At 63.3% G+C, this 54,015-nt stretch carries 56 protein-coding genes, 1 tRNA gene and 4 pseudogenes (1 of these 61 running past the window's edge); 36 read left to right on the top strand and 25 right to left on the bottom strand.

Translation table 11 applies throughout. From position 1 onward, the window contains the following. The 4 genes from B3P22_RS02780 to B3P22_RS02765 all read left to right on the top strand — a co-directional run. On the top strand, window positions 1-596 hold a 596-nt coding region (locus tag B3P22_RS02780; protein ID WP_296269758.1), incomplete at its 5' end, for a Fe2+-dependent dioxygenase. 20 nt (window positions 597-616) lie between these two features. Beyond that, entirely contained in the window at window positions 617-1,720 is a 1,104-nt protein-coding gene (locus B3P22_RS02775; protein ID WP_296269757.1) for an ABC transporter substrate-binding protein, read from the top strand. After that, on the top strand, window positions 1,717-2,790 hold the full coding sequence (locus B3P22_RS02770; protein ID WP_296269756.1) for a FecCD family ABC transporter permease: 1,074 nt from the start codon (window positions 1,717-1,719) through the stop codon (window positions 2,788-2,790). Before B3P22_RS02775 ends, B3P22_RS02770 begins: the two co-directional genes overlap by 4 nt. After that, a complete protein-coding gene (locus tag B3P22_RS02765; protein ID WP_296269755.1) occupies window positions 2,787-3,566 on the top strand; it encodes an ABC transporter ATP-binding protein in 780 nt (259 codons plus the stop codon). The genes B3P22_RS02770 and B3P22_RS02765 overlap by 4 nt, the downstream gene beginning before the upstream one ends. Window positions 3,567-3,678: 112 nt before the next feature. On the opposite strand, the gene ycaC is transcribed toward B3P22_RS02765, so the two are convergent. Continuing rightward, a complete protein-coding gene (gene ycaC, locus B3P22_RS02760) occupies window positions 3,679-4,308 on the bottom strand; it encodes an isochorismate family cysteine hydrolase YcaC (RefSeq protein ID WP_017360479.1) in 630 nt (209 codons plus the stop codon). 214 nt (window positions 4,309-4,522) lie between these two features. Then, window positions 4,523-5,506 (bottom strand): GlxA family transcriptional regulator, encoded by a 984-nt coding sequence (locus B3P22_RS02755; protein WP_296269754.1) that lies wholly within the window; start codon window positions 5,504-5,506, stop codon window positions 4,523-4,525. A 107-nt stretch (window positions 5,507-5,613) separates the two neighbouring features. Here B3P22_RS02755 and B3P22_RS02750 point away from each other — a divergent pair, with 107 nt between their 5' ends. Further along, the gene (locus B3P22_RS02750; protein WP_275545868.1) at window positions 5,614-6,156 is read left to right on the top strand and encodes a thioesterase family protein; all 543 of its coding nucleotides are present in this window, start codon (window positions 5,614-5,616) and stop codon (window positions 6,154-6,156) included. A 102-nt stretch (window positions 6,157-6,258) separates the two neighbouring features. Here the strand turns inward: B3P22_RS02750 and B3P22_RS02745 are convergent, their stop codons facing one another. Then, window positions 6,259-6,702 (bottom strand): GNAT family N-acetyltransferase, encoded by a 444-nt coding sequence (locus tag B3P22_RS02745; protein WP_296269753.1) that lies wholly within the window; start codon window positions 6,700-6,702, stop codon window positions 6,259-6,261. Between the two features lie 288 nt (window positions 6,703-6,990). Between B3P22_RS02745 and B3P22_RS02740 the strand changes: the two genes are divergently transcribed. From B3P22_RS02740 to B3P22_RS02730, 3 genes are all read left to right on the top strand, one after another. Beyond that, window positions 6,991-7,509, top strand: coding sequence for an RNA polymerase sigma factor (locus tag B3P22_RS02740; protein WP_296269752.1), 519 nt, complete (start codon window positions 6,991-6,993; stop codon window positions 7,507-7,509). Next, window positions 7,506-8,345 carry a FecR family protein gene (locus B3P22_RS02735; protein WP_296269751.1) on the top strand — a complete coding sequence of 280 codons (840 nt, stop codon included), beginning with the start codon at window positions 7,506-7,508 and terminating at the stop codon, window positions 8,343-8,345. Before B3P22_RS02740 ends, B3P22_RS02735 begins: the two co-directional genes overlap by 4 nt. Before the next feature lie 81 nt (window positions 8,346-8,426). Further along, a complete protein-coding gene (locus B3P22_RS02730; RefSeq protein WP_296269750.1) occupies window positions 8,427-10,850 on the top strand; it encodes a TonB-dependent receptor in 2,424 nt (807 codons plus the stop codon). Window positions 10,851-10,936: 86 nt separating this feature from the next. Here the strand turns inward: B3P22_RS02730 and B3P22_RS23775 are convergent, their stop codons facing one another. Both B3P22_RS23775 and B3P22_RS23770 read right to left on the bottom strand, forming a co-directional pair. Beyond that, window positions 10,937-11,803, bottom strand: a complete 867-nt coding sequence (locus tag B3P22_RS23775) for a methyl-accepting chemotaxis protein (RefSeq protein ID WP_419096328.1) — start codon at window positions 11,801-11,803, stop codon at window positions 10,937-10,939. Beyond that, window positions 11,795-12,778 (bottom strand): annotated as a pseudogene (locus tag B3P22_RS23770) (nitrate- and nitrite sensing domain-containing protein); the annotation flags it as partial. The gene B3P22_RS23775 and the pseudogene B3P22_RS23770, both read right to left, overlap by 9 nt. Before the next feature lie 603 nt (window positions 12,779-13,381). Between B3P22_RS23770 and B3P22_RS23765 the strand changes: the two are divergent. The 4 genes and pseudogenes from B3P22_RS23765 to B3P22_RS02710 all read left to right on the top strand — a co-directional run. Continuing rightward, window positions 13,382-14,467: pseudogene (locus tag B3P22_RS23765) on the top strand (cache domain-containing protein); the annotation flags it as partial. 348 nt (window positions 14,468-14,815) lie between these two features. Then, window positions 14,816-15,322 (top strand): annotated as a pseudogene (locus tag B3P22_RS23760) (methyl-accepting chemotaxis protein); the annotation flags it as partial. A 118-nt stretch (window positions 15,323-15,440) separates the two neighbouring features. Further along, on the top strand, window positions 15,441-16,151 hold the full coding sequence (locus B3P22_RS02715; RefSeq protein WP_275545861.1) for an AzlC family ABC transporter permease: 711 nt from the start codon (window positions 15,441-15,443) through the stop codon (window positions 16,149-16,151). Continuing rightward, a complete protein-coding gene (locus tag B3P22_RS02710; RefSeq protein ID WP_296269748.1) occupies window positions 16,151-16,480 on the top strand; it encodes an AzlD domain-containing protein in 330 nt (109 codons plus the stop codon). The genes B3P22_RS02715 and B3P22_RS02710 overlap by 1 nt, the downstream gene beginning before the upstream one ends. Before the next feature lie 8 nt (window positions 16,481-16,488). Here the strand turns inward: B3P22_RS02710 and B3P22_RS02705 are convergent, their stop codons facing one another. From B3P22_RS02705 to B3P22_RS02675, 7 genes are all read right to left on the bottom strand, one after another. Continuing rightward, window positions 16,489-17,076 (bottom strand): putative glycolipid-binding domain-containing protein, encoded by a 588-nt coding sequence (locus B3P22_RS02705; RefSeq protein WP_296269747.1) that lies wholly within the window; start codon window positions 17,074-17,076, stop codon window positions 16,489-16,491. A 160-nt stretch (window positions 17,077-17,236) separates the two neighbouring features. After that, on the bottom strand, window positions 17,237-17,578 hold the full coding sequence (locus B3P22_RS02700; protein WP_296269746.1) for a HopJ type III effector protein: 342 nt from the start codon (window positions 17,576-17,578) through the stop codon (window positions 17,237-17,239). Further along, window positions 17,575-17,868: a DUF1244 domain-containing protein gene (locus B3P22_RS02695; protein WP_296269745.1), complete on the bottom strand. Its 294-nt coding sequence runs from the start codon at window positions 17,866-17,868 to the stop codon at window positions 17,575-17,577. Before B3P22_RS02695 ends, B3P22_RS02700 begins: the two co-directional genes overlap by 4 nt. 75 nt (window positions 17,869-17,943) lie before the next feature. Next, window positions 17,944-18,315 (bottom strand): dihydroneopterin triphosphate 2'-epimerase, encoded by a 372-nt coding sequence (gene folX, locus B3P22_RS02690; RefSeq protein WP_024309111.1) that lies wholly within the window; start codon window positions 18,313-18,315, stop codon window positions 17,944-17,946. Next, entirely contained in the window at window positions 18,315-18,875 is a 561-nt protein-coding gene (gene folE / locus B3P22_RS02685) for a GTP cyclohydrolase I FolE (protein ID WP_197856200.1), read from the bottom strand. Before folE ends, folX begins: the two co-directional genes overlap by 1 nt. 22 nt (window positions 18,876-18,897) lie before the next feature. Further along, window positions 18,898-19,608: a dihydromonapterin reductase gene (gene folM / locus B3P22_RS02680; protein ID WP_197856199.1), complete on the bottom strand. Its 711-nt coding sequence runs from the start codon at window positions 19,606-19,608 to the stop codon at window positions 18,898-18,900. Window positions 19,609-19,923: 315 nt separating this feature from the next. Next, window positions 19,924-20,490: an antibiotic biosynthesis monooxygenase gene (locus B3P22_RS02675; RefSeq protein WP_275545858.1), complete on the bottom strand. Its 567-nt coding sequence runs from the start codon at window positions 20,488-20,490 to the stop codon at window positions 19,924-19,926. 407 nt (window positions 20,491-20,897) lie between these two features. Here B3P22_RS02675 and B3P22_RS02670 point away from each other — a divergent pair, with 407 nt between their 5' ends. Further along, the gene (locus tag B3P22_RS02670) at window positions 20,898-21,851 is read left to right on the top strand and encodes a MerR family transcriptional regulator (RefSeq protein WP_296269744.1); all 954 of its coding nucleotides are present in this window, start codon (window positions 20,898-20,900) and stop codon (window positions 21,849-21,851) included. A 22-nt stretch (window positions 21,852-21,873) separates the two neighbouring features. Here B3P22_RS02670 and B3P22_RS02665 read toward each other — a convergent pair whose 3' ends face one another. Beyond that, window positions 21,874-22,482, bottom strand: a complete 609-nt coding sequence (locus tag B3P22_RS02665; protein WP_197856196.1) for a PilZ domain-containing protein — start codon at window positions 22,480-22,482, stop codon at window positions 21,874-21,876. A gap of 67 nt (window positions 22,483-22,549) precedes the next feature. After that, window positions 22,550-22,996 carry a PAS domain-containing protein gene (locus tag B3P22_RS02660; RefSeq protein ID WP_296269743.1) on the bottom strand — a complete coding sequence of 149 codons (447 nt, stop codon included), beginning with the start codon at window positions 22,994-22,996 and terminating at the stop codon, window positions 22,550-22,552. 102 nt (window positions 22,997-23,098) lie between these two features. Between B3P22_RS02660 and B3P22_RS02655 the strand changes: the two genes are divergently transcribed. The 8 genes from B3P22_RS02655 (at window position 23,099) to B3P22_RS02620 (ending at window position 28,838) form a co-directional block, all read left to right on the top strand. Further along, the gene (locus B3P22_RS02655; protein WP_296269742.1) at window positions 23,099-23,548 is read left to right on the top strand and encodes a flavodoxin; all 450 of its coding nucleotides are present in this window, start codon (window positions 23,099-23,101) and stop codon (window positions 23,546-23,548) included. 205 nt (window positions 23,549-23,753) lie between these two features. Further along, on the top strand, window positions 23,754-24,530 hold the full coding sequence (locus B3P22_RS02650; protein ID WP_296269741.1) for a class II aldolase/adducin family protein: 777 nt from the start codon (window positions 23,754-23,756) through the stop codon (window positions 24,528-24,530). Further along, window positions 24,527-25,420 carry an alpha/beta fold hydrolase gene (locus B3P22_RS02645; RefSeq protein WP_296269740.1) on the top strand — a complete coding sequence of 298 codons (894 nt, stop codon included), beginning with the start codon at window positions 24,527-24,529 and terminating at the stop codon, window positions 25,418-25,420. Before B3P22_RS02650 ends, B3P22_RS02645 begins: the two co-directional genes overlap by 4 nt. Next, complete coding sequence (locus tag B3P22_RS02640; protein ID WP_296269739.1) at window positions 25,413-25,943, top strand: DUF1569 domain-containing protein; 531 nt, start codon at window positions 25,413-25,415, stop codon at window positions 25,941-25,943. Before B3P22_RS02645 ends, B3P22_RS02640 begins: the two co-directional genes overlap by 8 nt. A 96-nt stretch (window positions 25,944-26,039) precedes the next feature. Beyond that, complete coding sequence (locus B3P22_RS02635; RefSeq protein WP_275545854.1) at window positions 26,040-26,366, top strand: hypothetical protein; 327 nt, start codon at window positions 26,040-26,042, stop codon at window positions 26,364-26,366. A gap of 111 nt (window positions 26,367-26,477) precedes the next feature. Continuing rightward, on the top strand, window positions 26,478-27,389 hold the full coding sequence (locus B3P22_RS02630; RefSeq protein ID WP_296269738.1) for an SDR family oxidoreductase: 912 nt from the start codon (window positions 26,478-26,480) through the stop codon (window positions 27,387-27,389). A gap of 279 nt (window positions 27,390-27,668) precedes the next feature. Next, on the top strand, window positions 27,669-28,253 hold the full coding sequence (locus B3P22_RS02625) for a DJ-1/PfpI family protein (RefSeq protein ID WP_296269761.1): 585 nt from the start codon (window positions 27,669-27,671) through the stop codon (window positions 28,251-28,253). 282 nt (window positions 28,254-28,535) lie between these two features. Beyond that, window positions 28,536-28,838: a ribbon-helix-helix domain-containing protein gene (locus B3P22_RS02620; protein WP_296269737.1), complete on the top strand. Its 303-nt coding sequence runs from the start codon at window positions 28,536-28,538 to the stop codon at window positions 28,836-28,838. 230 nt (window positions 28,839-29,068) lie between these two features. On the opposite strand, the gene B3P22_RS02615 is transcribed toward B3P22_RS02620, so the two are convergent. Continuing rightward, complete coding sequence (locus tag B3P22_RS02615) at window positions 29,069-29,467, bottom strand: nuclear transport factor 2 family protein (protein WP_197856188.1); 399 nt, start codon at window positions 29,465-29,467, stop codon at window positions 29,069-29,071. Window positions 29,468-29,579: 112 nt separating this feature from the next. On the opposite strand from B3P22_RS02615, the gene B3P22_RS02610 reads away from it, so the two are divergent. From B3P22_RS02610 to zapE, 3 genes are read left to right on the top strand one after another with little or no spacing between them, the layout of a single operon-like run. After that, entirely contained in the window at window positions 29,580-30,170 is a 591-nt protein-coding gene (locus B3P22_RS02610) for a GNAT family N-acetyltransferase (RefSeq protein ID WP_296269736.1), read from the top strand. Beyond that, the gene (locus B3P22_RS02605; RefSeq protein WP_296269735.1) at window positions 30,167-31,051 is read left to right on the top strand and encodes a carbon-nitrogen hydrolase family protein; all 885 of its coding nucleotides are present in this window, start codon (window positions 30,167-30,169) and stop codon (window positions 31,049-31,051) included. Before B3P22_RS02610 ends, B3P22_RS02605 begins: the two co-directional genes overlap by 4 nt. Continuing rightward, window positions 31,048-32,181, top strand: a complete 1,134-nt coding sequence (gene zapE, locus B3P22_RS02600) for a cell division protein ZapE (protein WP_296269734.1) — start codon at window positions 31,048-31,050, stop codon at window positions 32,179-32,181. Before B3P22_RS02605 ends, zapE begins: the two co-directional genes overlap by 4 nt. Here the strand turns inward: zapE and B3P22_RS02595 are convergent. Then, entirely contained in the window at window positions 32,178-32,852 is a 675-nt protein-coding gene (locus B3P22_RS02595) for a DUF1028 domain-containing protein (protein ID WP_296269733.1), read from the bottom strand. The two genes, zapE and B3P22_RS02595, sit on opposite strands and share 4 nt — an antisense overlap. Window positions 32,853-32,994: 142 nt before the next feature. Between B3P22_RS02595 and dsdA the strand changes: the two genes are divergently transcribed. Next, entirely contained in the window at window positions 32,995-34,344 is a 1,350-nt protein-coding gene (gene dsdA / locus B3P22_RS02590) for a D-serine ammonia-lyase (protein ID WP_296269732.1), read from the top strand. Between the two features lie 66 nt (window positions 34,345-34,410). Here dsdA and B3P22_RS02585 read toward each other — a convergent pair whose 3' ends face one another. Then, window positions 34,411-35,934, bottom strand: a complete 1,524-nt coding sequence (locus B3P22_RS02585) for a fumarate hydratase (RefSeq protein WP_197856182.1) — start codon at window positions 35,932-35,934, stop codon at window positions 34,411-34,413. Between the two features lie 287 nt (window positions 35,935-36,221). Between B3P22_RS02585 and B3P22_RS02580 the strand changes: the two genes are divergently transcribed. From B3P22_RS02580 to B3P22_RS02570, 3 genes are read left to right on the top strand one after another with little or no spacing between them, the layout of a single operon-like run. After that, window positions 36,222-37,349 carry a GGDEF domain-containing protein gene (locus B3P22_RS02580; RefSeq protein WP_275545846.1) on the top strand — a complete coding sequence of 376 codons (1,128 nt, stop codon included), beginning with the start codon at window positions 36,222-36,224 and terminating at the stop codon, window positions 37,347-37,349. Further along, window positions 37,342-38,286 carry an iron-sulfur-binding ferredoxin reductase gene (locus B3P22_RS02575; protein ID WP_296269731.1) on the top strand — a complete coding sequence of 315 codons (945 nt, stop codon included), beginning with the start codon at window positions 37,342-37,344 and terminating at the stop codon, window positions 38,284-38,286. Before B3P22_RS02580 ends, B3P22_RS02575 begins: the two co-directional genes overlap by 8 nt. Window positions 38,287-38,341: 55 nt before the next feature. After that, the gene (locus B3P22_RS02570) at window positions 38,342-39,115 is read left to right on the top strand and encodes an enoyl-CoA hydratase (RefSeq protein ID WP_296269730.1); all 774 of its coding nucleotides are present in this window, start codon (window positions 38,342-38,344) and stop codon (window positions 39,113-39,115) included. 282 nt (window positions 39,116-39,397) lie between these two features. Here the strand turns inward: B3P22_RS02570 and gabT are convergent, their stop codons facing one another. Both gabT and gabD read right to left on the bottom strand, forming a co-directional pair. Continuing rightward, complete coding sequence (gene gabT, locus B3P22_RS02565) at window positions 39,398-40,678, bottom strand: 4-aminobutyrate--2-oxoglutarate transaminase (protein WP_296269729.1); 1,281 nt, start codon at window positions 40,676-40,678, stop codon at window positions 39,398-39,400. A gap of 259 nt (window positions 40,679-40,937) precedes the next feature. Further along, window positions 40,938-42,389, bottom strand: a complete 1,452-nt coding sequence (gabD, locus tag B3P22_RS02560; protein WP_296269728.1) for an NADP-dependent succinate-semialdehyde dehydrogenase — start codon at window positions 42,387-42,389, stop codon at window positions 40,938-40,940. 350 nt (window positions 42,390-42,739) lie between these two features. Between gabD and B3P22_RS02555 the strand changes: the two genes are divergently transcribed. The 3 genes from B3P22_RS02555 (at window position 42,740) to B3P22_RS02545 (ending at window position 46,145) form a co-directional block, all read left to right on the top strand. Further along, window positions 42,740-42,816, top strand: a tRNA-Arg gene (locus B3P22_RS02555). Window positions 42,817-43,284: 468 nt separating this feature from the next. Further along, entirely contained in the window at window positions 43,285-43,899 is a 615-nt protein-coding gene (locus B3P22_RS02550) for a biliverdin-producing heme oxygenase (RefSeq protein WP_296269727.1), read from the top strand. Next, a complete protein-coding gene (locus tag B3P22_RS02545; protein WP_296269726.1) occupies window positions 43,896-46,145 on the top strand; it encodes an ATP-binding protein in 2,250 nt (749 codons plus the stop codon). The genes B3P22_RS02550 and B3P22_RS02545 overlap by 4 nt, the downstream gene beginning before the upstream one ends. 420 nt (window positions 46,146-46,565) lie before the next feature. Here the strand turns inward: B3P22_RS02545 and B3P22_RS02540 are convergent, their stop codons facing one another. The 3 genes from B3P22_RS02540 to B3P22_RS02530 form a co-directional block, all read right to left on the bottom strand. Continuing rightward, entirely contained in the window at window positions 46,566-47,795 is a 1,230-nt protein-coding gene (locus B3P22_RS02540; protein ID WP_296269725.1) for a cytochrome c biogenesis protein DipZ, read from the bottom strand. 108 nt (window positions 47,796-47,903) lie between these two features. Beyond that, a complete protein-coding gene (locus B3P22_RS02535) occupies window positions 47,904-48,215 on the bottom strand; it encodes a hypothetical protein (RefSeq protein WP_296269724.1) in 312 nt (103 codons plus the stop codon). Window positions 48,216-48,258: 43 nt separating this feature from the next. Beyond that, on the bottom strand, window positions 48,259-48,516 hold the full coding sequence (locus B3P22_RS02530; RefSeq protein WP_296269723.1) for a DUF2790 domain-containing protein: 258 nt from the start codon (window positions 48,514-48,516) through the stop codon (window positions 48,259-48,261). Between the two features lie 287 nt (window positions 48,517-48,803). Between B3P22_RS02530 and B3P22_RS02525 the strand changes: the two genes are divergently transcribed. From B3P22_RS02525 to B3P22_RS23755, 4 genes and pseudogenes are all read left to right on the top strand, one after another. Continuing rightward, window positions 48,804-49,544: a response regulator gene (locus B3P22_RS02525; protein ID WP_197857778.1), complete on the top strand. Its 741-nt coding sequence runs from the start codon at window positions 48,804-48,806 to the stop codon at window positions 49,542-49,544. Further along, complete coding sequence (locus B3P22_RS02520) at window positions 49,541-50,854, top strand: ATP-binding protein (protein WP_296269722.1); 1,314 nt, start codon at window positions 49,541-49,543, stop codon at window positions 50,852-50,854. Before B3P22_RS02525 ends, B3P22_RS02520 begins: the two co-directional genes overlap by 4 nt. Before the next feature lie 210 nt (window positions 50,855-51,064). Next, window positions 51,065-51,712: a ferric reductase-like transmembrane domain-containing protein gene (locus tag B3P22_RS02515; protein WP_296269721.1), complete on the top strand. Its 648-nt coding sequence runs from the start codon at window positions 51,065-51,067 to the stop codon at window positions 51,710-51,712. A 9-nt stretch (window positions 51,713-51,721) separates the two neighbouring features. After that, a pseudogene (locus tag B3P22_RS23755) lies at window positions 51,722-51,927 on the top strand (organic hydroperoxide resistance protein); the annotation flags it as partial. Window positions 51,928-51,990: 63 nt separating this feature from the next. Here the strand turns inward: B3P22_RS23755 and B3P22_RS23705 are convergent. Beyond that, the gene (locus tag B3P22_RS23705) at window positions 51,991-52,239 is read right to left on the bottom strand and encodes a GFA family protein (protein WP_349681623.1); all 249 of its coding nucleotides are present in this window, start codon (window positions 52,237-52,239) and stop codon (window positions 51,991-51,993) included. Window positions 52,240-52,265: 26 nt separating this feature from the next. After that, window positions 52,266-52,415 carry a hypothetical protein gene (locus tag B3P22_RS23700; protein WP_349681622.1) on the bottom strand — a complete coding sequence of 50 codons (150 nt, stop codon included), beginning with the start codon at window positions 52,413-52,415 and terminating at the stop codon, window positions 52,266-52,268. A 116-nt stretch (window positions 52,416-52,531) separates the two neighbouring features. On the opposite strand from B3P22_RS23700, the gene B3P22_RS02500 reads away from it, so the two are divergent. Further along, window positions 52,532-53,425 carry a LysR family transcriptional regulator gene (locus B3P22_RS02500; RefSeq protein ID WP_296269719.1) on the top strand — a complete coding sequence of 298 codons (894 nt, stop codon included), beginning with the start codon at window positions 52,532-52,534 and terminating at the stop codon, window positions 53,423-53,425. A 93-nt stretch (window positions 53,426-53,518) separates the two neighbouring features. Here B3P22_RS02500 and B3P22_RS02495 read toward each other — a convergent pair whose 3' ends face one another. Beyond that, window positions 53,519-54,015 carry the 3' portion of an HD domain-containing phosphohydrolase gene (locus B3P22_RS02495; protein ID WP_296269718.1) on the bottom strand. It continues 934 nt past the right edge of the window, so the window shows 497 of its 1,431 coding nt (coding positions 935-1,431); the start codon falls outside the window, past its right edge — the gene reads right to left on this strand; it ends in the stop codon at window positions 53,519-53,521.

Genomic DNA, 54,015 nt, shown 5'->3' with positions numbered 1-54,015 from the left:
GCAAGGCCACCGCCGGCGTGCAGTCGGCGCAAGTCAAGGCCAACCGCCAGCTGGACGAGGACAACCCGCTGGCCCGCCAGTTGGGCGAGCTGATCCTGCGGCGGCTGTCGGACAACGCGCTGTTCATGTCCGCGGCCTTGCCCAAGCGCATCTACCCGCCGCTGTTCAATCGTTATGGCGCTGGTGAGGCGTTCGGCTTCCATGTCGACAACGCCATCCGCGGTATCAAGGGCGTGCGCGAACGCGTACGCACCGACCTGTCGGCGACCCTGTTCCTGGCTGATCCGGCCAGCTACGACGGCGGTGAACTGGTGATCCGCGACACCTTCGGCGAGCAGCGCGTCAAGCTGCCGGCCGGGCACCTGGTGCTCTATCCCGGCAGCAGCCTGCACCGCGTCGAGGCGGTCACCCGTGGCGAGCGCCTGGCCTCGTTCTTCTGGATCGAGAGCCTGGTGCGTGAGGACAGCCAGCGGCAAATGTTGCTGGACATGGACGTGGCCATCCAGCGCCTGACAGCCCAGGGCGCCGACGATCAATCACTGCTGGAACTCACCGGCGTCTATCACAACCTGCTCCGCCGCTGGAGCGACACCTGAATCCATTCGAGGTCATTGCCGTGAATATCTCCCCGCTGCGGCGCGTACTCGCGCTGCCCCTGTTGCTGTTGGCCCTGGTCGGCTCCGCCCATGCCGTGGAAGTCACCGACGTGCTCGGGCGCAAGGTCGAAGTGCCCGCCGAGCCCAAGCGCGTGGTGCTGGGCGAAGGGCGCTTGTTCTTCGCCCTGGCGCTGCTCGACCGTGAGGCGCCGTTCCAGCGCGTGGTCGGTTGGCAGAACGACATGCGCCTGCTCGACCCGCACACCTACGAGATGTATGCCAAGCAGTACCCGGCCATCGCCCAGATTCCGCTGATCGGCCAGGCCTCGGAGCAGAGCGTCAGCGCCGAACAGATCCTCGCCCTCAAGCCGGACCTGGCAGTGTTCAGCATCGCCGGTGAAGGCCCGACCCAGCACAGCCCGGTCGCCGACCTGCTGGCCGCGGCGGGCATTCCCGTGCTGTTCATCGATTTTCGCGTGCACCCGATCAAGAACACCCGCGTCAGCCTCGAAGCGCTGGGCAAACTGCTCGGCCGCGAGCGCGAGGCGCAGGAATATCTGAGCTTCTATGAGCGCCACCTGGCGCACGTCACCGAGGCGGTGGCCGACCTGCCGGATGCGCAGCGGCCCAAGGTGTTTCTCGAACTGCTGGCTGGCGTCTGGCAGGCGCCGGGCCACACCACCGGCAAGAGCGGCCTGGGCGGCGTGGTCGAAGCAGTCGGCGGACGCAACATCGCCGCCGGCGTGGTGCCGGGCGCGATTGGTGACGTCAGCGTGGAGTACGTGCTGACCGCCGACCCGGACGTCTACATCGCCACCGGCAACCGTAACCCTGGCGTGCTGCTCGGTGCCGGCGTGGACGAGAAGACCGCCCGCGATAGTCTGGCGAAGATCACCGCGCGCCCCGAGTTCGCGCCGCTGCGGCCGATCCGTGATGGCCAGGCCCATGCTCTGTGGCACGACTTCTACAACTCGCCGTTCAACATCCTGGCGATCGAGAGCATGGCGCGCTGGATTCATCCCGAGCGCTTCGCCGACCTCGACCCGCGCGCGACCCAGGCCGAGATCAACCGCTTCCTTGCCGTTGGCCTGGATGGCCACTACTGGATCGACGCAACGCCGTGAATGCCTATCTGCAAAGTGCCGGCGCGCCGGCGCTGGAGGCGGCCGCGCTGAGCTACCGGCGCCTGTTGCTGCGGCGCGGTCTGCTGGTGTTGGTGCTGGTCGGCCTGTTGCTGGTCAGCGTACTGGCCGACCTGGCCAGCGGCGCCTCCGGCATGGGCCTGGGGCAGTTGCTGGCCGGCATTCTCGACCCCGGCGCGCTGAGCGCCACCGAGCGCGTGATCATCTGGAACGTGCGCCTGCCCTACGCGCTGATGGCAGTGCTGGTCGGCGCCGCGCTGGCGTTGGCCGGCGCCGAGATGCAGGCGATCCTCGACAACCCGCTGGCCAGCCCCTTCACCCTGGGCGTGTCCTCAGCGGCGGCGCTCGGTGCCTCGCTGGCCATCGCCTATCCGCTGGCTATCGACTGGCTGGCGCCGAGTGGCCAGGTGACGGTGGCGGCGTTCGTCTTCGCCTGCCTGTCGGTGCTGCTGTTGCAGGCCATGTCGCGCCTGCGTGGTGCCGGGGTGGAGAGCCTGGTGCTGTTCGGCATTGCCTTGGTATTCAGCTGCAATGCGCTGGTGTCGCTGCTGCAACTGCTGGCCACCGAGGACGTGCTGCAGCAACTGGTGTTCTGGACGCTGGGCAGCCTGGCGCGGGCCAACTGGGAGAAGCTCGGCATCCTCGCCGCGGTGCTCGCCGTGCTGCTGCCGTTCTCCTTGCGCGCCGCGCCGGGCATGACCCTGCTGCGCATGGGCGAGGACCGCGCGCGCAGCTTCGGCGTCGACGTGCGCCGCCTGCGTTACGCCTCGTTGCTGCGCATCAGCCTGCTGGCGGCGACTGCGGTGGCCTTCGTTGGCACCATCGGTTTCGTCGGCCTGGTCGGCCCGCATATGGCGCGCCTGCTGGTGGGCGAGGATCAACGCTTCCTGCTGCCGGCCAGCGCCCTGGTCGGCGCCTTGCTGCTGTCGCTGTCGTCCATCGCCAGCAAGCTGATCCTGCCGGGGGTGATCGTGCCGGTGGGCATCGTCACCGCGCTGGTTGGCGTGCCGGTGTTCGTCGCGCTGGTGTTCCGCCGCGGGAGGCGCCTATGACCCTCAAGGCTGAAAACATCGCGGTGGCCTATGGGCGCCGACAGATTCTCCACGGGCTGTCGCTGCCCGAGCTGCAGCCGGGCGGCCTGGTGGCGCTGGTTGGCCCCAACGGGGCTGGCAAGTCCACCTTGCTGCGGGCGCTGGCCGGGCTGGAGCGCATGCAAGGCAGCCTGACTCTCGGGGGCCACGATCTGACGCGCATCGGCAGCGGCGAGCGAGCCCGCACTCTGGCCTACATGCCGCAGCAGTTGCCGCCGGGCATCGCCCTTGGCGTGCTGGAAAGCGTGCTGGCGGCGCTGCGGGTGAGCGAGGAGGGTGAGGTGCTGGCGCGTGCCTTCGACGCCCTGGCGCGTATCGGCATCGAGGATCTTGCCGAGCACTCGCTCGATGGCCTGTCCGGTGGGCAGCGGCAGCTGGTCTCGCTGGCGCAGCTGATCGCGCGGCGCCCGCGGGTGCTGCTGCTCGACGAGCCGACCAGCGCGCTCGATCTGCATTACCAGTTGCGGGTGATGGATTGCGTGCGCGACCTGGTGCGCGAGCACCAATTGCTGGCGGTGGCGGTGCTGCATGACATCAACCTGGCGGCCAGTTGCGCCGACCAGCTGGTGGTGATGCGCGCCGGCCGTATCCATGCCAGCGGCACGCCCGACGAGGTGCTGACCCCGCATCTGCTGGCCGAGGTCTACGGCGTCGAGGCGCGCGTCGAACGTTGCTCGCGCGGACGGCTGCAGGTGCTGGTGGATCGGGCGCTGCCGGCCGGTCAAAGACTCGGCTGACAGGCAGCCGCAAGGCTCGCCGCGGATGTCGACCAGTACGGGCGAGTCGAGCTTTTCTCTTGCGCAAAGAAACCGGAGCCTTTTCAGGCTCCGGTTCGGTTTCAGGCGAGGATCACTTGCCTGCGGTGAGGGCGTTATAGCTGGTCATCAGGTTGCGGTAGTCCGGGATGTGGTCGGTGCAGATCTTGGCCAGGCCTTCCACGTCGTTGCGCCAGTCGCGGTGCAGCTCGCAGGCCACGGCGAACCAGTTCATCAGTTGCGCGCCGGCCTGGGTCATGCGCTGCCACGCCGAATCACGGGTGATCTGGTTGAAGGTGCCGGAAGCATCGGTCACCACGAACACGTCGAAGCCTTCCTCGATGGCCGACAGGGCCGGGAACGCCACGCAGACTTCGGTGACCACACCGGCGATGATCAGTTGCTTCTTGCCGGTGGCCTTGATCGCCTTGACGAAATCTTCGTTGTCCCAGGCGTTGATCTGACCAGGGCGGGCGATGTACGGCGCGTCCGGGAACATTTCCTTCAGCTCCGGCATCAGCGGGCCGTTGGGGCCGGTTTCGAAGCTGGTGGTGAGGATGGTCGGCAGGTTGAAGAACTTGGCCAGATCAGCCAGCGCCAGCACGTTGTTCTTGAACTTGTCCGGCTCGATGTCGCGAACCAGCGAGAGCAGGCCGGCCTGGTGGTCGACCAGCAGCACGACGGCGTTGTCTTTGTCCAGGCGGTTGTAGGTGGCGTTGGTCATGGTGAAGTCCTCGAATTGTTTTCAATGTGCCGGCTGTGCCGGTGAGTGGGGTTTCGTTCAGCAGTGCGTCACTGCATGGAAGAAAGATTAAATTCGAGACCCTTTTCCGACTAGACTGCGAAAATTGCCTCTAGCGTTCTATTTGGGGAACGATAAAGCGTTTATCGCTTCTGCGATCTCACCCAGACGATGGGCGAGGGCAACACGCAGAGTGTCAATCATTCGCCTGAAGGCCTGCCGGCATGCGCAGGAAACGCTTGCGAAAGGCAGTTGGAGAAACGCCGACACGCTGGCAGAACAGGCGGCGGAACGAGTTGCTGTCCTCGTAGCCCACCCGGCTGGTGATCGTCTCGATGCTCAGGCGTGTGGTTTCCAGCAACTCCTTGGCCTTCTCCAGGCGCAGGCCCTGCAGATAGGCCAGCGGCGGAAGGCCGGTGGCATCCTTGAAGCGACGCTTGAAGTTGCGTACGCCGAAGCCGAAGCGCGTGGCCAACTCGTCGATGTTGCACGGCTCGGCGAAGTGGGCCGCCATCCAGTCCTGCACGCGCAGGATCGCTTCGTCGCCATGGCTGCGCGGCAGCGACCAACTGATGTAGACGGACTGCTCGCTGCGCACATTGTCGATCAGCAGGTAGCGGCTGCATTGCTGCGCCAGTTCGCGCGAGGCGAAGCGGCGAATCAGGTGCAGCAGCAAATCCATCGCCGCGCTCGCCCCGGCGCTGGTGATCACCCGGTTGTCCTCGCAGAGGATGCGTCGCTCGTCCACGCGGGCTTGCGGGTAGCGGCGCCGCAGCAGGTCGGCGAAGGCCCAGTGGGTAGTGGCTTCGACACCGTCGAGCAGGCCCGCCTCGGCCAGCATGAAGGTGGCCGTGCACATCGAGGCGATCACCGCTCCCTGCTCATGCTGACGGCGCAGCCAGCCGGCATGGCGTTCGAACGTCGGCAGCGCCTCGCGCAGGCTGAAGAGAAAGCCGGGGATCAGCACCAGGTCGGTTTTCTCCACCGCCTCCAGCGCCACGTCCACCGGCATGCTGCGGCCCAGGGCGCTGGCCGCCGGCTGCCCGTCCAGCGAGGCCACGCTGAGGGTGAAGGGCGCTGTGGCCGGCAGGGCGAAACGATTGGCGGCGTCGAGTACTTCCAGAGCCAGTGCAGCGCTGGCCAGCGAGCTGTAGTCAGCCAGCAGCAAGGTGACGTGCATGAATGCTCCATTGCGTAATCAGCATGGTATTGGTCATTTCTGCATCTACCTTACTCCAGGCGCGCCACCTAGAGTGCGCCCCCTTCATTCAAACGGGTGTTTGTCGCATGAACCTCTGGTTTCGCCTTTTGCTGATGTTGCTGCGCCGTCCCTGGCGCCGGCCGGTGCCGGGACTGGCAACCACCGTGGTGCGCCTGCGGGTATGGCCGCTGGATCTGGATTTCAACCGGCACGTCACCAATGGTCGCTACTTCACCCTGGCCGATGTCGGACGCATGGATTACGTGCTGCGCAGCGGCGCCTTTCGCGTGGCTCTGCGCCACCGTGCGCTGCCCATCGTCGGTGATGTGTGCGGCAAGTTCCGCCGTGAACTGAAGCTGTTCGAGCGTTTCGAGATCCACACACGCATGTTGGGCTGGGATGACAAGTGGAGCTTCGTCGAGCACCGCTTCGTCAAGGATCAGCGGGTCATCGCCGTGGTGGTCATGCGCGGGTTGTTCCGTGGGCCGAAGGGGAATGTGGCGCCTGCCGAATTCGCCCGTGAGCTTGGTCTGGACGAGCAGTCACCGGCGTTACCCGATTGGCTGCAGCAGTGGTCGGCCAGCTGCGACGGCCTGAGTCTGCAACTGCGTGAGACGGAGCGACCTTAGGTGCCGGGCTGGCCATTACCACCTGGGTAGTCAAATTTACGAGAAGGGCCGCAACACCAGGTGTTGCGGCCCTTTTTCCTGAGCGAGATACCGCCTGAATGTTCAGCTGCGGCGTTTCTCGTAACGCACGTCGCGTTCGTCAACGGCGCCCGCCAGCTCCCAGCCATGGCGGCGGTAGAAAGCATTGGCGCGGATGCTTTCATGGCCATCGGTGATCAGCCAGATCGACTCGTGACCCTGGAATAGCGCCGTCTCCGCCGCATTCAGGAGCAGATGCCCAAGTCCCCGGCCTTCGGCTTGCGGGCGAACGAAAAGGGCGAACAGTTCGCCGGCTTCGAGATCGACCATGGCAAAGCCCGCCGCTATGCCGTCCAGTTCAGCTATCCAGGCGCAGGGCGTATGTTCGATGGCCTCGGCCAAGGCGGCCGATGTAATACCGAGTTCGGCCATCTGCTCGCGGGACAGGTGGTTCTGGACGACGCTGGTGCGGATGTCGAATAGCGTGTCGATATCGGCTACGGTAGCCGGACGAAGCGTGGCTTCCATGACAGGGTTCCTTGTGCAAGCAGGTCACCATAGGGTGCCTCTAAAAACTACCTGCGTTGTCATCGCTGCGTTAAAAACAAGCTCAAAATGCTCATTTACAACTCGTAAACTCCGCTTTTTCGCTTGTTTTTGCCTTGCGCTGACTGCCTCGCTTACGTTTTGTAGAGGCACCCCATAGTCGGTCGAGGCCATTGGCCTCAAGCCGATAGCGATCCTTGTTGCAGTGCTTTAACTGAAAAGAATTCTCACTTATATTCGCGCTCTTTCAGTTGGCAGCGAAGCGCTCCCTTGTCCCATTCCTCCGCCAATACCTCTCTGCTCGCCGCGCTGGTGCGTCATTACGACGAACTGGTCGATTCGGTGCGTCGCCGCTTCGGCGATCGCCACGCGGCACGCGAGGTGGTCCACGACGTTTGCGTCCAGTTGCTGGAAGCGCCGGAGAAGAAAGATGTGCGTGTGCCACTGGCGCTGCTGCGCAAAATCGCCCATGACCGCGCCGTCAGCCATTACCGCAGCGAGCGGCGGCGGCAGGCCTGGGTAGACGAGCAGGCGCAGTTGCAGGAAGTGGCTAGCGCCGCTCTGGGGCCGGAGCGCTGTCTGGAAACGGCCGATGAGCTGGATCGTCTGTGTGCGGCGATTGCCGACCTGCCGCCGCGCTGTCAGCAGGTGTTCGTCATGCACAAGATTCACGAGTTGCCCCAGCAGGAGGTGGCCGAGCAACTGGGCATCTCCCTCAAGGCGGTGGAAAAGCACCTGCGCGTGGGCATGAGCAAGTGCCTGGCCTGGTTGGAGCGGGTAGCGCCGTGAACCGTCAGCCGCCGCACGAGGACGAGCGCATCCCGGCCGACGACGCCATCGTTCGCCACCGCGAGGCACTCAAGGCGCGCTTTCCCCTGCCGGCGCCGGTCAAGCGCAGCCGGCGCTCGCCGGGCACCGCGTTGGGGCTGTTCGCCGCCGCGCTGGCCCTGGCCGGTGGCCTGATCTGGCTCGACCCCGCCTATCGCAACGAGGATCATGCCAGTGCCCCAGGGCAGGTGCAGACCATTGCCCTGGCTGATGGCAGCCAGGTGACGCTCGATGGTGACAGCCGCATTCGGGTGAGCTGGCACCTGCGTAGCCGCCGTGTGGAATTGCAGGCCGGCCAGGCGCTGTTCGCGGTTGCGCCGATGAGCTACCGGCCATTCCTGACCCAGGCCGGCGTTACGCAGATTGTCGTGGTTGGCACGCGCTACAACGTCAGCCGACTGGGCGACGAGGTGCAGGTCACGGTGAGCGAGGGCAGGGTGGCTGTGCACGGCCGCGGCGATACGCTGCGGCTGAGCGCGGGTGAGCAGGTGCGGGTACGCGCCGGTGAGCTCGGCACGGTCACGCGGGTCGATGCCGAGGCGAGCGCCGCCTGGGTCGATGGTCGTCTGGTTTTCGAGCGTACGCCGCTGGGTGAGGTGCTCGATGCGCTGCAGCGCCATACCGGTATCCGCGTCAACCTGGCGGACGCCAGCCTGGCTGAGCTACCGGTATCCGGCCGCTTCGAACGCTCGCGCCTGGAGGGATTGCCGGCGCTGTTGCCGAAGATCCTGCCAGTGGACCTGACGACGGGGCCCGATGGCGTGCCGATGCTGAGCCGGCGTCAGGCCAAAAAATAATTTTCGTCGTGAGGTAGGGTTTTGCCCGCGTAGCGGCGGCTATCTCCAGGAACGCCCTCTTTTCATTCCCGGAGACCCCACGTGAGAACCCCGAAACTGCGCCTTAACCTGTTGGCCAGCAGCCTGCTGCTGGGCTTGTCGTCGATGGTGCAGGCTGCCAACGAAGTCAATTTCGACCTGCCTGCCGCGCCGCTCGAACAGTCGCTCAATGCCCTGGCCGGCCAGTCTGCCGCGCAGATACTTTTCTCCAGCGACATCGCTAGCGACAAGCAGGCCGGTGAGCTGCGTGGTCGCTACAGCACCGGCGAGGCCCTGCAGCGCCTGCTCGAAGGCAGTGGCCTGGAGGTTCACCAGCAGGGCGAGAACACCTTCATCATCGTTTCTCGCGAGGCCGCGCTGTCGCAGGCGCCGAGTGCCGCGCCACTGCAACTGGGGGCGATGGATGTGACCGCCACGCGCACCTCCAGCAGCCTGGTTCCACAGGTGCGCCAGGTCGATGTGATCGAACGCGAAAAACTCGAGCAGTTGCGTCAGGGTTCCGACAGCCTGGCCACCTTGCTGGCCAAGGTCACGCCGGGCATGTCCGATTCCAGCCGCACCATCACCGACTATGGCCAGACTCTGCGCGGGCGCACCATGCTGATCCTGGTCGACGGTGTGCCGCTCAATACCAACCGCGACTCCTCACGCAACCTTGCCAGCATCGACCCGGCGCTGATCGAGCGGGTCGAAGTGGTGCATGGCAGCAGTGCGATCTACGGTGCCGGCGCTACCGGCGGCATCGTCAATATCACCACCCGAGCGGCCGGTGGCGAGAGCCGGGCCGAGACCACCCTCCGTGGTACGTCCTCGCTGACCCAGCTGGACGGCGACAGCCTGGGCGGTGAACTGCAGCATCACCTGTCCGGCGCGCAGGGGCAGGTCGACTACGCCTTCGACCTCGGTGTGCGCCATGTCGGTGGCTCGTTCGACGCGGACGGCAAGCGCATCGCTCCCGAGCCGAGCCAGGGCGACCTGTTCGACTCCAACAGCTTCAACATCGGCGGCAAACTCGGCCTGCGCATCGACGAGGATCAGCGCATCCAGCTCGCCCTCAGTCATTCCGATGCCAAGCAGGACAGCGACTACACCGCCGACCCTGCGGTTGCCGCGCTGCCCGCCGGCAGCGTGCCGGCGCAGCCGCTCAAGGGCCTGAAGCTGGACACCCAGAACCGCATCAGAAACACCCTGGCCAACCTCCAATACGAGCATGCGGATCTGCTCGGCAGTCGCCTGTCCGCGCAGCTCTACTACCGCGACTACTTCACCCGCTTCACCCCCTTCGACGCACGTGGCGTCGCCACCCGTGGGCGCTTCGTCGATCAGGTGATGCAGAACAGCGAAGTTCTCGGCAGCCGCTTCACCCTGAGCACGCCGCTGGGGGAGAACACCGAACTGGTCTGGGGTGGCGACTTCAACCACGAGCGCAGCGACATGCCGCTCGACATCTTCGACGCTGCGCGCTACGACGCCAGCGGCGGTCGGGATTTCGCGAAGATCGGCAAGCTCACCTACATGCCCGAGCTGACCACCATCAGCACCGGCGCTTTCGCCCAGCTGCGCCATCGCATCAACGAGCAGTGGTCGGTCGATGGCGGCCTGCGCTACGAGTACGCCACCGCCGAGTTCGATGACTTCGTGCCGTTGTCGGAGATTCGCAATGCCAACCCGGCGACCGTCAGCGGCGGCAAGGTGCGTTATGACGATGTGCTCGGCAACCTCGGCGTGGTCTATTCGCCCGTGGCCGGCCAGGAGATCTATGCCGCCTTCAGCCAGGGCTTCCAGTTGCCGGACATCGGCGTACAGCTGCGCAATGCGCGTAGCGGTTTCGACATCGACTCCTCCGACCTAGAGCCGGTCAAGACCAACAACTACGAGCTGGGCTGGCGTGGTGCGCTGGGCGAGCAGACGCAGGGGGCGCTGGCGCTGTTCTACACCACCTCGAAACTCGGTGACGTGCAGAGCTTCAACAATGGCCTGATCCTGACTCGCACCGAGGAGCGCATTCACGGCGTCGAGGGTAGCCTGGACTGGTTGAGCCTGGAGGAAACCTGGGGCCTGGGCGGCACCTTCACCTGGATGAAGGGCCGCGAGAAACCGGACAACGGCGAGTGGCGCGACATGACCGGTTTCCGCGTGCCACCGCTGAAGCTGACCGCCTACGTGCAGTACAACCCCAGCGAAGCCTGGAGCAACCGCCTGCAGGCTACCTACTTCGCCAGCAAGGACTATCGCCTGGATGGTGAGGCCAGCTTCGGCCGCCGCGACGTGGACGGCTACACCACCGTCGACCTCATCAGCGACTACCGCCTGAGCGAGGCGGACAAGGTCAGCCTGGGCATCCAGAACCTGTTCAACCGCGATTACTACCCGCTCTACAGCCAGCTACTGCGCAGCAACAACAACACCAGCCACCTGCCGGCGCCTGGCACCACGCTGACGGTGAGCTACAGCCACCAGTGGTAACCAAACGGCCCCGCACGATGGCGGGGCCGTTTTCTCGAACAGCGCGCTCGGCAAACCTTTTGGGGTAGGCCGAGCTGCGCGACGTCTCAGCCTACCTTGAAGCGGTTCACCAGTTGCTGCTGGTGATCGGCCAGACGCGCCAGCTCGCGACTGGTCACGGCGGTCTGTTCGGCAGCGGCGCTGACCTGGATGACCAGGTCGTTGATCTCATTGACGTTGCGGTTGATCTCCTCCGATACCAGGCTTTGCTCCTCGGCGGCCGAGGCCACCTGGATATTGCGGTCGCTGATGCTGGCGATACCGTCGGCGATCTCCACCAACAGGTCGCCAGCCCGGACCACGTTGTTGGCGCCGGCCTGGGCCTTGTCCAGGGTTTCCTGCATGGAGCTGGCGGCGCGGTCGGAGCCGCTCTGCAGGTTGCTGATCATCTGCTGAATGCTGACGGTGGAGTCCTGGGTCTTCTGCGCCAGCTGACGCACCTCGTCGGCTACCACGGCAAAACCACGACCCTGTTCGCCGGCACGGGCCGCTTCGATGGCGGCGTTGAGGGCCAGCAGGTTGGTCTGTTCGGCGACGCCACGGATCACGTCGAGTACCGAGGAAATCGCATCACTCTCGCGCTTGAGTTCGACAATGATGCCGGCTGTCTGCTCGGCCTGCGTCGACAGGGCCTGGACCAGACGCACGGTGCTCTCGATCTCGGTCTTGCCCTGCAGCGTGCTGTCGTTGACCCGGCGCGACATTTCCGCGGCTTCGGTGGTGCTGCGCGCCACATCACGCACGGTGGCGCTCATCTCGTTGATGGCGGTGGCCACCTGATCGGTGCCCTGGCGCTGTTGCGCCACGTTCTGGCTGGTCTGCAGGGCCACGGCCGAGGATTCTTCGGCGGCGGTGGCGACCTGCGCCGCAGCGCCACCGATTTCCTCGATCACTTCCCTGATCTGCTGGGCCATATTGTTGAGGTTGCGCGCGATGACGCCGAACTCGTCGCCGCCTTCATAGCTCGTGTGCGCGGTCAGATCGCGTCTGGCCAGGGCCACCAAGGTCTGATTGACATCGCTGACCGCCGATTTGATATTGCGGATGATCAGCAGCGACAGCACCACCACGGCGGACAGCACGCCGAGTATGGCTGCGATGGTCAGCCACAGGCTGCTGGCGGCTTCGTCGCGCGCCTGGGTCGCCAGGTCGCCGACGCTCTGGCCGAGCTCGGCCTCGAGCTGGCCCATCAGGTCGATGCGGCTGGTGGCAAGCCTGAACCAGTCTTCGGGCTTGATGCCCAGCGGGGCGCCGAGCGGGGTTTCGAAGGCCAGGCGTTGCAGGCGCGCCACCTCTTGCGAGTCGGGTTGCTGCAGCGCGTTGTCGAGCTTGCTGCGGAAGCTGCTGGAGGCACGGCGTTCGAAGGCATCCAGATAGGCCGAGAATTCGCCCAGGTTGCGGCTGAAACGCGACAACAGGTCGGCGTCGAAATGATCCTGGTTGAAGCTCAGGCCTAGCAGCACGCGCTCGCGTCCGGCGCGTTCCTTCATTTCCACGAACTGGTTGAGGGAACCCAGCGCACGCAGGATCTGCGGGTTTTCGACGCTCGCCTCGAGGGCGTGGGTGAAGCCGATCAGGGTCTTGATCAGGTTGGTGTAGCGGATGCCCGAGTCGGTGCTGTTCAGTGATAGCGCATCGACCTGCGGACGCAGCGTGCCCAGTTCGTCGAGCGCGCGCAGGGCCTCGTTCATGTCGTTCGAGCCCTGCGCCAGGGCGCGCAGATGGCCCGTCGCGGCGTCGCTGTCACGGCGAAACTCGGCCAGCTTGTCACGCATGGCGGTGCCGCTGCTGCCGATGAACACGCCGCTGGCGCCGCGTTCGCGCTGCAGGGCGGTGATCACGGCGCTGATCTTCTGTGCCGCGCCGCTGGCGGTCACGGTGCGATCCATATCGGTCAGGGTCTGGTACTTGCCCGCGACATAGACACCAGCGAACGCCAGGAAACCAAGCAGGGGGAATATCAGTATGAGCAGTAGCTTCACGCTAAGCGGGGCATTTTTTAGCATCTTCCATGGCCTCATCGTCTTGGATTGAATAGTTGGCAGGCGAAATTACGACGATTTTCATCAGCTATCCGGCTGACTACTGAACAGGTGGCGAGGGACTTCGGTGCCACCCTGTTAGTGCGGTGTTGTAGTTGTTGTGCTTCGTTGTATCGGCTGCTTCTAGGGTGGTAGGTGGATGGGAGTGTTGGCCCGCTAGCTGTAAAGAAAGCGGGTTTTAGCCAGGAACGACATCAGGTCGGAATCTGGCACGTAGGACATCGTGCGTCTTTGCCTTTTCTTTAATGATTTTTTTGTGATCGCTGACAACATTCGACGGGGCCGGGGCGGTTCGCGGGCAGATTAGACGAAATCAGCAGCAGGTCTTTGACTGACAGCAACAGGTCGCTTTGCCATCTCAAGTCATTCATCGCAGAGCCGATAATGTCCCTGAGGGTTCGTCGTCGCGCGCGCGCCTGGTGAACCCACTACCCTCGAGGGCTTCATCGAATGAATATCAAACAAAAGCTGACCTGTGCGTTTGTCGCGATTGCGTGCCTGCCCATCCTCCTGGTTGCCGCTGTGGTCATCTATAACCTGCGTGCGCAGGCTGAGGCCGACTTCCTCGATGGCAGCTCCCGCGAGATACGCCAGATCGACAACGCCATGGGCATGTTCTTCAAGGGCATCACCGAGAACGTCGAGTACCTGGCGAGCCTGCCGCAGATGACCGCCGCTCCGACCCTGAAGAACTATTCCTCGGCGGACGCGGCAAGCACTCCGCTGCCGGAATCCAACCAGGAGCTGGAAAGCATCTTCGACCGCTTCGCCAAGTCCCATCCGACCACGGCCTATCTTTCGTACGGGCGAGTGGACGGCGGCTATGCCATCTGGCCGAGCGATCCGGGGCTCAGCAGTTACGATCCGCGCATACGTCCTTGGTACAAGACCGCTATGTCGGCGCCGGGCAAAACGCAGCGCACCGCCGCCTACTACTGGGCGCCGGACGATGCCGTGCTGATCGGGACGGTGCGCACCGTCAACGACACGCAGGGCACGGTCGCCGGCGTGGTCGGCCTCGACGTCTCGCTGAAGCAGCTCACCGATCTGGTCAAGCAGATCAAGATCGGCCAGACCGGCTACCTGATGCTGGTGGAGGACAGCGGCAACGTTCTGGTCGACCCGCAGAATGCCGGGAACAACTTCAAATCCCTTGCCGATCTCGGTGGTGACTACGCGCGCATGGCTGGCGCCGACGGCTTGCTGGAAGTCGAACTCAACGGCACCCATTACATGGCCAATATCTGGTCGTCGCCGACATTGGGCTGGCGCTTCATCGGCCTGATCGAGCACGACGAGGTCATGGCCAAGGCCAATGACCTGGCCTGGCAGGTCGGTGTGATCGTGCTGATCCTGGGGCTGGTGTTCGCCATGGTCGGTACACTGTTCGCCAAGCTGATCGTCAACCCCATTCGCAGCGTGGCGAGTGGCCTGGAAGGTATCGCGCAGGGTGAAGGTGACCTGACGCGCAGCCTGAATATCCAGGGCAAGGACGAAACGGCCCTGCTGGCGCGCTGGTTCAACCAGTTCCTCGGTACTATCCGTCAGTTGGTGCAGCGCATCATCGAGGCTTCGGCCGCCCTGCGTCAGACCTCCGATGGCTCGACGCGGGTGGCCCAGGACATGACCGACGTGGCCGAGCGCCAACGCGGTGCAGTGGAGATGGTGTCGACGGCCTTCAACGAGATGGTCGCCACCGCCAACGAGGTGGCGCGCTCGTGCAGTGAGGCCGCCACCTCTGCCGATGATGGCCAACGCCAGGTGCATGCCGGGCAGGCGCAGATCGAGGATGCCACCGACAGCGTGTCGCGCCTGAGCGACAACCTCAAGCAGTCGGCGCTGGCGCTGCAGGCGCTGGAACAGGACAGCCAGAATATCAATGCGATTCTCGGCACCATTCGTTCGATTGCCGAGCAGACCAACCTGCTGGCGCTCAACGCCGCCATCGAGGCCGCCCGTGCCGGTGATCAGGGACGAGGCTTCGCGGTGGTGGCCGACGAGGTTCGGGCCCTGGCGCAGCGTACCGCCGACTCCACCGGCGAGATCGACAGCCTGCTCGGTGGCCTGGCGCGCCGTACGCAGGAGGTGACCCGGCAGATGCAGAACAGCCTGGAGATGTCGCAAGCCAGTGTCGAGCGCATCAGCCTGGCGAGCCACAGCTTCGAGCAGATTCGCGGCGCGGTGGACCATATCCGCGATCAGAACACCCAGATCGCCACTGCCGCGGAGGAACAGCATCAGGTCGCCGAGGACATCAACCGCCATATCGCCCAGATCCAGAACGACGCGCTGCTGGTGGAGAACCTGGCTCAGTCGGCGCACCGCGATTCGCAGGAGCTGGCGCAACTGTCCGAGCAACTGCACGGACTGGTCGGGCGGTTCCGCGCCTAGCCTGACTGCGGCGCCGCATGAGCATGCGGCGCCGCAGCGCTGGTCGCACCATTCTGCGCAAGAACGTTCAAGACCTGCTTCGGTGGCCCGGTTAAGCTCGGCTGCCCAAGGAGGTTCCATGTCCCGTCATCACGAATTCACTCAAGGCGCCCGCGATATGCTGCCGATGCTGCTCGGCGCCATTCCCTTCGGCATCATCTTCGGCAGTCTGGCTGGCGCCGCCGGGCTCGATCCCTGGCAAACCCTGGGCATGTCCGCCCTGGTATTCGCCGGTTCCGCACAGTTCATCGCCATCAGCCTGCTGGCCGGTGGCGCCGGCATCGCCGTGGTGCTGCTGACCACCTTCGTGGTCAATCTGCGTCATGCCCTGTACAGCGCCAGCATGCAGCCCCACGTGCGCCACTTGCCCAAGCGCTGGCGCGTGCCGCTGGCCTTCGGCCTGACCGACGAGGCCTATGCGGTGGTGGTACAGCGCTATGCGCGTAGCGACCAGGATACCTATCGCCATTGGTATTTTTTCGGCGCGGCATTGGCCATGTACTGCAACTGGCAGCTGTGCACGCTGGTGGGTGTGCTGTTTGGCCAGGCAGTGCCGAACATCGGCGAGTGGGGGCTGGACTTCGCCATGCTGGCGACGTTCATCGGCATCGTCGTACCCATGCTGCGCAACCGGCCGCAGGTGGCTGCGGCCCTGGTCGCGGGCGCCGTGGCGCTGGCCTGCCATGCCTTGCCGTACAAGCTCGGCCTGATGGCTGCTGCGGCCAGCGGCATCGTCGTCGGCGTCTGGTTGGAGCGGCGCAAGCCGGCGCTGCAGGGAGAGTTGGTCTGATGGATATCTGGTTGCTGATCCTGGGCATGCTGGCGATCACCTTCGTAACCCGCTACAGCCTGTTCGCCTTCCCTGACCTGCGGTTTCCTCCTCTGGTCAGGCAGGGACTGCACTATGTACCAACGGCCGTGCTCACGGCCATCGTGGTGCCCGGCATGCTGCAGCCTGACGGGCAGCACTGGGCGCTGACCTGGAACAACGCCTACCTGCTGGCGGGCGTCGCCGCCATCGCCATCGCCGCGTTCACGCGGCACTTGCTGGCGACCATTGGCGGTGGGCTGCTGGTGTTCTTCCTGTTGCGTTGGGCGTTCGGTCAGTTGCCGATCTAGGGCGCTTGTCAGACCAGAGTGCTGACTTTCAGCTCACGCGGGTTCAGGCGCAAATAATGTTCGTTGGCGTTGAGCAGCAGCACCTGGTCGTCGACGCTCAACTCTTCCTGCGCCTGGTTTTCGGCCTGGCTGCGATAGAGGTTTTCCCCAGGGCGGCGGTGCAGGCACTGGTAGCGTTGCTGGCGCGGCTCCACCTTGAGGTTGACGAGATCGATGTAGGCGACCTGCATCTCGTCGCTTTGCCCGGTTTCCAGGGCGCTACGTTGTAGCAAGGGCGTGTGGGTGAAGGGCGAGGCGGACAGCATGACGTGCTGGCATCGCTGCAATTCGGGGCGCAGCTCGCCATTGAGCAGCCAATTGCCGCGCAGGTCTCGCTCCAGGGAAAGCTTGCGTTGGCCGTGGTTGTCGACCTTGAGCCAGAGGCGGCGGAAGCGCCAGCGTGCGTCGCAGTCGATCAGGTAGTTGGCAGCGATGCTGTTGCCCCTGATGACCTGCATGAGGTGGCTGGTGGCGTGAATGCCATGGGCATCCTGATTCAGGCGGAGCGTTTCCACGCCGGGGGTGTGCCTGGGCTTCCATACCAAGGTCTGCTGCATCGCTCGACTCCATGCCGGATGCGAAACAGGAGGGAAGGGCGACTGCGCGCGGAACACGTTCCCTCGTGTTCGATGAATTGTAGGCGCGCAGCATAAAGCGATGTCAGTGTGATGTCTGTCAGCTTTTGCCGACAAGAATGCAAATTTTTGCGCTACCGATTCAGGCTTTGCGCTTGAGCGCTTGCGACTCGAACTTTACGCCTTCCAGGCCGTGGGCCATCAGTGCACGAATGTTGCCGTGATCGCTGCCCTGCGGTGTGGCCACTACGCTGCGGTAGTGTTCGCCAAAGGCGCGTAGCGCCTCGTCCTTGCTCAAACCTTCCAGCAGCGCCAGGCCCAGGGTCTTGCAGGAGCCTTCGTTCTGCCCCGCAGCGTTATCTACGTCGCCATTGCGAAAGGCGCTGGGCTGATAGTCGTAGTGCTCGGCAACGAAGGCCAGAGTTTCACTGAAGGCGTAATCGTCCTGCTGCAGGCGGCTACGCAGTTCGTTCAGAGCGGTCATTGATGCTTTCCTTTGGCAAATGCGGCCTGCTGTTCGGCCGACGCTTCTTTCTGATACTTGGCCTTCCAGTCGGCATAGGGCATGCCGTACACGGTCTCGCGGGCCTGATCGGCGCTGACGTCGACGCCGAGGTCATCGGCGGCGGCCTTGTACCATTTCGACAGGCAGTTGCGGCAGAAACCGGCCAGGTTCATCAAGTCGATATTCTGCACATCGGGGCGCGTGCGCAGGTGCTGGACCAGGGCGCGAAAGGCTGCAGCTTCCAGTTCGAGGCGTTCTTGCTCGGTCATGGTGGGCTCTCCGGGGATGATGGCGGCGATGATAAGAGCGTCGCCGGGGAGCGACAAGCCGCCAGATGGAAGCAGTCAGCGGTGGCCAGCGAGGGTGATGGATACCGACTCGGCGAAACGCAGAGCGTGCGGCTTGTCCACTTCGACTTCGGCATAACGCACAGCCTGGTGAGCCATGACCAGGTCAAGAATTTCCTGAGTCAGGCGTTCGAGCAAGGCGAAACGGTTGCCCTCCACGTGGGCGATGATCGCCTTGGTGATGGTGCGGTAGTTCAGGGCGTGCTCGATGTCGTTGACCTGCACGGCGTCGACCGCCGGATAGAGGATGGTCAGGTTGATCAGCACGTCCTGCTTGTTGTTGATCTCCTCTTCCTTGATGCCGATGTAGGTGCGCAGGCGCAGGTCCTTGACGCGGATGCGCGCCATTCCGGGTTCCAGTCGCGGCATTAGTTGTTCCGTCCGATCAATTGCAGAAATTCATGGCGAGTGTTGCAGGACTCGCGGAACGCGCCAAGCATCACCGAGCTGCTCATCACCGAGTTCTGCTTCTCCACGCCGCGCATCATCATGCACATATGCTTGGCCTCGATCACCACGGCGACACCGGCAGCGTTGGTCACGCGCTGAATCGCGTCGGCAATCTGTTTGGTCAGGTTCTCCTGGATCTGCAGGCGACGTGCGTACATGTCGACGATGCGCGCTACTTTCGACAGCCCGAGCACCTTGCCGGTGGGGATGTAGGCGACATGCGCCTTGCCGATGAAGGGCAGCAGGTGGTGCTCGCACAGCGAGTACAGCTCGATGTCCTTGACGATCACCATCTCGTCATTGTCGGACTCGAACAGCGCGCTGCCCACGATCTCCTCCAGCGACTGCTGATAGCCATGGCAAAGGTACTGCATGGCCTTGGCGGCCCGCTTCGGGGTGTCGAGCAGGCCCTCGCGCTCCGGGTTTTCACCGAGGCCCTTGATGATTTCGCGGTATTGCTGGGATAGGGGTTCGCTCATGGCAGTGTCCTGGGCAGTCGCCTCACTTGAGGTGGCGGCCGCCGTTGAGGGTAAGGGTGGTTCCGGTTACGTAGGGGTTGTCCAGCAGATAGCGCAAACTCTGGTAGAAGGCCTGCGGGCCGGGTTCTATGCCCAGCGCTGATTTGGCCAGGGCCCTGGTTCGGTAGGCCTCGTCATCGCCTTCGTTGAACATCAGCAACGCCGGGGCGATGGCGTTGACCTTGATACGTGGAGCCAGGCGCGCGGCGAAAGACAGCGTCAGGCTCTCCAGGCCGGCCTTACTGGCGCAGTATGCGGGGCGATTGGCGCTGCCCTTGCGTACCACGTCGTCGCTGACGTGAACGATGTCGGCGTATTCCGACTGCAGCAACAGGTCGCTGCAATGCAGGTTGATCAGGTAAGGGGCAAGCATGTGCACGCTGAACAGCTGGCGGAAGGCTTCGGCTTCATCGCCCGGCATTTCGGCCAGCCATTGCGAGGCGTTGTGCACGATCGCGCGCAGGCCGCTGCACTGCGCCTTGAGGCTGTCGATGAAGGCGAGAATCCCCACTTCATCGCTGAAGTCGGCCTGCAGAGCAATTGCGCCGCGCTCACGCAGTCGGCCGATGCTGTCGCGCTCCTGACGGTAGCTGACGATGACCGACTGGCCTTCGTCGAGCAGGCGCTCGGCGCAGTACAGGCCAACCCTCTGGCCGGCGCCGGTGATCAGGATGGGGAAGCTGGCAGCGCTCATGTACGACTCGCAGATTTGAATGAAGGCCTGGTTCGTACCGCCTCGGGATACCTGACCAGTGGCAGGCGGCATTCACCAGGCCGAAGGTAAAGCTATACCAGAGCTGCAGGTTGTACAACCATGGGCGTCATGTGGTTTTGCTATCAAGCTTGACGATTTTGCCTATTTTGCTGAGTTACAAGGCTTTTTATCACGGAGTCTAGAGTGGGGCGTTTTTGTACCTCGCTTATACGAGTTTTATTTTTGTATAGGTTTTGCTGGCTTATACAAATCAAATCGGCCAGCTCGAGGCTGGCCGATAGGGACAAAGCACATTCAGGATTTGCCGATGCTGGCGGCTCGTTTGCTCAGGCGTTGCGGGTAGTTGCCTTGTAACCAGGGTTCGAGCAGGCGAGTGGAAAGCGGAATGAACAGGTAGGTCATCAGTGGCGTCAGGGCCAGTGTCGACAACAACACACGCATGGTCAGTGACAGATCGGCGAGCCAGGGGCCGAACAGCAGGTTGAAGGCCAGAGAAACCGGAAAGAACGCCAGCCAGATCGCTACGCTCTGCTTCCAGCGTGGTGGCTGGCGGTGGGCGCTGCCGAACCAGGCGTCGAGACCCACCGCGCGCTTTTCCTGGGGTTGAGCGAAGAGCCCAGCGCCGCGCTGGAGCCAGGCCTGGCGCGAAGCGGAATGCTCCCAGGAAGCCATGGTCTGTTCGTCGCTGAAACGGAAAACGATCTGGAATTCGTCGTCGCCGGCAGGCGGTGCCAATACTCCGGAGCCGAGATAGCCGGGAAAGTCGGTGGCCAGGTGCTCGCCTTCACGCAGCCAGGCGATGAAGTCGTGATAACGGCCATTGGCGACGCGGCGCGCCACCATTAGGGTAACGGGGGACATTGTGTATCTCCTCGAATATTTGCCGTCAGCCGGGTGTGGTGTCGGCACGATCAAACACGGGGTGGTGTGCTCGATGAAAAGTGCAGCAAGGATTATTCCCGTTCCATGAAAATTAGCCAGCCCCTCCCGATGGCGAGCGTCGCTGCGCACAGGATGTCGTTGTGGCAGTGCGCCGCCCCGTCGGGGTGCGGGGATGCGCCAGATGGAGGCAGGCGGCCGTTATTTCCAGAAAGCTGGTGCGATCAGACGCCTAGCGAATCGACAGGGTGGGCGGTTGTCATGGTAATAACAGCTCTAAGGACAGAACAATTATGCATTGGCTCATCTTGTATAATTTTTGCACAATGTCAGTTTTCCGATGCTAAGTTACAATGACCGCTTAATTCATTGCCGTGATGCCCGAAGCCATGCCTGAATTCGCCTCCGTCACATCGCTTGCGTCCAGTGCTTTGAAGCAGGAAGAGTTGTTCCCCATTCGCGAGGTATCGCGCCTTACCGGCGTCAACCCGGTCACCCTGCGTGCCTGGGAGCGGCGTTACGGCCTGATCCAGCCGACGCGGACAGACAGCGGCCATCGCCTCTATTCGCAGGCCGACATCGACGCGGTACGCAGCATCCTGGCCTGGATCGAGCGCGGGGTTGCGGTCAGCAAGGTCGGCTCGATTCTGGCCAAGCGCGCCAGCAGTCGCAGTGTTGCCGCTCCGGCTTACGACGATGTCAGCAGTGACGACTGGAGTCAGTGGCAGGATCAGCTGCGCAGCGCGCTGCAGAACTTCGACGAGGCCCGCCTCGAGCGTCTGTATGGGCAGATCTTTTCCTGTTACCCGCTGCCGGTGGTCTTTCAGGACATTCTCATGCCGATCTGGCAGGAGTTGCTGCTGCGTCAGGACGAGGTAGGCCAGCGCGCCGAGTGGTTGCTGCTCGATGGTTTCCTGCGTGGGCGTTGCTGGCAACGCCTGCAATTAAGCCGAGGCGAGTCCCGCGAACGGGTGCTGCTGGTGGCGCTACCCAGCCACTGCCGTGAACTCGAATTACTGGTCGCGGCCTTGCTCCTCGGCAGTCAGGACATCGAGGTCACGGTGATGGGGCCAGGTGTGCCGATGACCGATCTGACTCTGGTTTGCGAGCGCATGCGCCCGCAGGCGTTGGTGTTCTTCAGTAATCAACCGCCAGGTGAGGAATTGCCGCGGCAGCTTGTACGCCTGGCGCTCAGCCTGGAGTGTCCGGTGGCGCTTGCCGGTGACAGTGCCGATCTGGCCGAGGAGAGCCTCGCTGGCTCGCCCATCGCCTGCCTGGGTAACGAGGGCCGCCTGATGCAGCGTCGTTTGCAGCAGTACCTCGCGGGCCGTCTGGATACCTGAGACGGCCTGCACCATCGGGATTTCAGTCGACGGTTACAGTGTGCAGTTGCTGCTCACTGTGCCGATCGAACAGGTATTGGCGCAAGGTCTGCTCGTCTTCGGCATGCAGCGTCTGCAGGCTGTAGGCGTAGCGCGTTTTGCTGACACGTCTGACCAGTCGGGCGCGCAGTTGAACACGCTGCTCCTGAGGCAACAGCAATTGCAGCAGCTGATCCTTGGCCGGTGTGCCAGCCTTGCGGTATTCCACCAACATTCCGCTATTGGACAGCTCCAGCGCTTGCAGGCCGCTGGGCCGCTCTCTGCTGTCCAGTAACGCTAGCGCTGTGGGCAGGACCAGACGCCAAGGCCGCTCGCTCACCCCCTGCTCGAAGATCAAAGGCGCACCCAGCTCCAGGCGTGAATGGCTCTGTTCATCCTGAATGAGGCGTAGCGGGAAGCTGAGGTGTTGATTGTCGCTGTGAGTATCCAGGCTCAGGTGCTCTTCATCGCCCAGCCGGCTCAGCAATTCACTGAGTCGCTCGCCCAGCGCCAGTTGCGGCGCTACGCTCGGGCGTCGCGCATGCGGAGGCGTGGAGAGAGTCTGCTGGATGAAGTCCAGCTCGTCCTGGGTCAGCAGCGGGTCGCTTTGCATGGAATTGATACTGCAAGGAGGGTAAACCTCTTTGACTGCCGTTATGGACGATAGTTTTGCCCGTTCGTCAGCTTTTCAGAAGCGTCAATTCAGCCTTCAGCCTGGCCACTTCGGTCTCGAGTTCGCGCACGCGCTGCCTGGCTTCGACCTGTTCGGTAACGTCTTTCTGAATGCCGATGTAATAGGTCAGTTGATCGCTTTCGTTGAGTACCGGCGTGATCGACAGCTCGTTCCAGAAGGCGCTGCCATCCCTGCGGTAGTTGCGAATGATCTGGCGGCAGGGTTTGCTCGCCTTGACTGCATCGCGAATGGCCTGCAAGCCGATCTGGGCGCGATCTCCGGACTGCAGGAAGCGGCAATCCTGATAAAGAATATCGTCACAGGAGTAGCCGGTGAGGCGTTCGAACGCCGCGTTGGCGTAGATCAGAATATTGTCCTCGCCCTCTTGCTCGGCCACCACGATCCCATCGTTGGAGGCGTCGACTACCAGTTGCAGCAGCTTGGCATTGATCATGGGTCCGATTCCGCGATGGATATGCGCTGCATTCTAAAACATCGGGTCGGGCTTTCCACTTGCTGCATAATGTGCGGCGTTTTTCCTGTTTCTGGAGTTTTCATGAAAGTCGCCATCGTCTCGGGTTCGGTCTACGGTACGGCCGAGGAAGTCGCACGCCACGCCGAACGTCAACTCAAGACCGCCGGGCTGGAAGCCTGGTACAAAGCGGACATGAGCCTCGATGAGCTGCTGGCCTTCGCCCCGGACGCCTTTCTTACCGTCACTTCCACTACCGGCATGGGCGAGCTGCCGGACAATCTGCTGCCGTTGTACAGCGAGATCCGCGACCGCCTCCCGGCCTGGGCTGGCAAGCCGGGGGCGGTGTTGGCGCTGGGCGACTCCAGCTACGACTCGTTCTGCGGCGGTGGTGAACTGATCCGCGAACTCTATGCCGAGTTGGGCCTGCGCGAAGTGGTCGAAATGCTGCGTCTGGACTCCAGCGAAACCGTCACCCCGGAAACCGACGCCGAGCCCTGGCTGCAAGCTTTCGCGGCGGTCCTGAAGGCCTGATCTGCCGGCGCACGCGTCATTGCTGGCCGCAGCAGGGCAGGCTTGATTGATCGATAAGGGCAGCGAATAAGCCCTTATCGCCCCAGGGTACATGGGCGCTTTGACCCGCAAAGCCATCAACATGGCTGCCACGGCAACTACCGCCATGCAGACGCATGGCTAGACTGCGGACACCACCGATCAACAAGAACATCGAGGTGCCGCCGTGAATGCTCCGCTGAAACTCCCTGCCGTGAAAAATCAGGTCTCCGAAGCCGAATGGCGCACGCGCGTCGATCTCGCCGCCTGCTACAGGCTGATCGCGCTCTATGGCTGGGATGACCTGATCTTCACCCATATTTCCGCCAAGGTACCGGGGACCGAGGATTTCCTCATCAATCCCTATGGCCTGATGTTCCACGAGATCACCGCATCCAGCCTGGTCAAGGTCGATCTGGCGGGCAGCAAGCTGATGGACAGCCCGTTCGACATCAATCCTGCCGGTTACACCATCCATAGCGCGGTGCACGAGGTGCGCCACGACGTGGGCTGCGTGCTGCACATCCACACCCCGGCGGGCATCGCCGTGTCGGCGCAGAAGCAGGGCCTGCTGCCGTTGTCGCAGCAGTCGCTGTTCGTCCTCGCCAGCCTGGCCTATCACGGCTACGAGGGGGTGGCGCTGAACCATGACGAGAAGGCGCGGCTGCAGGCCGACCTGGGCGACAAGAACTTCATGATCCTGCCCAACCACGGCCTGCTCACCGCTTTTGGCGGTATCGCCGATGCCTTCCTCGGCATGTTCATCCTGCAGAGGGCCTGCGAGATCCAGGTCATGGCACAGAGCGGCGGCGCCGAGCTGATCCATATTCCGCAGCAGATTCTCGATGGTGCGCGGACGATGATCGCCGGCGTGATGAAAACGCCGCAGGGCATGGGCGGTTCGCTGCCCTGGCCGGCGCTGCTGCGCAAGCTGGACCAGCAGATGCCGGGTTACGACCAGTGAGCGAGCTGCCGGGCATCGCCCTGGAGCAGTGGCGCGCACAGGGCCAGACGCTGGACTTTCGCGGCCACGCCATCCGTTACTGGCTTGCCGGTGACGCCGAAGCCGAGCCGCTGCTGCTGATTCATGGCTTTCCCAGCGCCAGCTGGGACTGGCACCGCCTGTGGGCGCCGCTGGCTGCGCGTTATCGGCTGATCGCCTGCGACATGCTCGGCTTCGGCTATTCGGCCAAGCCGCGCGGTCATCCCTACAGTCTGTTGGAGCAGGCCGACCTGCAGCAGGCGCTGCTGGCCCATATCGGTGAACGGCGACCGGTGCACGTGCTGGCCCACGATTATGGCGACAGCGTGGCCCAGGAACTGATCGCCCGGGATCAGGACGGACACCTGCAACTGGCCAGTTGCGTGTTCCTCAATGGCGGTCTGTTCCCCGAAACGCATCATCCGGTGCGTGTGCAGAAATTGCTGCTCGGGCCGCTTGGGCCGTTGCTCGGCAGAGTGTTCTCGCGGCGCAAGCTGGCGCAGAGTTTCGCCCGCATCTTCGGTCCGCAGACCCAGGCCAGCGACGTCGAGCTGGATGCGCTGTGGCAACTGGTGAAGCACAACAACGGCCCGGCCGTCATGCATCGCCTGATTCGCTACATGCCCGAACGGCGTCTGCAGCGGCAGCGCTGGGTCACGGCGATGCAGGCCACTGCAGTGCCGATGCGGGTGATCGATGGCGCCTTCGACCCGATTTCAGGCGCGCACATGGTGGCGCGCTACCGCGAGCTGATCGCAGACGCCGATACCGTGCTGCTCGATGGCATCGGCCACTATCCGCAAATCGAAGCCCCGGCTGCGGTGCTCGAACATTATCTTGAGTTTCGCCACGCAAGGAGCTTGCATGCGTAGACGTACCCTGCTCAAAGGCGCAGCAGTAAGCGGAGCTGCCGTGCTCGGCGCCGGTTACTGGGCATTACCAACTGGCCCGCGGCCTGCCGCTGTCAGCCTGGATGGGGCGCGTCGGGTACTGGCGGATCTGCAGGGCAGGGCACTGCATAGCGTCAGCGGCTGGAGCCCGAGCGAGGTGTTCAATCATTGTGCGCAGAGCATCGATTACTCCATCGACGGCTATCCCGAATTGAAGCCGGCCTGGTTTCGCCACAGTCTGGGACCTGCCGCTTTCGCCGTGTTCAGCGCCCGCGGCGCCATGCGCCATCCCCTGGACGAGGCCATTCCCGGCGCTGCCGATCTGAGCGAGCCGGCCAGCCAGGCACTGGCTCTGCAGCGGCTGCAGGCGGCCTTTGCGCGTTTCGCCGCGCATCAGGGCGCGCTGCAGCCTCACTTCGCCTATGGCGCGCTGGAGCACGGCGAATATGCCCAAGCGCACGTACTGCATTTGTACAACCACCTGAGCCTGATTCGTCTGGCGTGAAATGGGCCGGGCTGCAGCTGCGATAATTTTTGTCGAACCTACGCAACGGTGAGTGACTCAGTAACTGTGTCACTCACAGAAAAGTCGAGGTTACTCATGAACAAGAAGTTATCTGCACTGCTGTTGAGCGGGATTCTGGGCACAATGACACTGCCTGCCTTCGCGGCCGGCGAGGCCGATACTCCGGATACTCCGGGGCCGACCACGCCCATGACTCCTGGGGACACCAACCCGATGAACCCGGCGGATGATGGCGAAGGCATCCCTCCGGTTCAGGGTCCCAACACCGATGGCAACCCCGGCGGTAGCGGTGGCGGCTCGGGTAATGGTACCGGCACTGGCGGCACTGGGACCGGTGGTTCCGGCACTGGCACGGGTGGTTCCGGGACCGGCGGTGGCTCGGGCTCTGGCTCCGGTAGCTAACGCGTATAAGGTCGCATTATCGGCCGTCATTCAGGGGCCCCGCGCGCCTTGTGAAGCACGCGGGGCTGCCTGACACTCGGGGCATTCACAACCTGCCCGAGGAAGCTGTCGATGAGCGATGCCATCCGTTTCGAAGATCAAGTGGTCATAGTCACTGGTGCTGGCGGTGGCCTGGGCCGAGCCCATGCACTATTGTTCGCCCGCCATGGCGCCAAGGTGGTGGTCAATGATCTGGGTGGTAGCACGCACGGTGAAGGCGCCAATGCCTCCGCTGCCGACAAAGTAGTTGAAGAGATTCGCGCCTTCGGCGGCACTGCTGTGGCCAACCACGATTCGGTCACCGATGGCGACAAGATCGTACAGACCGCGCTTGATCATTTCGGTCGTATCGATGTGCTGGTCAACAATGCCGGCATCCTGCGCGACAAGAGCTTTCACAAGATGGAAGACGCCGACTGGGACCTTGTCTACAAGGTTCATGTCGAAGGCGCCTACAAGACCACCCACGCCGCCTGGCCCTATTTGCGCGAACAGAACTTCGGCCGCGTGATCTTCACCTCGTCCACCTCCGGAATTTACGGCAATTTTGGCCAGAGCAACTACGGCATGGCCAAGCTCGGCGTTTACGGCCTGACTCGCACCCTGGCCATCGAGGGCCGCAAGAACAACATCCTGGTCAACGCCATCGCACCAACTGGCGCCACGCGCATGACCGAGGGCCTGATCCCGCCGCAGGTGTTCGAGCAGCTCAAGCCTGAGCTGGTCAGCCCGCTGGTGGTTTATCTCGGCAGTGCGACCTGCCAGGACACCGGCGGCCTGTTCGAGGTTGGCGGCGGCTGGGTCGGCAAGGTGCGTTGGGAGCGCAGCCTGGGCGCCGGCTTCGATCCCCAGGCTGGTTTCAGCCCCGAGGACATCGCGGCCCAGTGGCAGCGCATCTGCGATTTCGAAGGCGCTGCGCACCCTGCGGATAACGTCGAGGCGCTCAAGGAAATGATGGCGAACCTGCAAAAATATGCGCTCTGAGCGATAAGCGGGGTGAAGAAGGCCGACAGCGATGTCGGCCTTTTTCATTGCAGCAGTTTTTCTGAGCCTGGCCGCGCCCTCGAACGGGAGTGGTTGAACGCGACTGGCCTATGGCTCTGGTTGCGGCCTTTCATCCGGCTGCTGCAATTCTTACCAGGCCTTCCGTCGTTCAGGCTGGTCGCCGAAGCGACGGCGTGCAGTGCAGTAGTACCCGGCTGTTACCTGTCGGAAGAAGCAGGAGCGAATAATGGCGTTCGTTCCACCTACCTTCAGGAGACGATCATGGCTGCCAAGAAGATTCTCATGCTGGTCGGCGACTACGCCGAGGATTACGAAACCATGGTGCCGTTCCAGGCGCTGCAGATGATCGGCCATACCGTGCACGCGGTCTGTCCGGATAAGGTCACCGGGCAGACGGTGCGCACCGCCATCCACGATTTCGAGGGCGACCAGACCTACAGCGAGAAGCCGGGGCACAATTTCGCGCTGAACTTCGATTTCGCCAAGGTGCGCGCAGAGGATTACGACGCCCTGGTCATTCCCGGTGGCCGCGCGCCGGAATATCTGCGCCTCAATGGTGAGGTCGTGGCATTGGTGAAGGCGTTCGCCACGGCTGACAAACCCATCGCTGCCGTCTGCCACGGTGCCCAGCTGTTGGCGGCGGCCGGTGTGCTGGAAGGGCGCGAATGCAGCGCCTATCCTGCCTGTGCGCCGGAAGTGACATTGGCCGGTGGCAAGTACGTGGACATTGCGGTGGATCAGGCGCATGTGCAGGGCAAGCTGGTCACTGCGCCGGCCTGGCCAGCGCACCCGGCCTGGCTGGCGGCGTTTCTCAAGGTGCTGGGCACAGAGATTCGCCTTTAACAGGCCGTTGAAAAACTACCTGCGTTGCCATTGCAGCGTTAAAAACAGGCTCGTGCGCGAGTCCGATCAAAATGCTCATTTACAGCTCGTAAACCCGAGTGCGGGCCCAGTGCTTTTTTCGCCTGTTTTTGCGGGGCCGCAATCGGTATTGCACTGGCTGCCTCACCTATGTTTTTCAATGGACTGTTAACCAAAGTAGCCCGGATGCAATCCTGGGTCGCAGCCTTGTCGGCAGTCCCCGGATTGCATCCGGGCTACGAGGCTAGTGAGGAGATAAAGCGGATGTGCGAGCTCTATGTAAAGGCCGATCCCATTCTCTATGAGTCGCGCTCGCGTTCGTTGCGCATCCGCGGCGTGGTGACCACCCTGCGCTTGGAGAACCAGTTCTGGGACATCCTGCGTGAGATCGCCGAAGTCGACGGCATGACTACCAACCAGCTGATCGCCAAACTGTACGAGGAGGTCATGGACTTTCGCGGCGAAGTGGTCAACTTCGCCTCGTTCCTGCGCGTCAGCTGCACCCGTTACCTGGCGCAGAAGGCCGGGCGTCAGGTGCCGCTGCGGGTGATCGGCGCGGCCGGTTGAATCACTGGTACATCCAGAAATTCGGGTGCTCCTGTGCGCTAGGCGTTGCTGCCTGCTGGACCGATTGGGCTGGCTGGAAGAAGCGCTTGATCAGGCTCATTCGAGGTTACTCCTGTAGGGCTGGTGAACAGGCGTGCATGATCGGAGAAGCGCTTCGATTGATAAAACGGATTGTCTCTATTTCGGTAATTGGCTATGCCTATACCTTGGCCCGCCGGGCCTCGTTGTAGTCAGCCGACCTGCGCAACCCAATCATTGAGGTTGTAGTAATTGCTGATGCGCGCGACCTTGCCATTCCTGATTTCGAAGAAAGCGCCGGCCGGCAACACGTAGGTCTGGCCGTTGGCCGGGGGCAGGCCTTCGTCGTCGGCCAGGTACTCGCCGTGCACCACGAATTCGGCGGCGGCGCGGGTGCCTTCGGCGTTCTGCATGACCACGATGTCGGCCAGGCGCTCGCGGTAGCAGCGGTTCATCTTGTCCATGAAGGCAGCGAAGGTGGCCTTGCCAACTTGGCGCTCGCCCTGGTTGATGTCGTGCACCACGTCCTCGGCCAGCAGGTCGAGGAAGGCGGGCATGTCGCCGGCGTTGAAGGCGGCGTAGTAGGCCTGAACCAGTTCGGTGGCGGTCATGGCTAAGTTCCTTTCGTAGCGTGGTTAGTGGTGGGTTGGCACGCATGATAAGTTCGCGCTTTCTTGCTGGCATAGCCGCCGGCGTCACCTTGCTGCTGGCGAACGACTGCAGATGGACATCGAATTGCTCCAGGGGCCGCAGATAGCGCCCCATATCGAAGACCTGGCGCATTTGCGGATCACCGTCTTCCGCGAATTCCCCTACCTCTACGACGGCAGCCTCGATTATGAGGCCGAGTACCTCGACACTTATGTGCGCAGCGCCGACAGCCTGTGCGTGCTGGTGCGTGACGAGGGCCGGGTGGTCGGCGCATCCACGGCGCTGCCACTGGCTGATGAAACGCCGGAGTTCCAGCAGCCTTTCCTCTCGGCAGGCTGGGATCCCGCGCGCATCTTCTACTGCGCCGAGTCGGTGGTATTGCCGGGCTGGCGCGGGCGTGGCCTGGGCGTACGCTTCTTCGCCGAGCGCGAAGCACATGCGCGTAAATTGAGCCGCTTCGACTGGTGCACCTTCTGCGCCGTGCAGCGCCCGGCCGATCACCCGCGCCGGCCCTCGGACTATCAGCCGCTGGACGCCTTCTGGGCGCGTCGCGGGTATCGCCATCATCCCGAATTGCACACTCAATACCACTGGCGCGACCTGGATGAAGCCGAGGAATCGGCCAAGCCCATGTCGTTCTGGTTGAAGGAACTCACTTCATGATCAAGGTTGCCGCCTGCCAATATCACATCGACCTGCTGACGAGTTGGGACGCCTACGCCGAACACCTGACCACGCTATGCGAGGACGCGGCCGGGCGGGGCGCCGAGCTGCTCTTGCTGCCGGAATACGCCGGCCTGGTGCTGACCGGGCAGTTACCGGAAGCTGAGCGCAGCGACCTGCACGGCTCCATCGCCGGCATCCAGGCGCTGCTGCCGCGCTGGCTGCAATTGTGCGAGAGCCTGGCGCGCCGGCTTAAGGTCCATCTGCAACCCGGTTCGGTGGCGGTGCTGGATGACGACGGCGTCTACCGCAACCGTGCCTGGCTGTTCGGCCCGGACGGCTGCCTGGGTAGCCAGGACAAGCTGATGATGACCCGCTTCGAGCTGGAACAGTGGCAGATCGCGGCAGGCAGCGGCCTCAAGGTGTTCGACACGCCGCTGGGCAAGCTGGGCATCCTGATCTGCTACGACAACGAATTCCCGCTGCTGGCGCGCACCCTGGCCGAGGCCGGGGTCGACCTGATCCTGGCGCCCAGCTGCACCGATACCGAGGCAGGCTTTTATCGCGTACGCATCGGTTCCCTGGCCCGTGCCCTGGAAAACCAGATCGCCGTGTTGCAGTCGCCTACGGTTGGCCTGGCGCCCTGGTCGCCGGCGCTGGACGAGAACGTCGGCCGCGCCGCGCTGTACGTGCCGTCGGACTACGGCATGCCGGCCAATGGGGTGATCGCAGAGAGCGAGGAACTGTGCCCCACGCGCAGCCACTGGCTGATCGCCGAGCTGGATCTGGCCGAGGTGCGCCGCGTGCGCGAGCAGGGTCAGGTTTTCACCCGGCGCGACTGGCCGCGGCAGTTCGAAGGCGGCCGGCTGGTGCTGCGGTGAACGCCCCGCAGACACCGGATTCGCCGCTGGCCGCCTACGAACGGGCGCTGGCGGGCGGTTTCATCGCCGATGCCGCACAGCGTCGAGCGGTTGAGGCGCTACAGCACTGCCATGAGGCTGTGCATCGTGGTGAACGCCCGCTCGGCGTATACCTCTGGGGGCCGGTGGGGCGCGGCAAGACCTGGCTGATGGACAGCTTCTACAACAGCCTGCGCGTACCGGCGCGGCGGCAGCATTTTCATCATTTCATGCAGTGGGTGCACCGTCGGCAGTTCCAACTCACCGGCAATGCCGATCCGCTGCGCCTGCTGGCCGAAGAGTTGGGGCGCGAAGTGCGCGTGCTGTGCTTCGACGAGCTGTTCGTCAGCGACATCGGTGACGCCATGTTGCTCGGCCGCCTGCTCAGTCTGGTTGTGGAGCAGGACGTGGTGCTGGTGGCGACCTCCAACCAGCCGCCGGATCAGCTCTACGCCGAGGGCTACAACCGCGAGCGCTTCCTGCCGGCAATCGCCGCGCTCGAGGCGCATATGCAGGTGGTGGCCGTGGACGGCGAGCAGGATCATCGCCTGCATCCCGGTGCCGAGGTGCAACGCTACTGGGTGCAGCAGCCGCAGGCGTTGGGTGAGCTGTTCACTCGTCTGAGTGAGGGGCAAACCATCAGCGGCGAGCCGGTCGAGTTGGCTCACCGCCGTGTCTTGGCTCTCGGCCATAGCCCGACGGCGCTGTGGTGTCGCTTCACCGATCTGTGTGAACAGCCGCTGGCGGCACCCGATTTTATCGAGCTATGCGAGCGCTTCCCGGTCATTCTGCTCGGCGAAGTGCCGCGCCTGGGCGGCGAGCAACGCGAGGGACGCATCGCCCGTGGTACCGAGGACGCTGCCGAGCGCGTCGACGCCGGGGATCGACAGCTGCCCGCGCTGTCGCGCAACGACGATTCGGTACGCCGCTTCATCGCCCTGGTCGACGAGTGCTACGACCGCCGCGTGCCGCTGTATATCGAAGCCGAGGTGGTGCTGGCTGAGCTGTACACCCAGGGCTACCTCGACTTTGCCTTTCGTCGCACGCTGAGCCGTTTGCGCGAGATGCAGCTGGAGCGTTTTGGCGCTCCTGCCAAGCGGGCGGGCGCCTAGACCGAGTCTTCCGCCGCCTTGCCGGCCGGGTTGTCACGGGTCGGCATGGCGAGAATCTCCGGCAGCACTTCACGGGCGAACACGTCATGCAGGCGGCGCAGCTCGGCCACCGGATCAAGGTGATGGTCGACGCGGATGTCCCACAGCGGATACTCCTCCTGATCGACCACGTAGATCACTGCCGAGGATTCGCCGTGCCGGTCGCCACCGCAACGGTCACCGGCCGCCAGCGCCTCGATCAGGCGCTCGATCAGCGGACGTTCCTCGGCTTGGTGAAAAGCTTCGGCGACGGCGTCGAGTACCTGCGGGCCGACCAGGCGGTTGCCCTGTACGGAGAACTGCTCGCCGCTCAGCGAGCCAGCCCAGGGAATGCACTTTTCGCCGGTCCAGCAGGCGCTGTCGCCCTGGGCGTCGATCAACGCGCACTGGCGCAGTTCCATGCAGGGATCGGTTCCTTTGAGTCGCTGCAGCGCTTGCTGTGCCGAAAACCCCTGGCGCAGCAGGGCCAGGCCGTCCAGGCCCAGATAGGGGTTGACCTGCGCCTGAGTCGCCACCGCGCCGGCACCGGCTGCGGCGTGGCTGAGCAGTTTGCCGACGGCGGGCATGGCGGTGGCTGCAGCGACGCCGAACTGACCGCTGCGCGGGCAACGGGCGATGATGGAAAAGGTCATGGCGACTCCTGGTCGATTTTCAGCTTAGGCCATCACCAGGCCGTTATCGTTCCGCTTGGCTGGCCGCTGCTGCGGCCTTTGCCAGATCAGCCCGGGCGTCGTCTAATGCGCACTGTTCACTGCCCGCTATGAGGAATGCCGCATGATCCTTGGCCAGTCGCTCGCGCAATGGCGCGCGCAGTTTCCGCTGCTCGACGAGCTGATCGCCCTGCGCGAAACCAGTTGGTTCAATCCGGCCGTGGCGCCCGTTGCCGAGGCGCTGGGCGATGTCGGTTTGAGCGCTGCGGATGTAGCTGATGCCCGCGCGCGCCTCGAGCGCTTCGCGCCCTACCTGGCCCGGGTTTTCCCGCAGACGGCCGCCAGCGCCGGCATTATCGAGTCGGACGTAGTTCACCTGCCGAAAATGCAGGCGCTGCTGCGTGAAGAGGCCGAAGAGGAAATCGGCGCGTTGTGGCTCAAACGCGACAGCCATCTGCCCATCTCCGGTTCGATCAAGGCCCGTGGCGGCATCTACGAGGTGCTCAAGCATGCCGAGGACTTGGCGCTGGCGGCCGGGCTGCTCGACCTCGACGACGATTACGCCTGCCTCGACAGCGATGCGATGCGCGCCTTCTTCGGCGGCTATCAGGTCGCCGTCGGCTCCACCGGCAACCTCGGGTTGTCCATCGGCATCATCAGTGCGCGCCTGGGCTTCCAGGCCACCGTGCATATGTCCGCCGATGCCCGCCAGTGGAAGAAGGACAAGCTGCGCGCCCATGGCGTGACGGTGGTCGAGTACGCCAGCGATTACAGCGTCGCCGTGGAGCAGGGGCGGCAGCAGGCCGAGGCCGACCCGCGCTGCCACTTCGTCGATGACGAGAATTCCAGGCACCTGTTTCTCGGCTATGCGGTGGCCGGCGAACGTCTCAAGCAGCAACTGGCTGCTACCGGTGTCGTGGTCGATGCCGAGCATCCGCTGTTCGTCCATCTGCCCTGTGGCGTCGGTGGTGGGCCGGGAGGCGTGGCCTTCGGTCTTAAGCTGGCGTTCGGCGATGCAGTGCACTGTCTGTTCGCCGAGCCGACGCATTCGCCGTGCATGCTGCTCGGCGTGCATACCGGCCGGCATGAAGAGCTGGCGGTGCAGGATTTCGGTATCGACAACCGCACCGCGGCTGATGGCCTGGCGGTGGGGCGACCATCGGGTTTCGTCGGCCGCGCCATGCAACGTCTGATCGATGGTTACTACACGGTCGGCGACGAGCAACTGTTCCGCTACCTGGCGTTGCTGGAGCAGACCGAGGGCCAGCGTCTGGAGCCTTCGGCCCTGGCCGGTATGCCGGGTGTGTTGCACGTGCTCGGCGAGCAGCAGGGCTACCGCCAGCGCATGGGTCTGACACCGCAGCGCATGGCGCAGGCGACGCATCTGGTCTGGGCAACGGGCGGCAGCATGGTGCCGCAGGCTGAAATGGACAGCTACCTGGCGCGGGGTCGGCAGCTGTTGCAGGGCGCCTGAAAACGCAGAAGCCCGGCACTTGGCCGGGCTTCTCCTTGCAGCTAGAAGCTGGTCGCTTGCAGCTGCTTACTTCACTTCCACCGCCAGGCTTTCGGCGATCTTCTTGTTCCAGATCGCCGGGCCGGTGATGTGTACGGACTCGCCGTTGGTGTCGACCGCAACGGTCACCGGCATGTCTTTGACTTCGAACTCGTAGATGGCTTCCATACCGAGCTCTTCGAACGCCAGCACCTTGGACTTCTTGATCGCCTGGGCCACCAGGTAGGCGGCGCCGCCGACGGCCATCAGGTACACGGCCTTGTTGTCCTTGATCGCGTCGATCGCGATCGGGCCACGCTCGGACTTGCCGATCATGCCCAGCAGGCCGGTCTGCTCGAGGATCTGACGGGTGAACTTGTCCATCCGCGTGGCCGTGGTCGGGCCAGCCGGGCCAACCACTTCATCACCGACCGGATCGACCGGGCCGACGTAGTAGATGAAGCGGCCTTTGAGGTCCACCGGCAGTTGCTCGCCCTTGTTCAGCATGTCGACCATGCGCTTGTGCGCGGCGTCGCGGCCAGTAAGCATCTTGCCGTTGAGCAGCACGGTCTCGCCCGGCTTCCAGCTCTGCACTTCTTCCGGGGTCAGGGTGTCGAGGTTGACGCGGCGCGCGCTCGGGCCGGCTTCCCAGACGATTTCCGGGTAGGCGTCCAGATCCGGCGCTTCCAGCTCGGCCGGGCCGGAGCCGTCGAGCACGAAGTGGGCGTGGCGGGTGGCTGCGCAGTTGGGGATCATGCACACCGGCAAGGACGCGGCATGGGTCGGGTAATCCATGATCTTCACGTCGAGCACGGTGGTCAGGCCGCCCAGACCCTGGGCGCCGATGCCCAGCTGGTTGACCTTCTCGAACAGCTCCAGACGCAGCTCCTCGATGCGGTTCTGCGGGCCGCGGGCCTGCAGTTCGTGGATGTCGATGTGCTCCATCAGCACTTCCTTGGCCATCACCGCAGCCTTCTCGGCGGTGCCGCCGATGCCGATGCCTAGCATGCCTGGCGGGCACCAGCCGGCGCCCATGGTAGGCACGGTCTTCAGGACCCAGTCGACGATCGAGTCGGACGGGTTGAGCATGGCCATCTTCGACTTGTTCTCGGAGCCGCCGCCCTTGGCCGCGACGTCCACTTCCACCTTGTCACCGGGCACCAGCGAGTAGTGAATCACCGCCGGGGTGTTGTCCTTGGTGTTCTTGCGGGCACCGGCCGGGTCGGCCAGGATCGAGGCGCGCAGGACGTTTTCCGGCAGGTTGTAGGCGCGGCGTACGCCCTCGTTGATCATGTCGTCGACGCTCATGGTGGCGCCGTCCCAGCGCACGTCCATGCCGACCTTGACGAATACGGTGACGATGCCGGTGTCCTGGCAGATCGGGCGGTGGCCGGTGGCACACATGCGCGAGTTGATCAGGATCTGCGCCATGGAGTCCTTGGCGGCCGGCGATTCTTCCTTCAGGTAGGCCTCGTGCATGGCCTGGATGAAGTCGACGGGGTGGTAATAAGAGATGAACTGCAGTGCGTCGGCAACGCTCTGAATCAGGTCGTCCTGCTTGATCACGGTCATTGGGGCGCTCCTCTATCAGGGAACATCTACAAGGAAGCGCCGGACAACGAGCCGGCGCAACGGCGAAAAACTGTCGGGAGCGGTTTTCACGTCGCCCCGACGGTCTGCTTAGGTGGCCGCCATGCAGGGCAGCAACAAAAAAGGCGCGGCAGTATACCGCGCCGGTCGGATAGGGCACAGTCGCCTGAGGTCGATGATGCTAGCCATGTGCGCGCTCATCGGCTCGCTAGGCAATCTGTGATCACAGGGGTAGAGTAACGGCCAGATGCCGGTATGGGACGGAGCCCATGAGCTCAACCACTCGTCGGGGCGCGCAGCGTAGCCTGCAAAGCCTTTTGCTCAAACGCTTCGCCATGGCTTTCGCTACCTACGCGATGATGGCGCTCGTCTGCTGGTTCGCCGTCTTCAATGGCCTGTTTCTCGGCTCCATCAGCACGGCCGTCTGGCTGAGCCTTGGAGTGTTCGGCAGTCAGCTGGTATTTCTCTGGCTGTTTCTTTCCGGGCGCAACCTGCGTTACGAGGACCCCAGCCTGACCCAGGCTCAGGTGCTGGTCGCGCTGGCCTGGCAGCCACCGGTGCTGGGGCTGTTCGACAGCGCACGCGGCGTGATGATGGTCTTCTACGTGCTGATCCTGCTGTTCGGCGTGTTCCAATTGCCGCCCCGGGTGTTCGCGCGATGCGCCGCCTTCGCCTTTTTCGGTTTCACCGCGATGGTGCTGGTGGAGGCCTATCGCATGCAGTTGGTGGACCCGAGCATGGCCTGGCTGCAGGTGTGGGTACTGTTCATCCTGCTGGTCTGGCTGTGCCTGTTTTCCAGCTACGTGCAGGCCATGCGCAAACGCATGCGCCAGCGCCGGTTCGCGTTGCAGGCGCATCAGGACACCCTGCGCGGGATGATGCGTCAGCTTGAAGAACTGGTCGCTACCGACGAGCTGACCGGGCTTTTCAATCGCCGGCACTTCCTGCGCCTGGCCAGTCGTGAGCTGGAGCACCTCGGCCATGGGCGTCAGCACGGCCTGGCGCTGATCGACCTGGACCATTTCAAGCGAATCAACGATGCTCACGGCCATGCCGCCGGCGACCGGGTGTTGCAAACCTTCGCCGCGGTGGCCCGAGCCTGTCTGCGTGACGGCGACATCATTGCCCGCTATGGCGGCGAGGAGTTCGTGCTGCTTCTGCCCAATACCGATGCCGATCAGTTCACCGCCTGCTGCGAGCGGCTGCGCGAGGCGTTCGCCAAAGCCGAGCCGGTGGGTGTGAAGATCGATGATCTCAGTCTTTCCGCCGGCATGACGCTGCTGGTCGCTGGCGATGACCTCGACGAAGCTCTGCAGCGCGCCGACCAGGCGCTTTACCAGGCCAAGCGCGGCGGTCGCAATCGTTGCGATGCCAGCTGGGAGCGTGCGGGTGCCTGAACTGCGTGTCGGTGGCCAGCTGTTGCAGGTCGCTCAGCAAACCAACTTGCTCGATGCACTGCTCGCGGGCGCTGTGACCGTGCCCTATAGCTGTCGTGCCGGCAGTTGTCACGCCTGCCTGATACGTTGCGTGGACGGCGAGCCGCTGGACCTTCAGCCCGAGGCGCTGGCGGCCGACAAGCGTGCCGAGGGCTGGCGCCTGGCCTGCCAGTGCCAGATCGTCGGCGACCTGCAAATCGAGCCGTTCGACCCACAGCGCGATGGCCTGGCCGCGCAAGTGGTTGCTCTTGACTGGCCCAGCCCACAGGTCTTGCGCCTGCGCCTGCGCTTGCAGCCGGCGCGGCCGCTGCGCTATCGCCCCGGCCAGCATTTGTTGCTGTGGAGCGAAGAGGGCGTCGCCCGGCCTTATTCGCTGGCCAGCGTGCCGGGCGAAGACGACTGGCTGGAATTTCATATCGATTGCCGCAAGCCGGGGGCCTTCTGTGATGCAGCGCGGCGCCTGCAGATCGGCGATGGGCTGCGTCTCGGTGAGCTGCGTGGCGGCGCGTTGCATTACGACCCTGACTGGCAGGCGCGCCCGCTCTGGCTGCTGGCCGCTGGTACCGGGCTGGCGCCGCTGTACGGGGTGTTGCGTGAGGCATTGCGTCAGGAGCATCGGGGTGCCATTCGCCTGCTGCACGTGGCGCATGACTCGGCGGAGCATTATTTGGCCAGCGAGCTTCAGGCGCTGGCGGGGCAGCATGCCAACTTGCAGGTGGAGCTGGTGACGGCGGCGCAGTTGCCGGCTGCTTTGGCCGAACTGCGCCTTGTTTCACGGCAGACCCTCGCCTTACTCTGCGGCCATCCGAAGGCGGTCGACAGCTTCGCGCGGCGCCTCTACATGGCCGGTTTGCCGCGCAGTCAGATGCTCGCCGACGTCTTTCTCACCCGCGCGTAGGCTGTGCCGTTCAGGCTCGATGGCGGTGCATGCGACGCGCCATTGGAGCCCAGGCATGAGCGAACACCTGCATATCCAACGCGACGGCGGTCTGTTGATCCTGCGCATGCATCGCCCAGACAAGAAGAATGCACTGACCCGTGCCATGTACGCCGGCATGGCCGAGGTGCTGGACGAGGCCGAGCGCGATACGAGTGTGCGCGTGGTGCTGCTGACCGGTGGCGACGACTGCTTCACCAGCGGCAACGATGTCGCCGACTTCATCCAGGCGCCACCGAACGGGCTGAACAGTGAAGTATTCCAGTTCATGCGCGCGCTGTTCGACTTCAGCAAGCCGGTGGTCGCCGCCGTGGCCGGCCCGGCGGTGGGCATCGGCACCACCTTGTTGCTGCATTGCGATCTGGTCTATGTCGCCCGCGATGCACAGCTGAAGATGCCTTTCGTCAACCTGGGGCTGTGCCCCGAGTACGGCTCCAGTCTGATTTTGCCGCGTTTGCTGGGGCACGCGCGTGCTGCCGAGCTGCTGTTACTCGGTCAGTCATTCACAGGGGAGCAGGCGGCTGCCTGGAGCATCGCCAATCAGGCACTCGATGATGGTGCGGCGACCTTGAGCAAGGCCCGTGAGATGGCGCAACGTTTTCTCGAACTGGCGCCATCGGCAGTTGCCGACAGTAAACGCCTGATGCGTGCGCCGGGGCGCCAGGAGCTGCGCAAGGTGATCGAGGAGGAGGGCGCTCTTTTTGGCCAGCGCCTGCGCTCGCCCGAGGCCATTGAGGCGCTGACGGCATTCATGCAGCGTAGAAAGCCGGATTTCTCTCGCTTCGCATAGGCTGCGCCCGCCCACAACACAAAAGGCCGCTCATCGCGCGTAATACTGTTCACTTAAGGTTGCACGCGTTTTGACTCCCCTCTCCCATTTATGGGAGAGGGGCTGGGGGAGAGGGCTGAAAACGCCGCAAGTCTGCCGCCCCCTCGCCGAACGCGGCCCGCCCTAACCCTCTCGCCAGAGGGGCGAGGGGACTGATCGCGCCCAACCACCGTTTAATTGAACAGCATTACCGCACAGGGCGGGTCTTTCTATCGGTACGCCGAGGCGTGCTTAGCGTCCGGCTCAGGCCAGCTCGTCGAAGCACTCGGCGACGATGGCGATGCCTTTTTCCAGTTGCGCGTCCGGAATGGTGACGGGCATCAGGAAGCGGATGACGTTGTAGTAGGTGCCACACGACAGCAGGATCAGGCCCTTCTCGCGCGCACGGGCGACGATCTTGCCCACCAGTTCGGCAGCCGGCTTGTTGTGGTCGCCGCCCTCGAACAGCTCGATGGCGATCATCGAACCCAGGCCGCGTACGTCACCGATCACCTTGTGCTTCTCGGCGATGGTCTTGAGGCCCGCCTTGAGCGTCTCGCCGACGGCGTTGGAGCGCTGCAGCAGGTTCTCTTCGTCGAACACCTTGAGTACGGCCAGGGCCGCGGCGCAGGCGATCGGGCTGCCGGCATAGGTGCCGCCCAGGCCACCGGGGGCGATCTTGTCCATGATCTCGGCCTTGCCGCACACGCCGGAGATCGGGAAGCCGCCGCCGACGGACTTGGCGAAGGTGGTCAGGTCCGGCACCACGCCCAGCTGCTCGGTGGCGAAGAAGGTGCCGGTACGACCAGCGCCGGTCTGCACTTCGTCAGCGATCAGAAGGATGCCGTGCTGGTCGCACAGGGCACGCAGACGCTGCATGAAGGCCGGGGAGTTGACGTAGAAACCACCCTCGCCCTGCACCGGCTCGATGATGATGGCGGCAATGTCCTGCGGCTGCGCGTCATTCTTGAAGATGCGCTCGATGCTGGCGATGGACTCGTCCTCGCTCACGCCGTGCAACGGGCATGGCGCCTGGGCGCGGTACACGCCAGCCGGCATCAGGCCCATGCCGGCAGAGTACGGTACGACCTTGCCGGTCAGCGACAGGGTCATCATGGTGCGCCCGTGGTAGGCGCCGGTGAAGGCGATCACGCCGGCGCGGCCGGTGGCGGCGCGGGCGATCTTCACGGCGTTCTCGACAGCTTCGGAGCCGGAGGTGACCAGCAGGGTCTTCTTGGCGAAGTCGCCCGGTACGCGCTTGGCGATTTCTTCGCACAGCTCGATATAGGGCTCGTAGGCCAGCACCTGGAAGCAGGTATGGGTCAGCTTGCTCAGCTGCTCCTGAACGCCAGCGATCACCTTCGGATGCAGGTGGCCGGTGTTCAGTACGGCGATACCGCCGGCGAAGTCGATGTACTCACGGCCTTCGACGTCCCATACGGTGGCGTTCTCGGCGCGCTCGGCGACGATCGGGTGGATCTGGCCGACGCCGCGCGGTACGGCGGCGGCACGGCGTTGCAGTAGGGATTCGTTGGTCTTGCTCATGGTGTCCTCATGGCCGTCATCGGGCGGCTCGGTTGCAAGGAAATGCCTCTGGAGGGGGATCGCCGCAGCATACGATGATCGACTGCGTCGGGCCGCCGGAGGCGGGGAAATTCTGGCTCGCCACGCTCCAAATCAGAGCGCTAGGCGCGTCGCGAGCGAAGGCCGGGCTAGGCGGCGCAAGCGGGAAAAGCGGAGTTGGCTGTAGCCAATGAGCATTTTCCCGTTTGCGCCAACGACGTCCGGCCGAGTGCAGCAGCGACTAGATGCCGCCCAGGCACATGTACTTGATCTCGAGGTAATCCTCGATCCCGTACTTGGAACCTTCACGGCCCAGGCCGGAAGCCTTCACGCCGCCGAACGGCGCGACCTCATTGGAGATCAGGCCGGTGTTGATACCCACCATGCCGTACTCCAGCGCCTCGGCCACGCGGAACACGCGGCCCAGATCGCGGGCATAGAAATAGGAAGCCAGGCCGAACTCGGTATCGTTGGCCATGGCAATCACCTCGGCCTCGTCCTTGAAGCGGAACAGCGGCGCCAGCGGACCGAAGGTTTCTTCCTTGGCCACGGCCGCGGTTTTCGGCACATCCACCAGAATGGTCGGCTCGAAAAAGGTGCCGCCGAGCGCGTGGGGCTTGCCGCCCAGAACGATCTTGGCGCCCTTGGCCAACGCGTCCTCGATGTGCTCCTGCACCTTGGCCACGGCCTTCTCGTCGATCAGCGGGCCGGTGGTGGTGCCGTCTTCCAGACCGTTGCCAATTTTCAGCTTGGCCACTGCCGCCTTGAGCTTTTCGGCGAAGGCATCATAGACGCCGTCCTGGACGTAGATGCGGTTGGCGCAGACGCAGGTCTGGCCGTTGTTGCGGTACTTGGAGATCAGTGCGCCTTCGACGGCGGCGTCCAGATCGGCATCGTCGAAGACGATGAACGGCGCGTTGCCACCCAGCTCCAGCGACACCTTTTTGATGTCCTGGGCGCATTCGGCCATCAGCTGGCGACCAATCTCGGTCGAGCCGGTGAAGGACAGCTTGCGCACGATCGGGTTGCTGGTCAGCTCGCCGCCCACTTCGCCGGCGCTGCCGGTGACCACGCTCAGCACGCCTTTGGGGATGCCGGCACGCTCGGCCAGCTCGACCAAGGCCAGGGCGGAGAACGGCGTCTGCGAAGCCGGCTTGATCACCATGGTGCAACCGGCGGCCAGAGCCGGGCCGGCCTTGCGGGTGATCATCGCGGCGGGGAAGTTCCACGGGGTGATGGCTGCGGTGACGCCGATCGGCTGCTTGATCACGATCAGGCGCTTGTCCGGCTGATGGCCGGGAATCACGTCGCCGTAGACGCGCTTGGCTTCTTCGGCGAACCACTCGATGAAGGACGCGGCATAGGCGATCTCGCCCTTGGCTTCGGCCAGCGGCTTGCCCTGTTCCAGAGTCATCAGGCGACCGAGGTCATCCTGATTCTCCACCAGCAACTCGAACCAGCGGCGCAGCTTGTTGGCGCGCTCCTTGGCGGTCAGTGCACGCCAGGCCGGCAGCGCCTTCTCGGCGGCCTCGATGGCACGGCGCGTCTCGGCACGGCCCATCTTCGGCACATGACCGATGATCTCACCGGTGGCCGGGTTGTTCACGGCGATGGTCTGACCGCTGTCGGCGTCCAGCCACTGGCCATCGATATAGGCCTGCTGGCGCAGCAGCTGGGGGTCTTTCAGTTGCATGGCAGTCTCCTTCAGTTCCGGCGCCCGGGCGTCGGTGCAAAGTCGTTGGAGTCACGGGCAGAGCCCGCAAGGCGAAAAACCTAGCCTTGCAAGGCCTGGTAATGGATTCAGAGCCGTTGAACGTGCTGGGGTTCAGAATGACCGAACGCACCGTTTGAAATCTCAAACGAATCCTAGGAGCGGCAACGCTAAAGGGCAATAGTCGAAAGGGTAAAATTGACGAAAGAAGCGTTAAAAACTGGCGAGACTCGGCTGCGAAGGATCAAAAAGTGTAAAGCTCGTTCGAAATAACGCACGATCATGCAGAATGGACGCTAACCGCCGACATGGGTATGATTGCGCCCCGCAACGCATCCGTAGCTCAGCTGGATAGAGTACTGCCCTCCGAAGGCAGGGGTCGTGGGTTCGAATCCCGCCGGATGCGCCAGATAGAAAAAAAGGGCCTAGGTGAAAACCTCGGCCCTTTTTTTCGATGGGCGCCTGTCTCATGGATATGAGAGGGGCGAATGCCAGGTTCGAACCAAGGCCTGATGCGAGGACTAGGTTCTCCCAGGAGGCGCTTGGTGCACTCATTCTCAGCGGCCGGCGCACACGGCGAAATCGCGCTTGAGCACACGGTGCGACGACGACGTGCTTATATAGGGCTCTCGGAAATCAGGCTCATGACGCGGTTCAACGGTCCGGATAGCAGTGGGCTGGCGTTTCGAACCCACTCTGCAGCCAGTCGGTGTGTCTCACGATGGCGCTTACACCTGGGCTGGCCTTCGGCCATCCAGCACCCCGCTTATCTGGAATAAACCGTTTTTAGCTTGGGTATGGCACCTCGCGTGATAGGGTTAGTCCCTGCTCATCTTAAAATTGGCCGCCGCACGCGGCCCTCACAAGAGCGTCCCAAATGCAAGCCAAGGCACGCGAAGTTCCTGTGCTGCCGGTGCTACAGGATCTGCGGGCCGGTACTGCAAAAATGCACATCGGTCTGGAAAAACAACTTCCCTTTTTCTCTGACCTTCTCGACAGAAACGCCTTTCAACGGCTGATGCAGGCCTACTACGGCTTCTATCTGCCCCTTGAAAATGCCTTGCTCGATAGCGACGTGATACCTGCCGATTTCGACCTGGTGTCGCGCCTCAAAGCACCGACCCTGTGCAAGGACCTGCATGCTCTAGGCCTTTCAGCCGAGGCCATCGAGCGTTTGCCGATCTGCCAGAGATTACCTGCAATAAACTGCAGGCCCGCCTTCCTGGGCGTTCTGTATGTGCTCGAAGGGGCCACACTCGGTGGACAAATCCTGCGCCGGGAGATGGCTTCACGACTAGGCCTGAACGCCGACAACGGAGCGGCGTTCCTCGATATCTATGGCGCGGAAACCGGGCGACGCTGGCGCAGTTTTATTACGTATCTGGGAAGTCGATCCCTGGATACGGACGAGCGCGAAGCCGTTGTCATGGCGGCCCAGACCACATTCGCCTGTTTCGAGCGCTGGCTCGAACGCAGAGAGGTACTGATATGACCCCGCAGAACAAAGAGGCCTTCGAAGAACTGTTGGCCAACTGCGCCGACGAGCCAATCCGCTTCCCCGGGGCGATCCAGCCCCATGGATTGCTGCTGACACTCAGCGAACCGGATCTTGAGATCATCCAGATCAGCGCCAATGTCGAAACATTGCTGGCGCATACGCCGCAAGAACTGATCGGCCAACCGTTACACAAGCTGATTGGCCAAGCCCATGCCGAAGCAGTACGCGAGGCGTTGCTGCGACCAGCGTTCGCCGACGCCGGGCCACTTCACTTTCACATCAATGGCATGACATTCGAGGGCTTGCTGCATCGGCATCAGGGCGTGTTGATCCTGGAGCTGGAAATCCACGTGGAAAATTTCCAGCCGCGAAACGTCGCGGGGCTCAACACCAACCTGGGACGCATGCTCCAGCGCCTGCAACAAGCGAGCACGCTGCAGGAGCTGTACGACATCAGCGTTAAGGAAATTCAGGCGATGACCGGTTATGACCGGGTGCTCATCTATCGCTTCGAGGAAGAGGGCCATGGTCAGGTCATCGCTGAAGCCTCCGCTCCGTCGATGGAACTCTTCAATGGCCTGTTCTTCCCCGCCTCGGATATCCCCGAACAGGCTCGCGAGCTGTATCGCACCAACTGGCTGCGAATCATCCCCAACGCCGATTACCAACCGGTGCCACTGGTGCCGAAGCTGCGACCCGATACGCAGACTCCGCTGGACCTGAGCTTCGCCACGCTGCGCAGCGTTTCCCCGATTCACTGCCAGTACATGAAGAACATGGGGGTGCTGTCGTCGATGAGTATCTCCCTGCTCAAGGACGACAAACTCTGGGGCCTGATCAGCTGCGGCAATCGCCAGCCGTTGCACGTACCGCATGAGTTGCGTAGCGCCTGCCAGACTATCGGCCAGGTACTGTCGCTGCAGATCAGCGCCATGGAGTCGCTGGAGATCAACCGTCAGCGTGAAGAGAAAATCGATGCGCTGAGACTGCTCAATCAGGCCATGATCGATTCTTCGCAGACTGTTTTCGATGGGTTGGCAGCGCAACCTGAGGTGCTGATGGCGCTGACGGGGGCCGGCGGCGTCGCAGTCATCGAAGACAAGCAGCTACGCCGATACGGCAACTGCCCGGAGCCCCAGGAAATCCGCGCACTGCACCAATGGCTGCAGGACAGAGGCGAGCCGGTGTTTTCCAATCATTGCCTTTCTGCTGTCTATCCGCCCGCCGCGGAGTATCCGCAGGTGGCTAGCGGCCTATTGGCGATGAGCCTGCCCAAACCGGTGGATAACGGGGTTCTGTGGTTTCGTCCGGAGGTGAAGGAAAGCATCAACTGGAGCGGCGATCCGCGCAAACCCATGGATCTGGAAAATTCCGATGCCGGCCTGCGCTTGCGGCCTCGCACATCGTTCGAAATCTGGAAGGTCGAGATGGCCGGGATTTCAACCAAATGGAGCCAGGGAGATTTGTTTGCGGCCAACGACCTGCGCCGCTCGGCGCTGGAGCATGACCTCGCCCGGCAAGTACGCCGCGAGCAGGAGGCTGTGCGTGCCCGTGACGAGCTGGTTGCCGTGGTCTCGCATGACCTGAGAAACCCCATGACGGTGATTTCGATGCTCTGCGGCATGATGCAAAAGACCTTTAGCTCCGACGGCCCGCATACCTCGCGACGCATTGCTACCGCGCTCGACACCATGCAGCAGGCCGCCGGACGGATGAACACGCTGCTCGAGGATTTGCTCGATACGTCGAAGATCGACGCCGGGCGCTATACCATCACCCCGCAAAAGCTCGATGTCGGGCACATGTTCGAAGAAGCGCAATCGCTGCTCGCACCACTCGCGCTTGATAAGGACATCAGTATTTCCTTCGAGGCTGATCCCGATCTGCGCATTCATGCTGATCCAGAGCGGCTGTTTCAGGTGCTCTCGAACCTGATCGGCAATGCGATCAAATTCACCCCGCGACAGGGCCAGGTCGGAGTCCGCGCGAAATCTGTCGGCGATGACATCGTATTCACCGTGCGCGATACCGGCGAGGGCATCCCCACGGAGCACCTGCCTCATGTGTTCGACCGTTACTGGACGGCAAAGGATGGCAATCCCACCGGGACGGGCCTTGGTTTGTACATTACCCAAGGCATCGTGGAAGCCCACGGCGGGCGCATCGCCGTGGAGAGCGAACTGGGCAAGGGCTCGGAGTTTCAGTTCACCGTGCCGGCGCTTGCAGAAAGTGCTGTGTAGTATTTTTGTCCAGCATTACTTGGTGATCGAGGACTAGGCATTCGAGATATCTTGTTGCCAACCAAAATCCTGTACCGCACGGTATCGCCAGCCGACTAGGGAACCCGAAAAGCCCGCCTGGAGCGTAATGCTGTTCATTTAAGGTCGCACACGTTTGGCTCCCCTCTCCCATTTATTGGGGGCACGCCTAGTGGAGAGGGGCTGGGGGAGAGGGCTGAAAATACCGCAAAACTGCCAGTTTTCCCCTCTCCGAACGCGGCCCGCCCTAACTCTCTCCCCAAAGGGGCGAGGGGACTAATCGCGTCCGACCATTTCTTATGTGAACAGTATTTCGCCTAGAGCGGGCTTTGTCGTTCATGACGTCTGGCACCGGGCGGTGCGCAGTATCGGCTAAGACCGGTGAGAGACCTCGGGGATCGCTTAGCTACTGGCAACAGCAGCGTTGTCGGCACGGGCTTCCTCCAGCAGCTGTTGAATCACCTGCTCCTGCTCCTCGTAGCGTCCCTCACCGAAATGGCTGAAGCGCACCTTCCCCTTGGCATCGATAAAGTAATGCGCGGGCCAGTACCTGTTGTTGAACGCGCGCCAGATCGCATAGTTGTTGTCGATAGCAACTGGGTAGGCAATGTCCAGCGCCTTCACCTGCTTTCGTACATTGCCGATCAGTTTTTCGTAGGCGTACTCAGGCGTGTGCACGCCGATCACCACCAGCCCGCTCTTCTCATATTTCTTCGCCCATTGATTGACGTAGGGCAGGCTACGCTGGCAGTTGATGCAGTCGTAGGTCCAGAAGTCCACCAGCACCACTTTGCCACGCAAAGACTCGGCACTCAGCGGCTCGGAGTTAATCCATTGCACCGCCCCCTCCAGCGACGGCATCCGCTCGCTGCCTTCACTGCCGCTAAGCGAGAGGGCCGCAGCCTTGCTGATCAGGTAATCGACGATTTTCGGCACGTTTTCGATAAGGCTGAGCTCGACCGCAGCGCTCCGTTCCGATGAGGCCTGCTCGAAGAGTTGGCGATCAGCCCCGGTGCCTATCAGCACGGCGCCCAGCAAGCCCGCAACCCCCGCGCCGCGACGTAGCCAGGCGGTGACCGGCAGCATGGGTTTCAGCCGCGCAACCAAGCCGCGACCCGCCGCTATCAGCACACCCAGCGCAGTGGCACTGCCCAGGCCATAGGCGAGCAGCAGCAGGCTGGTGCCAGCGCTCGCGCCCTGCAGCATTGCGCTGGAAAGTATGGCGCCCAGGATAGGGCCGGCGCAGGGTGCCCAGAGCAAGCCCGTGGCTACGCCGACGGTAACCGAGGCCAACGGGCCGCCGCCGCCTCGCACGGAGGGGTCGATTCGGTTGCCCAGCGCGACGAGGGGCCTGGCCATCAGCGTGCCGAGCCTGGCTGACAACAACGACAAGGCGAACAGCACCAGAATCAGCAGCGCGATCTGGCGGCCGGCAACATTGGCATGCGCCACCCACTCGCTGCCGACCACTGCCAGGCTCGATACCAGGGCGAAAGTCATCGCCATGCCGCCCAGTACCAGAAAAATGGAAAACCGGGAGCGGTTCGCTCCGGCGAAAACAAAGGGCACGACTGGAAGGACGCAGGGGCTGAGAACCGTGAGGACCCCGCCCAGAAAGGCGACTAGAAGCATGACGCTACCTATGGAGTTGGCGGACCGGACCTACCTTCCGGTAGCGGGTCGGGTCCGCGTGACTGGATCAGTTTCGCTGTGGCGGACCGCCAGGTCGTTGTTCGCCGTTCAAGCAGACGTGGCCTGCGCGTATGCCCCAGGCGTCGAGCTGACGCCGTTGGCTGCATGCGCCCCGACTTGCATGCCCAGTCGCGTACGGCTGAAGCCATCTTCAGCCACTCGCTCCAGCTGCATGCCCAGTTGAGTTCGGCTGAAGCCGTTCTCGGCCTGCGCCCGGTTCGCGCCTTTACCCGCCAGCGGAATGAGCTGAAAGCACAGGCCGCTGTCGCCGCGATGGTTTTCACTGGCGGCATTGGCATGGACAGCTACACCTGCCAGCGAGAGCGCGAAGGCGGACAGGTAGATCTTGAGATTTTTCATGATGGTTCCTTGAGTTGAGTGCTGAAAAAAGTAACGGGGAGGATCAGCCACCTTCGTTGCAGTTGGCGGCGATTTTTGGGTAAGTCACCGCGTGCTGCTCACCCATGGAATCGAGGTAGATCATCTGGGCACTCACTACACCGCAGTTGTCGCCACTGTCCTCGGTCAGGGAGATCACCTTGCTGATGTCCAGACGGGTGCCGTAGGAATAGGGTTCGCTTGCGACGGCGTCCTGAGCCATGGCGGACATCGCACTCAGAACGGTGAGCAGGCAGGCAGCGGAAATGGCTTTGATGTTCATGGTGAGTTTCTCGTATTCAATGGCTTCGTTGGGTTCATCGAGACGGGGTCGTGCTGTCTCGTTGGAGCGCATTAAATGCCCGGGAGGTATCTCGGCTGTGTCGACAAGCCCCATGCTTGGAATCGTTAAGTGTCTGCGGTGAGCTCTGATACAGAGCGATACAAACGCCGCTGTTTTTCGCATTCCTTCGGCTCTACTTGTGGCTAGATGGCTGACCTATACAGCCCGATTGACAGGCGACAGGGCATCGCCACACTGCGCACTAGACGCGCATTCGGAGAGCGGGAATGGAACACGTCGATCACGTATTGATCGTGGATGATGATCGCGAGATCAGAGAGCTGGTCGGCAACTACCTGAAGAAGAATGGCCTGCGCACGACGGTGGTCGCCGATGGCCGTCAGATGCGTGCCTTTCTCGAAACCAATCAGGTCGACCTGATCGTGCTCGACATCATGATGCCGGGCGATGACGGGCTGGTGCTGTGTCGCGAGCTGCGCGCCGGAAAGCACAAGGCGACGCCCGTGCTGATGCTGACGGCGCGCACCGACGAGACCGACCGCATCATCGGCCTGGAAATGGGCGCAGACGATTACCTGGCCAAACCCTTCGCGGCTCGCGAGTTGCTCGCCCGCATCAACGCCGTGCTGCGCCGCACGCGCATGCTGCCGCCCAATCTGGTCGTCACTGAAAGCAGCCGCCTGCTCAAGTTCGGGCGCTGGCGTCTCGACACCACCGCCCGCCATCTACTGGATGAAGACGGGACGCTCGTGTCGCTCAGCGGCGCGGAGTACAGGCTGATGCGGGTATTTCTCGATCACCCGCAGCGCGTGCTCAGCCGCGACCAGCTGCTCAATCTGACCCAGGGTCGTGGCGCAGATCTCTTCGACCGCTCCATAGACCTGCTGGTCAGCCGACTGCGTCAGCGCCTGCTGGATGACGCCCGCGAGCCCGCCTATATAAAGACGGTACGCAGTGAAGGCTACGTCTTTACCTTCCCGGTCGAGATACTCGAGGAGCAGGTATGAAATGGGCGCTGCAGCGGCCGCGCACACTGGCCTCGCGGCTGTGGCTGGTGTTTCTGGTCGGGCTGATTCTCGCCCAAGCGCTCACGTTCGGCGCTCAGTACTACGAGCGCTACCAAAGTACCAAGATGACCATGCTGGGCAATTTCGAGCATGACACGGCGACCTCGATTGCCATCCTCGACCGTCTGCCCGCCGCCGAGCGCCCGGAATGGACCAAGCGCCTGCAGCGGCGCAACTATGACTATCTGCTGCGCGAGCACGACCCTGGTATTGCACTCGCCTCGAGTGATCTTGCCGCCAGCGCGGCACAGTCGCTCCAATTCGCCCTGGGCCGCGACTATGACTTGAGCTTCGTGGAAATACCCGGTCCGCGGCAACATTTCCAGGCCCAGCTGCGGCTGGCAGATGGCAGTCCCGTCACCATCGACGTGAGGCCCGCGGTCAAGCCGCTCTCCCCCTGGCTGCCCCTGGTACTGTTCGGTCAACTCCTGCTGATGATCGGCTGTACCTGGCTTGCCGTACGGATTGCCATACGCCCGCTCAGCCGCCTGGCCGAGGCGGTCGGGAATCTCGACCCGAACGCTCATCCCGTGCAGCTGGATGAAAACGGCCCCCGTGAAGTGGCCTACGCCGCCCGGGCCTTCAATACCATGCAGGCGCGTATCGCCGAGTACCTGAAAGAGCGTATGCAATTGCTGGCGGCCATCTCCCACGACCTGCAGACGCCCATCACGCGCATGAAACTGCGCGCCGAATTCATGGAAGACTCGGAGGAAAAAGAAAAACTTGGCAACGACCTGAACGAAATCGAGCACCTGGTGCGCGAAGGCGTCGCCTATGCCCGCAGCGTGCATGGTGCAACCGAAGCCAGTTGCCGCATCAATCTGGACGCCTTCCTCGACAGCCTGGTATTCGACTACCAGGACACCGGACAGGAAGTCAGTCTTTCCGGCAAGAATGGAGCGATCATCGAGACACGGCCGCATGCCCTGCGCCGCATTCTGGTGAATCTGGTGGATAACGCCCTCAAGTACGCGGGCACTGCCGAGGTGGAAGTATCCGGCGGTACCAGTGCCGGTGTTTCGATCAGCGTCCTCGACCGTGGGCCGGGCATCTCCGAGGAGGTCCTGGCCGAAGTCATCAAGCCGTTCTATCGCGTGGAAAGCTCTCGCAACCGCAGCACCGGCGGCACCGGCCTGGGCCTGGCCATCGCTCAACAATTGGCCACGGCGATTGGCGGCTCGCTGAGCTTGCGCAACCGCGAAGGTGGCGGGCTCTGCGTCACCCTGTCCCTCGCTTCCAATCGCTAGACCACAGTGGCTGCAGCGCCAGTGCAGCCGCTATCAAGATTTCATCGGCTCACGTTTGTACGCCACTGTATCCAGCCAGTTGGCGTACGCACAAACATGCATAACCGCCTGCTCCAGACATAGCCGGTACACAGCCCGCTGCAAGAATTCTCCCCATCGACTCGCCATCAACCCTCGAATGGCAGAGCGCTCAATACGGGAGACCTTACAATGACCAATCAATCCTACAGCCTGCGCGGCTGGCAGCTGTTCGGCCTTATCGCAGCGCTGGTAGCGGTGATGAGCGCCGCGTCCATCGTGGCCCAACCCGACCTCATCGAAGGTCTGCGCAGCGCCATCCGCGCCACGGCTCGATCCTCGTTCGTCTTGTTCATCGCGGCGTTCACCGCATCGGCTTTCGCTGTGCTGGTGCCCTCGCCGCTTTCCCGAACCCTGGTCCGTGAGCGACGCTTCATCGGGCTCGCCTTCGCCTTTTCCCATCTGGTGCACGCCGTACTGATCTACGCCTACGGGCAGCTCAACACCGAGTTCTGGCCGAGCCGCACGGTAGCCAACAACATCCCCGGTGGGACCGCCTACACCTTCATCCTGTTGATGGCACTGACGTCATTCAAAGGCCCAGCTCGGCTGATAGGCCCGAAAGCCTGGAAGGCGCTGCATGTCACCGGCATGTGGGTAATCCTCGGCGTATTCGCGTTTTCCAACTTCAAACGCATCTCCATGAGCGACTGGTACGTGCTGCCCTTCGGTATCGCCTGTGCCGCCGTCGCCATCCGTTTGGTCGGCAAACTGGCCATGGCCAACAAGCGTAACCAGGCCAGACAGTCTTCAATGCGCCAAGCCTCTTCCGCCTCCTGACTCAACACGGGCGCAATGAAGTTCGTTGCAGGCCGCGACAAGCTGGCGATTCCGGCAGACGTGTCAATCGGGAGTCATCGGCATCGGCGCCATTGCCAATCAGCCTTCCGGGCCAGGAGCAGACGCAGGCGCAGATCGATCGTGCGCACATCGTCTGCCCTGACTCCAACGCCACTCGCGGCAATATCGACGTCACGCTGACTCGGGTCGACTGATTCAGCGTCGGCAAACCGACAGACCAGGCTCATCGGCCGACAGGGGCAAGAGCCTGGTCTGCGTCAGCCAGCCATCACCGCTCTCGCGAATTCCTCAGGCGCAGGGCTTTCCGCCCAGGCCGGCACCTCGGCCGGCAGGACCAGCCAGGGCTGCTTGTGCCGCGTCCAGATATGCGCCGCCGGTGTCTGGCTGATATCCAGCGTACCTGCACGCAGCACCACCATCCCCGGAGCGGCCGTGGTGCTGTAGATGCGCGTAAGGCACTGGCCGCACAGGCGCTGGCGAGCAACCTGCCCCTCGTGCTCGTGCACATACTCCACCAGCGCCCCCGTTATACTCAGCGCCGCTTCAACAACGCGTGCAGGCCGAAGGCGCTACCGCTCCAGCGCTGACAGTGCAGGCAGTGGCAGGCGTAGACCACCGGCGGAACGGGCAGGTCGAGGGTGTAACGAACGGCTGCGCATCGGCATTGCCCGGTTAGTGCCATGGCATAACTCCGTGTAAGGGCGCCGCAGACGCCTCGATGAATGATGGCCGGCAGGATGCCTGATCGCCCCCTCCCGGAAGAAGCCTCAAAATGAACCATCAGCTGATAGCGAATGTATGAACCCCTACGGTCTCGAATGGGAAAACCAGCGCGTGTTTCTTGCCGTGCTACGCAGCGGCAGTCTGTCCGGCGCCGCGCGCCTGCTGGGCATTGCCCAAGCCACCGCGCGGCGGCGCATCGAGAAACTGGAGGCCGGGGTCGGCACCAGTCTGTTCACCCGTACCCCGTCCGGCCTGGTGCCGACCGAAGCGGCCCGTGAGCTGGGTGAGCACGTGGAAGCGATGGACGCGGCAGCATGCGCATTCAATCGCCGCGCCAGCAGCGGCGCCGACGATAGCGAAGGCACCGTCCGCCTGACCAGTAGCGAACTGCTCGGCGTCGAGGTGCTGCCGCCGTTGCTCGGTGAACTTTGCCAGCGCCTGCCCCAACTGCGGCTAGAGTTGAGTGTCGGTGACCGCGTGGAAGCGCTGGCCCGCCAGGAGTCGGATATCGCGGTACGCCTGCTGCGTCCCAGCGAAGCCAACGTCGTCACCCGCCGCGTCGGCGCCCTGCAAGTCGGCTTGTTCGCAACTGCCGATTGCCTGGCCCGCCACGGTACTACACGGACGCCGGCCGACCTGCGGGGCCAGCCGCTGATCGGTCCTGATCGGCGCCAGGCCGATCATCAGGTGCTGCTCGAACAGGGCGTGTACAGCCTCGGTCAGCGCTTCACCATCGCCAGCGACAATCACCTGGCACAACTCGCGGCCCTGCGCGCCGGGCTGGGTTTGGCCCTGTGCCCGACTCGACTGGCCGAACGCTACGGTCTTGAACGCGTGCTCGCTGACGAGATCAATTTCGAGGTGGACGTGTGGATCGCCATGCACCGTGATCTGCGGCGAATCAGGCGCGTCGCGCTGGCATTCGACGCGCTCGCCACGGCGCTGGACAGATTTTTCGCCCCTGGATAAACCGTTAAAACCGCTGTTGCGCATGACGGATAGCTCACCACGCCGATTGGCCCAGTCGAAGCCGGTTCACCTGTCAATCAAACGAAGCGGCGCTCAGATCATTCCCAGGGTCAGCGCCTTTAGCGTCGCAGCGGCGCGGGTAGAGCATTGCAGCTTGCGAAACACGCTCTCGACATGGGTGCGCACGGTGCTCGGGCTGATGCCCAGGTCGCGCGCCACCTCCTTGTTGCTCGCCCCGCCGCTGATGCGCTGCAGGATCTGCGTTTCGCGCTCGCTGAGCAGGCCGTTGCCAGGTTTGCTGGTCAGCGGCGCCTGCTCGCCGTGCGCCGCGCTGATCACCGCCTGGCAGGCACGCAGATCAAAACGGCCCTGCTCGGCTTCATCCTGCAGCAGCCGGGCGGCCTGATCATCATCTAAAGCTGCGCGCCAGGGTCGTTCGGCACGCAGTGCTTGCCAGGCCAATGCTGCGCTCAGCAGGCGATGCTCGGCCTGCAGGGCTTCGCCACCAAGGGCGCGAAAATAGCCGCTGCCATCCAGACGCTCGTAGGCATAGGCGGCCAATTGCCCGGCCTCGCTCAGGCCATCGATCT

Source organism: Pseudomonas sp. UBA6323 (assembly GCF_002439135.1).
Taxonomy (GTDB): Bacteria; Pseudomonadota; Gammaproteobacteria; order Pseudomonadales; family Pseudomonadaceae; genus Aquipseudomonas.
This window is presented reverse-complemented; position numbering and strand designations above follow the sequence as displayed.

Coding starts and splice junctions, on each gene's coding strand:
- B3P22_RS02765 (WP_296269755.1), top strand. CDS start 2,787: ATGACCCTCAAGGCTGAAAACATCGCGGTGGCCTATGGGCGCCGACAG.
- ycaC (WP_017360479.1), bottom strand. CDS start 4,308: ATGACCAACGCCACCTACAACCGCCTGGACAAAGACAACGCCGTCGTG.
- B3P22_RS02755 (WP_296269754.1), bottom strand. CDS start 5,506: ATGCACGTCACCTTGCTGCTGGCTGACTACAGCTCGCTGGCCAGCGCT.
- B3P22_RS02750 (WP_275545868.1), top strand. CDS start 5,614: ATGAACCTCTGGTTTCGCCTTTTGCTGATGTTGCTGCGCCGTCCCTGG.
- B3P22_RS02745 (WP_296269753.1), bottom strand. CDS start 6,702: ATGGAAGCCACGCTTCGTCCGGCTACCGTAGCCGATATCGACACGCTA.
- B3P22_RS23775 (WP_419096328.1), bottom strand. CDS start 11,803: ATGGCCCAGCAGATCAGGGAAGTGATCGAGGAAATCGGTGGCGCTGCG.
- B3P22_RS02715 (WP_275545861.1), top strand. CDS start 15,441: ATGTCCCGTCATCACGAATTCACTCAAGGCGCCCGCGATATGCTGCCG.
- B3P22_RS02710 (WP_296269748.1), top strand. CDS start 16,151: ATGGATATCTGGTTGCTGATCCTGGGCATGCTGGCGATCACCTTCGTA.
- B3P22_RS02705 (WP_296269747.1), bottom strand. CDS start 17,076: ATGCAGCAGACCTTGGTATGGAAGCCCAGGCACACCCCCGGCGTGGAA.
- B3P22_RS02700 (WP_296269746.1), bottom strand. CDS start 17,578: ATGACCGCTCTGAACGAACTGCGTAGCCGCCTGCAGCAGGACGATTAC.
- B3P22_RS02695 (WP_296269745.1), bottom strand. CDS start 17,868: ATGACCGAGCAAGAACGCCTCGAACTGGAAGCTGCAGCCTTTCGCGCC.
- folX (WP_024309111.1), bottom strand. CDS start 18,315: ATGCCGCGACTGGAACCCGGAATGGCGCGCATCCGCGTCAAGGACCTG.
- folE (WP_197856200.1), bottom strand. CDS start 18,875: ATGAGCGAACCCCTATCCCAGCAATACCGCGAAATCATCAAGGGCCTC.
- folM (WP_197856199.1), bottom strand. CDS start 19,608: ATGAGCGCTGCCAGCTTCCCCATCCTGATCACCGGCGCCGGCCAGAGG.
- B3P22_RS02675 (WP_275545858.1), bottom strand. CDS start 20,490: ATGTCCCCCGTTACCCTAATGGTGGCGCGCCGCGTCGCCAATGGCCGT.
- B3P22_RS02670 (WP_296269744.1), top strand. CDS start 20,898: ATGCCTGAATTCGCCTCCGTCACATCGCTTGCGTCCAGTGCTTTGAAG.
- B3P22_RS02665 (WP_197856196.1), bottom strand. CDS start 22,482: ATGCAAAGCGACCCGCTGCTGACCCAGGACGAGCTGGACTTCATCCAG.
- B3P22_RS02660 (WP_296269743.1), bottom strand. CDS start 22,996: ATGATCAATGCCAAGCTGCTGCAACTGGTAGTCGACGCCTCCAACGAT.
- B3P22_RS02655 (WP_296269742.1), top strand. CDS start 23,099: ATGAAAGTCGCCATCGTCTCGGGTTCGGTCTACGGTACGGCCGAGGAA.
- B3P22_RS02640 (WP_296269739.1), top strand. CDS start 25,413: ATGCGTAGACGTACCCTGCTCAAAGGCGCAGCAGTAAGCGGAGCTGCC.
- B3P22_RS02635 (WP_275545854.1), top strand. CDS start 26,040: ATGAACAAGAAGTTATCTGCACTGCTGTTGAGCGGGATTCTGGGCACA.
- B3P22_RS02630 (WP_296269738.1), top strand. CDS start 26,478: ATGAGCGATGCCATCCGTTTCGAAGATCAAGTGGTCATAGTCACTGGT.
- B3P22_RS02620 (WP_296269737.1), top strand. CDS start 28,536: ATGTGCGAGCTCTATGTAAAGGCCGATCCCATTCTCTATGAGTCGCGC.
- B3P22_RS02615 (WP_197856188.1), bottom strand. CDS start 29,467: ATGACCGCCACCGAACTGGTTCAGGCCTACTACGCCGCCTTCAACGCC.
- B3P22_RS02610 (WP_296269736.1), top strand. CDS start 29,580: ATGGACATCGAATTGCTCCAGGGGCCGCAGATAGCGCCCCATATCGAA.
- B3P22_RS02605 (WP_296269735.1), top strand. CDS start 30,167: ATGATCAAGGTTGCCGCCTGCCAATATCACATCGACCTGCTGACGAGT.
- B3P22_RS02595 (WP_296269733.1), bottom strand. CDS start 32,852: ATGACCTTTTCCATCATCGCCCGTTGCCCGCGCAGCGGTCAGTTCGGC.
- dsdA (WP_296269732.1), top strand. CDS start 32,995: ATGATCCTTGGCCAGTCGCTCGCGCAATGGCGCGCGCAGTTTCCGCTG.
- B3P22_RS02585 (WP_197856182.1), bottom strand. CDS start 35,934: ATGACCGTGATCAAGCAGGACGACCTGATTCAGAGCGTTGCCGACGCA.
- B3P22_RS02580 (WP_275545846.1), top strand. CDS start 36,222: ATGAGCTCAACCACTCGTCGGGGCGCGCAGCGTAGCCTGCAAAGCCTT.
- B3P22_RS02570 (WP_296269730.1), top strand. CDS start 38,342: ATGAGCGAACACCTGCATATCCAACGCGACGGCGGTCTGTTGATCCTG.
- gabT (WP_296269729.1), bottom strand. CDS start 40,678: ATGAGCAAGACCAACGAATCCCTACTGCAACGCCGTGCCGCCGCCGTA.
- gabD (WP_296269728.1), bottom strand. CDS start 42,389: ATGCAACTGAAAGACCCCCAGCTGCTGCGCCAGCAGGCCTATATCGAT.
- B3P22_RS02550 (WP_296269727.1), top strand. CDS start 43,285: ATGCAAGCCAAGGCACGCGAAGTTCCTGTGCTGCCGGTGCTACAGGAT.
- B3P22_RS02545 (WP_296269726.1), top strand. CDS start 43,896: ATGACCCCGCAGAACAAAGAGGCCTTCGAAGAACTGTTGGCCAACTGC.
- B3P22_RS02540 (WP_296269725.1), bottom strand. CDS start 47,795: ATGCTTCTAGTCGCCTTTCTGGGCGGGGTCCTCACGGTTCTCAGCCCC.
- B3P22_RS02535 (WP_296269724.1), bottom strand. CDS start 48,215: ATGAAAAATCTCAAGATCTACCTGTCCGCCTTCGCGCTCTCGCTGGCA.
- B3P22_RS02530 (WP_296269723.1), bottom strand. CDS start 48,516: ATGAACATCAAAGCCATTTCCGCTGCCTGCCTGCTCACCGTTCTGAGT.
- B3P22_RS02525 (WP_197857778.1), top strand. CDS start 48,804: ATGGAACACGTCGATCACGTATTGATCGTGGATGATGATCGCGAGATC.
- B3P22_RS02520 (WP_296269722.1), top strand. CDS start 49,541: ATGAAATGGGCGCTGCAGCGGCCGCGCACACTGGCCTCGCGGCTGTGG.
- B3P22_RS02515 (WP_296269721.1), top strand. CDS start 51,065: ATGACCAATCAATCCTACAGCCTGCGCGGCTGGCAGCTGTTCGGCCTT.
- B3P22_RS23700 (WP_349681622.1), bottom strand. CDS start 52,415: ATGGCACTAACCGGGCAATGCCGATGCGCAGCCGTTCGTTACACCCTC.
- B3P22_RS02500 (WP_296269719.1), top strand. CDS start 52,532: ATGAACCCCTACGGTCTCGAATGGGAAAACCAGCGCGTGTTTCTTGCC.